General features: G+C 68.9%; 50 protein-coding genes and 1 pseudogene. 17 read left to right on the top strand and 34 right to left on the bottom strand.

Annotated elements, in window-relative coordinates:
- The 4 genes and pseudogenes from Q8Q88_RS23465 to Q8Q88_RS23450 form a co-directional block, all read right to left on the bottom strand.
- Positions 1-312: pseudogene (locus tag Q8Q88_RS23465) on the bottom strand (NAD(P)(+) transhydrogenase (Re/Si-specific) subunit alpha); the annotation flags it as partial.
- Between the two features lie 189 nt (positions 313-501).
- On the bottom strand, positions 502-732 hold the full coding sequence (locus Q8Q88_RS23460) for an aa3-type cytochrome c oxidase subunit IV (RefSeq protein ID WP_305677596.1): 231 nt from the start codon (positions 730-732) through the stop codon (positions 502-504).
- Positions 733-800: 68 nt separating this feature from the next.
- Positions 801-1,865 (bottom strand): alpha/beta fold hydrolase, encoded by a 1,065-nt coding sequence (locus Q8Q88_RS23455; protein ID WP_305677595.1) that lies wholly within the window; start codon positions 1,863-1,865, stop codon positions 801-803.
- Entirely contained in the window at positions 1,866-2,342 is a 477-nt protein-coding gene (locus Q8Q88_RS23450) for a PaaI family thioesterase (protein ID WP_305677594.1), read from the bottom strand.
- A 216-nt stretch (positions 2,343-2,558) separates the two neighbouring features.
- On the opposite strand from Q8Q88_RS23450, the gene Q8Q88_RS23445 reads away from it, so the two are divergent.
- Together Q8Q88_RS23445 and Q8Q88_RS23440 are read left to right on the top strand one after the other, a co-directional pair.
- Entirely contained in the window at positions 2,559-3,992 is a 1,434-nt protein-coding gene (locus Q8Q88_RS23445) for an amidohydrolase (RefSeq protein ID WP_305677593.1), read from the top strand.
- Positions 3,992-5,359 carry an amidohydrolase family protein gene (locus Q8Q88_RS23440; protein ID WP_305677592.1) on the top strand — a complete coding sequence of 456 codons (1,368 nt, stop codon included), beginning with the start codon at positions 3,992-3,994 and terminating at the stop codon, positions 5,357-5,359. Before Q8Q88_RS23445 ends, Q8Q88_RS23440 begins: the two co-directional genes overlap by 1 nt.
- Positions 5,360-5,374: 15 nt before the next feature.
- On the opposite strand, the gene Q8Q88_RS23435 is transcribed toward Q8Q88_RS23440, so the two are convergent.
- Positions 5,375-5,605: a hypothetical protein gene (locus tag Q8Q88_RS23435; RefSeq protein WP_305677591.1), complete on the bottom strand. Its 231-nt coding sequence runs from the start codon at positions 5,603-5,605 to the stop codon at positions 5,375-5,377.
- A 67-nt stretch (positions 5,606-5,672) separates the two neighbouring features.
- The gene (locus Q8Q88_RS23430; RefSeq protein ID WP_305677590.1) at positions 5,673-7,829 is read right to left on the bottom strand and encodes a beta-glucosidase; all 2,157 of its coding nucleotides are present in this window, start codon (positions 7,827-7,829) and stop codon (positions 5,673-5,675) included.
- A gap of 69 nt (positions 7,830-7,898) precedes the next feature.
- On the opposite strand from Q8Q88_RS23430, the gene Q8Q88_RS23425 reads away from it, so the two are divergent.
- Positions 7,899-8,543: a TetR/AcrR family transcriptional regulator gene (locus tag Q8Q88_RS23425; protein WP_305677589.1), complete on the top strand. Its 645-nt coding sequence runs from the start codon at positions 7,899-7,901 to the stop codon at positions 8,541-8,543.
- Positions 8,544-8,664: 121 nt separating this feature from the next.
- Positions 8,665-9,879, top strand: coding sequence for an acyl-CoA dehydrogenase family protein (locus Q8Q88_RS23420; protein ID WP_305677588.1), 1,215 nt, complete (start codon positions 8,665-8,667; stop codon positions 9,877-9,879).
- Here the strand turns inward: Q8Q88_RS23420 and Q8Q88_RS23415 are convergent.
- Positions 9,876-11,333, bottom strand: a complete 1,458-nt coding sequence (locus Q8Q88_RS23415; protein WP_305677587.1) for an amidase — start codon at positions 11,331-11,333, stop codon at positions 9,876-9,878. The two genes, Q8Q88_RS23420 and Q8Q88_RS23415, sit on opposite strands and share 4 nt — an antisense overlap.
- Positions 11,334-11,430: 97 nt before the next feature.
- Here Q8Q88_RS23415 and Q8Q88_RS23410 point away from each other — a divergent pair, with 97 nt between their 5' ends.
- Positions 11,431-12,261, top strand: coding sequence for an AraC family transcriptional regulator (locus Q8Q88_RS23410; protein ID WP_305677586.1), 831 nt, complete (start codon positions 11,431-11,433; stop codon positions 12,259-12,261).
- A 182-nt stretch (positions 12,262-12,443) separates the two neighbouring features.
- Here the strand turns inward: Q8Q88_RS23410 and Q8Q88_RS23405 are convergent, their stop codons facing one another.
- The 5 genes from Q8Q88_RS23405 to Q8Q88_RS23385 form a co-directional block, all read right to left on the bottom strand.
- Positions 12,444-14,237 carry a M3 family oligoendopeptidase gene (locus Q8Q88_RS23405; RefSeq protein WP_305677585.1) on the bottom strand — a complete coding sequence of 598 codons (1,794 nt, stop codon included), beginning with the start codon at positions 14,235-14,237 and terminating at the stop codon, positions 12,444-12,446.
- A gap of 33 nt (positions 14,238-14,270) precedes the next feature.
- Positions 14,271-15,236: an alpha/beta hydrolase gene (locus Q8Q88_RS23400; protein WP_371129902.1), complete on the bottom strand. Its 966-nt coding sequence runs from the start codon at positions 15,234-15,236 to the stop codon at positions 14,271-14,273.
- Positions 15,237-15,480: 244 nt separating this feature from the next.
- Positions 15,481-17,610, bottom strand: coding sequence for a PQQ-dependent dehydrogenase, methanol/ethanol family (locus tag Q8Q88_RS23395; RefSeq protein ID WP_305677583.1), 2,130 nt, complete (start codon positions 17,608-17,610; stop codon positions 15,481-15,483).
- Between the two features lie 86 nt (positions 17,611-17,696).
- The gene (locus tag Q8Q88_RS23390) at positions 17,697-18,341 is read right to left on the bottom strand and encodes a metal-dependent hydrolase (protein ID WP_305677582.1); all 645 of its coding nucleotides are present in this window, start codon (positions 18,339-18,341) and stop codon (positions 17,697-17,699) included.
- A 37-nt stretch (positions 18,342-18,378) separates the two neighbouring features.
- Entirely contained in the window at positions 18,379-20,637 is a 2,259-nt protein-coding gene (locus Q8Q88_RS23385) for a tetratricopeptide repeat protein (RefSeq protein ID WP_305677581.1), read from the bottom strand.
- Positions 20,638-20,840: 203 nt separating this feature from the next.
- On the opposite strand from Q8Q88_RS23385, the gene Q8Q88_RS23380 reads away from it, so the two are divergent.
- Entirely contained in the window at positions 20,841-22,340 is a 1,500-nt protein-coding gene (locus Q8Q88_RS23380; RefSeq protein ID WP_305677580.1) for a sigma-54 dependent transcriptional regulator, read from the top strand.
- 244 nt (positions 22,341-22,584) lie between these two features.
- Here Q8Q88_RS23380 and Q8Q88_RS23375 read toward each other — a convergent pair whose 3' ends face one another.
- Positions 22,585-22,902: a hypothetical protein gene (locus tag Q8Q88_RS23375; RefSeq protein ID WP_305677579.1), complete on the bottom strand. Its 318-nt coding sequence runs from the start codon at positions 22,900-22,902 to the stop codon at positions 22,585-22,587.
- Complete coding sequence (locus Q8Q88_RS23370; RefSeq protein WP_254835671.1) at positions 22,899-23,165, bottom strand: DUF2312 domain-containing protein; 267 nt, start codon at positions 23,163-23,165, stop codon at positions 22,899-22,901. Before Q8Q88_RS23370 ends, Q8Q88_RS23375 begins: the two co-directional genes overlap by 4 nt.
- A gap of 131 nt (positions 23,166-23,296) precedes the next feature.
- Between Q8Q88_RS23370 and folE the strand changes: the two genes are divergently transcribed.
- Complete coding sequence (gene folE / locus Q8Q88_RS23365) at positions 23,297-23,893, top strand: GTP cyclohydrolase I FolE (protein WP_305677578.1); 597 nt, start codon at positions 23,297-23,299, stop codon at positions 23,891-23,893.
- On the opposite strand, the gene Q8Q88_RS23360 is transcribed toward folE, so the two are convergent.
- Together Q8Q88_RS23360 and ykgO are read right to left on the bottom strand one after the other, a co-directional pair.
- Entirely contained in the window at positions 23,890-24,495 is a 606-nt protein-coding gene (locus Q8Q88_RS23360) for an HAD family phosphatase (RefSeq protein ID WP_305677577.1), read from the bottom strand. The two genes, folE and Q8Q88_RS23360, sit on opposite strands and share 4 nt — an antisense overlap.
- Positions 24,496-24,505: 10 nt before the next feature.
- Positions 24,506-24,631: a type B 50S ribosomal protein L36 gene (gene ykgO / locus Q8Q88_RS23355; RefSeq protein ID WP_254835668.1), complete on the bottom strand. Its 126-nt coding sequence runs from the start codon at positions 24,629-24,631 to the stop codon at positions 24,506-24,508.
- Positions 24,632-24,768: 137 nt separating this feature from the next.
- Here ykgO and Q8Q88_RS23350 point away from each other — a divergent pair, with 137 nt between their 5' ends.
- Positions 24,769-26,070, top strand: coding sequence for a lytic murein transglycosylase (locus Q8Q88_RS23350; RefSeq protein ID WP_305677576.1), 1,302 nt, complete (start codon positions 24,769-24,771; stop codon positions 26,068-26,070).
- On the opposite strand, the gene Q8Q88_RS23345 is transcribed toward Q8Q88_RS23350, so the two are convergent.
- Positions 26,067-27,386 (bottom strand): MFS transporter, encoded by a 1,320-nt coding sequence (locus Q8Q88_RS23345; RefSeq protein WP_305677575.1) that lies wholly within the window; start codon positions 27,384-27,386, stop codon positions 26,067-26,069. The two genes, Q8Q88_RS23350 and Q8Q88_RS23345, sit on opposite strands and share 4 nt — an antisense overlap.
- Before the next feature lie 110 nt (positions 27,387-27,496).
- Here Q8Q88_RS23345 and motA point away from each other — a divergent pair, with 110 nt between their 5' ends.
- Positions 27,497-28,366: a flagellar motor stator protein MotA gene (motA, locus tag Q8Q88_RS23340; RefSeq protein ID WP_305677574.1), complete on the top strand. Its 870-nt coding sequence runs from the start codon at positions 27,497-27,499 to the stop codon at positions 28,364-28,366.
- On the opposite strand, the gene Q8Q88_RS23335 is transcribed toward motA, so the two are convergent.
- The gene (locus tag Q8Q88_RS23335; protein WP_305677573.1) at positions 28,363-29,448 is read right to left on the bottom strand and encodes a 5-(carboxyamino)imidazole ribonucleotide synthase; all 1,086 of its coding nucleotides are present in this window, start codon (positions 29,446-29,448) and stop codon (positions 28,363-28,365) included. The two genes, motA and Q8Q88_RS23335, sit on opposite strands and share 4 nt — an antisense overlap.
- Positions 29,449-29,450: 2 nt before the next feature.
- Positions 29,451-29,945: a 5-(carboxyamino)imidazole ribonucleotide mutase gene (gene purE, locus Q8Q88_RS23330; RefSeq protein ID WP_305677572.1), complete on the bottom strand. Its 495-nt coding sequence runs from the start codon at positions 29,943-29,945 to the stop codon at positions 29,451-29,453.
- A 124-nt stretch (positions 29,946-30,069) separates the two neighbouring features.
- Between purE and Q8Q88_RS23325 the strand changes: the two genes are divergently transcribed.
- On the top strand, positions 30,070-30,819 hold the full coding sequence (locus Q8Q88_RS23325; RefSeq protein ID WP_305677571.1) for a GGDEF domain-containing protein: 750 nt from the start codon (positions 30,070-30,072) through the stop codon (positions 30,817-30,819).
- A gap of 62 nt (positions 30,820-30,881) precedes the next feature.
- Positions 30,882-31,247, top strand: coding sequence for a VOC family protein (locus Q8Q88_RS23320; RefSeq protein WP_305677570.1), 366 nt, complete (start codon positions 30,882-30,884; stop codon positions 31,245-31,247).
- 16 nt (positions 31,248-31,263) lie between these two features.
- On the opposite strand, the gene Q8Q88_RS23315 is transcribed toward Q8Q88_RS23320, so the two are convergent.
- From Q8Q88_RS23315 to Q8Q88_RS23305, 3 genes are read right to left on the bottom strand one after another with little or no spacing between them, the layout of a single operon-like run.
- The gene (locus tag Q8Q88_RS23315) at positions 31,264-31,482 is read right to left on the bottom strand and encodes a YdcH family protein (protein ID WP_305677569.1); all 219 of its coding nucleotides are present in this window, start codon (positions 31,480-31,482) and stop codon (positions 31,264-31,266) included.
- Between the two features lie 52 nt (positions 31,483-31,534).
- Positions 31,535-31,981, bottom strand: coding sequence for a TIGR02444 family protein (locus Q8Q88_RS23310; protein ID WP_305677568.1), 447 nt, complete (start codon positions 31,979-31,981; stop codon positions 31,535-31,537).
- Complete coding sequence (locus Q8Q88_RS23305) at positions 31,981-32,574, bottom strand: UbiX family flavin prenyltransferase (RefSeq protein WP_305677567.1); 594 nt, start codon at positions 32,572-32,574, stop codon at positions 31,981-31,983. The genes Q8Q88_RS23310 and Q8Q88_RS23305 overlap by 1 nt, the downstream gene beginning before the upstream one ends.
- 129 nt (positions 32,575-32,703) lie before the next feature.
- Here Q8Q88_RS23305 and Q8Q88_RS23300 point away from each other — a divergent pair, with 129 nt between their 5' ends.
- Complete coding sequence (locus tag Q8Q88_RS23300) at positions 32,704-32,877, top strand: YdcH family protein (RefSeq protein ID WP_254835657.1); 174 nt, start codon at positions 32,704-32,706, stop codon at positions 32,875-32,877.
- A gap of 302 nt (positions 32,878-33,179) precedes the next feature.
- Here the strand turns inward: Q8Q88_RS23300 and Q8Q88_RS23295 are convergent, their stop codons facing one another.
- Both Q8Q88_RS23295 and Q8Q88_RS23290 read right to left on the bottom strand, forming a co-directional pair.
- Positions 33,180-33,851 (bottom strand): DUF1013 domain-containing protein, encoded by a 672-nt coding sequence (locus Q8Q88_RS23295; RefSeq protein ID WP_305677566.1) that lies wholly within the window; start codon positions 33,849-33,851, stop codon positions 33,180-33,182.
- Between the two features lie 320 nt (positions 33,852-34,171).
- Complete coding sequence (locus Q8Q88_RS23290) at positions 34,172-34,807, bottom strand: PEPxxWA-CTERM sorting domain-containing protein (protein ID WP_305677565.1); 636 nt, start codon at positions 34,805-34,807, stop codon at positions 34,172-34,174.
- A gap of 335 nt (positions 34,808-35,142) precedes the next feature.
- Between Q8Q88_RS23290 and Q8Q88_RS23285 the strand changes: the two genes are divergently transcribed.
- Positions 35,143-35,484 (top strand): hypothetical protein, encoded by a 342-nt coding sequence (locus Q8Q88_RS23285; protein WP_305677564.1) that lies wholly within the window; start codon positions 35,143-35,145, stop codon positions 35,482-35,484.
- A 53-nt stretch (positions 35,485-35,537) separates the two neighbouring features.
- Positions 35,538-36,311 carry a TylF/MycF/NovP-related O-methyltransferase gene (locus tag Q8Q88_RS23280; protein ID WP_305677563.1) on the top strand — a complete coding sequence of 258 codons (774 nt, stop codon included), beginning with the start codon at positions 35,538-35,540 and terminating at the stop codon, positions 36,309-36,311.
- Here the strand turns inward: Q8Q88_RS23280 and ribB are convergent.
- From ribB to Q8Q88_RS23260, 4 genes are all read right to left on the bottom strand, one after another.
- Complete coding sequence (gene ribB / locus Q8Q88_RS23275) at positions 36,308-37,459, bottom strand: 3,4-dihydroxy-2-butanone-4-phosphate synthase (RefSeq protein ID WP_305677562.1); 1,152 nt, start codon at positions 37,457-37,459, stop codon at positions 36,308-36,310. The two genes, Q8Q88_RS23280 and ribB, sit on opposite strands and share 4 nt — an antisense overlap.
- Entirely contained in the window at positions 37,456-38,031 is a 576-nt protein-coding gene (locus tag Q8Q88_RS23270; protein ID WP_305677561.1) for an NADPH-dependent FMN reductase, read from the bottom strand. Before Q8Q88_RS23270 ends, ribB begins: the two co-directional genes overlap by 4 nt.
- The gene (locus Q8Q88_RS23265; protein WP_305677560.1) at positions 38,028-39,779 is read right to left on the bottom strand and encodes a class I adenylate-forming enzyme family protein; all 1,752 of its coding nucleotides are present in this window, start codon (positions 39,777-39,779) and stop codon (positions 38,028-38,030) included. Before Q8Q88_RS23265 ends, Q8Q88_RS23270 begins: the two co-directional genes overlap by 4 nt.
- A 104-nt stretch (positions 39,780-39,883) precedes the next feature.
- Positions 39,884-41,212, bottom strand: coding sequence for an acyl-CoA dehydrogenase family protein (locus Q8Q88_RS23260; RefSeq protein WP_305677559.1), 1,329 nt, complete (start codon positions 41,210-41,212; stop codon positions 39,884-39,886).
- Positions 41,213-41,495: 283 nt separating this feature from the next.
- Between Q8Q88_RS23260 and Q8Q88_RS23255 the strand changes: the two genes are divergently transcribed.
- The gene (locus tag Q8Q88_RS23255; protein WP_305677558.1) at positions 41,496-42,716 is read left to right on the top strand and encodes a serine hydrolase; all 1,221 of its coding nucleotides are present in this window, start codon (positions 41,496-41,498) and stop codon (positions 42,714-42,716) included.
- On the opposite strand, the gene Q8Q88_RS23250 is transcribed toward Q8Q88_RS23255, so the two are convergent.
- Positions 42,664-44,226, bottom strand: a complete 1,563-nt coding sequence (locus Q8Q88_RS23250; RefSeq protein WP_305677557.1) for an MATE family efflux transporter — start codon at positions 44,224-44,226, stop codon at positions 42,664-42,666. The genes Q8Q88_RS23255 and Q8Q88_RS23250 overlap by 53 nt on opposite strands.
- 288 nt (positions 44,227-44,514) lie before the next feature.
- Here Q8Q88_RS23250 and rfbD point away from each other — a divergent pair, with 288 nt between their 5' ends.
- A complete protein-coding gene (gene rfbD / locus Q8Q88_RS23245) occupies positions 44,515-45,399 on the top strand; it encodes a dTDP-4-dehydrorhamnose reductase (RefSeq protein WP_305677556.1) in 885 nt (294 codons plus the stop codon).
- Here the strand turns inward: rfbD and Q8Q88_RS23240 are convergent.
- A complete protein-coding gene (locus Q8Q88_RS23240) occupies positions 45,396-46,793 on the bottom strand; it encodes an amino acid permease (RefSeq protein ID WP_305677555.1) in 1,398 nt (465 codons plus the stop codon). The genes rfbD and Q8Q88_RS23240 overlap by 4 nt on opposite strands.
- 176 nt (positions 46,794-46,969) lie before the next feature.
- Here Q8Q88_RS23240 and Q8Q88_RS23235 point away from each other — a divergent pair, with 176 nt between their 5' ends.
- Positions 46,970-48,715: a DUF885 family protein gene (locus Q8Q88_RS23235; RefSeq protein WP_305677554.1), complete on the top strand. Its 1,746-nt coding sequence runs from the start codon at positions 46,970-46,972 to the stop codon at positions 48,713-48,715.
- Between the two features lie 53 nt (positions 48,716-48,768).
- Here Q8Q88_RS23235 and Q8Q88_RS23230 read toward each other — a convergent pair whose 3' ends face one another.
- From Q8Q88_RS23230 to Q8Q88_RS23215, 4 genes are all read right to left on the bottom strand, one after another.
- Complete coding sequence (locus tag Q8Q88_RS23230) at positions 48,769-49,128, bottom strand: YdbL family protein (protein WP_305677553.1); 360 nt, start codon at positions 49,126-49,128, stop codon at positions 48,769-48,771.
- Positions 49,129-49,137: 9 nt separating this feature from the next.
- Complete coding sequence (locus Q8Q88_RS23225; protein ID WP_305677552.1) at positions 49,138-49,317, bottom strand: YnbE family lipoprotein; 180 nt, start codon at positions 49,315-49,317, stop codon at positions 49,138-49,140.
- Between the two features lie 35 nt (positions 49,318-49,352).
- The gene (locus Q8Q88_RS23220) at positions 49,353-52,436 is read right to left on the bottom strand and encodes a YdbH domain-containing protein (RefSeq protein WP_305677551.1); all 3,084 of its coding nucleotides are present in this window, start codon (positions 52,434-52,436) and stop codon (positions 49,353-49,355) included.
- Between the two features lie 62 nt (positions 52,437-52,498).
- The gene (locus Q8Q88_RS23215) at positions 52,499-53,275 is read right to left on the bottom strand and encodes an SDR family oxidoreductase (protein ID WP_305677550.1); all 777 of its coding nucleotides are present in this window, start codon (positions 53,273-53,275) and stop codon (positions 52,499-52,501) included.
- Positions 53,276-53,326 lie beyond the last annotated feature (51 nt).

The raw sequence follows: 53,326 nt of genomic DNA, 5'->3' as shown, positions 1-53,326 counted from the left end.
CGCATCCTTGTCCTGGTGCGGATTAAGCGTGGCCACCACCAGGGCGCCGGACTTCAGCGCCGCGATCTCCTCGTCGGCCGGGGCGCGGACCTTGAACAGGATGTCGGCCTTGCCGATCGCCTCCTTGGCGGTCTTGGCCAGGGTCGCACCGGCCGCCGCATAGTCGGCGTCCTGATAGGAGGCGGCCGTCCCCGCGCCGGCCTCGACCACCACCGAAAACCCGCTGGCGATCAGCTTCTTCACCGTCTCTGGAGTCGCAGCCACGCGAGTCTCCGCCGCGCGGCGTTCCTTGGTGACGGCGATGACGGCCATGCGCTTACGGTCCCCCTGAAATCCGACGAAAGCTGGGGGACCATAAGGGCGGCCGTCACGGCTTGTCCAGGGACCTAGCGGTGACGTTCGAACAGTTGTTTGAGGCGCAATGTTAGATTTTCTGGACGCTCCGGCGGGGGTCGGAGCGTTGGCCTGGAGCGGATGCGATGTGGGTCCCGCCGGCCGGACCTAGTGCTCGGGCGTCTCGTGCTCGCGCATCACCAGGAAGCCGCCGCCGCTGACCACCAGGCCGGTGATGAAGCTGCCGATGAAGCCGGTGTCGGTGCAGAACCAGAGCGTGATGAAGATCAGCAGGGCGGCGAGCGCCAGGGAGCCCCACTTCGCCATCATCACGAACAGGTGGTAGGTCGAGGTCTGCTCGTGGACGTCCATGTCGCCGCGGTGATAGTCGGATGCCATGGCGGGGCGGTCTCTCTTCTCGAAATAAAACCAGTTGGGGCCGGAACTACACGAACCGGGCGTCAGGCTCAAGCCGGCCAGACCGCCAGCATGGCGCGCAGGGCGGCCACCAGGGCCAGCGGCTGGTCGACCATGATGTGGTGAGCCGAATCGGGGATGGCGATCTCGACGATGTCGTCCGGCAGCGGGCTCGGCTGGGCCTCCGCGCGTCGGCTCATCACCACCGAGCGTTCGCCGTAGATGTGGGCCATGGGCACCGCGACCTTGGGCTTGCCCTGCGAGGTCATGCCCATCATCCCGCTGCGGTCCAGCTTGTTCCACATGTTGGGATCGAACCGCCAGGTCCAGCCCTCGCCCGAACCGTCCTCCAGCGGCGCGCGCTTCAGGGAGCGGCGGGCGATGAAGTCGGCCACGAACAGGTTGCCGGCCACCTGGGGCGGCATGAAGCGGAAGCGGGCGAGCGCGGCCTCGATGGTCGGATAGACCCGACTGGCGCGGTCGGCGGTGGGGATGTTGCGGATCTGCTGTTGGCGCTGGGCCTCCAGCATGCGCTTGCCTTCCGGCGAGTCCGGCGGCGGACCGCCGAAGCCGACGTCGACCAGGATCGCCGCGTGCATCCGCTCGGGATGCTTGACCGCGGCGAAGAACACCTGCGAGCCGCCGAAGGAGTGGCCGACATAGACCGGCTTGCGGTCGCCCTCATAGAGGCCCGCGGCCCGGGCGCAGGCCTCGGCGTCCTCGGCGAAGTCGTCGAAGGCGTAACTATCGCGCCAGTCCGAGGCGCCCATCCCGGCAAGGGACATCGAGGCCACGCGGAAGTCGGTGGCCAGCAGCGGGGCGATGAAGCTCCACCACTCGGCATGGGCGGAGTTACCGTGCGCCAACAAGAGGCCGGGCTTGCCGACCTCGCCCCAGGTCAGGAGTTCGAGCTTGGTGCCCAGGGACTCGACAAAGGTCCGCTCCGGCTCCTGGGCGATGGCGTCCTGGAACCACTGGGGCGCGTCAGGCTCCTGTCCGCGGAACGGCGCCAGCGGCGCCTGGACCTCGGGCGGCAGGGCGCCGGGCTCGGAGTGGATCGGCCGGTCGTCATAGCCGACGGGCGCGCCTTCCTTGATCGCCGGATCCAAAGCCATCTACGCCACCCCTCGAACTTCCCGCTCGCCCGGCTTGCGCACGATGGAGCGGATCCCCTTGTAGACGCCGGCGCCGGTGATCAGGGTGCGCTCGCCGCACCAAATCCGGCCGCGGACGGTGAAGACATCGTCCTGCTCGGTGATGATCTCGCTAGTCCCCTCCACCCAGTCGCCCATGTGGGCGCCGGAGAGGAAGTCGGTGGTCAGGCGCACGGTCACCCAGCCGATCTCCCGCTGGTTGGAGATCACCCGGCCCCAGGCCATGTCGGCGAAGCTCATCAGCACGCCACCGTGGCAGTTGTTCATGCCGTTGGCGTGATGCTCCTCGACCCGGAAGGCCATGACCTCCGCGTTCGCCGCCTCGTCGCGCTTCGAATAGAACGGACCGACCGTGCGGCCGAAACCGCGCTGCCAGAGATTGATGACATAACCGTCTGGAACGACGGCGGCCTGCTCTTCGGTCAGATCGTCGGACATGGCGCAAGGTGACTAACGTCCGTTTGAAAAATGGCAAGCGGCGAAAGGGCGCGTGCCAGGAGGGCGCCGCGGACCATGCTGACCCCTACGGCGCCGCTGGTGCGCGGCCGTGCCTCGGTAGCTCTAGAATTGCGCAAAATATTCCTCCGGATCGGCTTGTTTCCGGCAAGCTCCATGGTGTCTTATCGCCGGTAATAGACTGTGGGGATATCCGGGATGAGACGAATTTGGACGGCGGTCGCGCTGATCGCGGCCACGGCCCTGGGCGGTTGCGCCACGGGCGCGGCGCCCACCAAGAAGCCCGCCGGGGAGAGCGCCAAGGCGCGGCCCCTGGCCAAGGGCCTGGACGCCGCCAACAACGGCGCCCCCTACGCCTCCACCTACCGTCCCCTGCCCTCGCGCCCGACCGCCCTGGTCGGCGCCAGCGTCTTCACCGGGACCGGCGGCCTGATCGAGAACGGCACGGTGCTGATCCGCGACGGCAAGGTCGAGGCGGTGGGCGCGGGCCTGGCCGCTCCCGCCGGCTATGAGCTGGTCGACGCGCGCGGCAAGTATGTGACCCCGGGGCTCATCGACACTCACTCTCACCTGGGCGTCTATCCTTCGCCCTCCGTGCCGGCCCATTCCGACGGCAACGAGCTGACCGATCCCAACACCGCCCAGGTCTGGGCGGAACACTCGGTCTGGCCGCAGGATCCGGGCTTCAACCTCGCCCGCGCCGGGGGCGTAACCACGATCATGGTCCTGCCTGGGTCCGGCAACCTGATCGGCGGTCGCTCCGTCACCCTGCGCAACGTACCAGCCCGCACCACCCAGGACATGAAATATCCCGGCGCGCCCTATGGCCTGAAGATGGCCTGCGGCGAGAACCCCAAGCGGGTTTACGGTGGTCGCACCCGCGCGCCCTCGACCCGCATGGGCAATGTGGCCGGCTACCGGACCGCCTGGATCAACGCCGCCGACTACGCCCGCAAGTGGGAGGACTACCGCGCCAAGGCCGATCGCGGCGAGAAGGCCGATCCCCCCAAGCGCGACCTGCAGCTCGAGACCCTGGTGGGCGTGCTGAAGGGCGAGATCCTGGTGGAGAACCACTGCTACCGGGCCGACGAGATGGTCCAGATGATCGGGATCGCCCAGGAGTTCGGCTACAAGATCACCGCATTCCACCACGCCTCGGAGGCATACAAGATCGCCGACATCCTGGCGAAGAACGACATCTGCACGGCCACCTGGGCCAACTGGTGGGGGGCGAAGCTGGAGGCCTGGGACGGCATCGAGGCCAATGCGGCCCTGGTCCACGCCGCCGGCGGCTGCGCGATCATCAAGTCCGACGACCCCGACGTCATCCAGCGCCTGAACCAGGAAGCCGCCGAGGCGCTCGCCGCCGGCCGCGCCGGAGGCCTGCAGATCAGCGAGGCCGAGGCGATGAGATGGATCACCGCCAATCCAGCCAAGGCGCTGGGCCTCAGCGACACCGGCGCCCTGGAGCCCGGCAAGCGGGCCGACGTGGTGCTTTGGGACAAGAACCCCTTCTCGATCTACGCCCGCGCCGAGCGGGTCTATCTGGACGGGGCGATCGCCTACGACCGCAAGGACCCGCGCTACCAGCCCAAGTCTGACTTCGAACTCGGCCAGGGGGCCAACCGCTGATGCGTACCCTATCCGTCAGCCTCGCGGCGCTGACCCTCGCCGCCCTGGCCACGCCGGGCCAGGCCCAGAACCTGGCGATAACCAATGCGCGGATCCTCACCGCCGGTGCGGCGGGCGAGATCGCCAACGGGACCATCCTGGTCGTGAACGGCAAGATCACCGCCGTGGCCGGCGCCGACAAGGCGCTATCCATCGCCTCGGGCGTCACGATCATCGACGCCAAGGGCGCGACGGTGACGCCCGGCCTGGTGGCGACCAACGCCCTGCTGGGGGCCGTGGAGGTCCGCTCGCTGGGCGACGACCTCACCGTCGACAACCCAGACATCGGCGCGTCCTTCGACGTGCAGTACGCGCTCAATCCCGACTCGACCCTGATCCCGGTGGCGCGGCTGGCGGGCATCACCCGGGCCATCGTCACGCCCATCCCGGCGCGCGGCGGCGGGGGCGGCGAGCACGCCGACGACGGCGGCGAGGCCGAGCAGTACACAGCCGGCGGCGGCGGGGACTCCAAGTCCCACGCCCTGTTCGCCGGCCAGGCCGCGGTGATCCACCTGGCCGAGGGCCCCGACATCCTGGTCAAGCCGAAGGTCGGCATGGTGGTCCCCTTCGGCGACGGCGGGGCCAATGTGGCCGGCGGCGCCCGCGGCGCCGAGATCGTGGCGCTGAAGGCCGCCTTCCGCGACGTGCGCGACTACATGCGCGACAAGGCCGCCTATGACCGAGCCGGCGTGCGCGACCTGGCTCTGTCCAAGGCCGATCTCGAGGCCCTGATCCCGGTGATCCAGGGCCGGATGCCGATCATCGCCTCGGTGCACAGGGTCTCCGACATCCGCGCCGTCCTGAAGTTCGCCCGCGAGGAGGGGGTCAAGCTGATCCTCAGCGGGGCGGAAGAAGGCTGGATGGCCGCGCGCGAGATCGCCGCGGCCGGGGTCCCGGTGCTGACCGATCCCCTGAGCGACCGACCGGAGAGCTTCGAGCTGCTGGCCTCCACGCTGGAGAACGCCGCGCGCCTGCAGGCCGCCGGCGTGACGGTGGCCATCGAGGGATCGGGCGGCGGCCACCGCGTGCGGGAGATGCGCTACAACGCCGGCAACGCGGTGGCCTACGGCATGCCCTATTCGGCGGCCCTGGCGGCCGTGACGATCAACCCGGCCAAGATCTTCGGCGTGGCCGACAGCATCGGCTCCATCGAGGCCGGCAAGGACGCCGACCTGGTGATCTGGACCGGCGATCCCCTCGAGCCGCTCTCCCAGGCCACCGCGGTGTTCATCAAGGGCGTGAGCCAGCCGATGACCTCCCGCCAGACCGAGCTGCGCGACCGCTACAAGACGCTCAACGGGCCGTATCCGGTGGCCTATCCGAAGTAGACCCGGGCGCGGGGGTCATTCGCCGCCGTCGCCGCCATCTCCGTCGCCATGGAGGCTCCACCAACCGCCGCCGCTGACGCTATCGTCCTGACGCTGGTGACCACGCGCGTTCACCCGAATCAGCATCGCCTCGACCTCCTCGCGGGTCTCCGCATCGAGCGCGGCGACACGCCGTCGTGCTCGCCAGGTCAGCAACCCGCCGACGAGCAGCGGCGCGGCGACGAGCAGGATCAGGACGAGAGTCATCAGGCCAATCTCCCGGGCGCAGGCTCCGGATGATCCTCCAGTGGCCTCAATGGCGGGTTACCGATTGCTACGGTGCGAGCGTCCGCGCCATCAGCGTCGCCTCGCCGCGCAGGGTCATCGTCTCCACCGATGTCCCGACGACCACTTCGACCTTGCCCGCGGCGATGCGCCAGCCGGGCAGGCTGACGTCGTAGCTCGCCAGCAAGCGGGGATCGGCGACCACCGTCACCCGGCGGGTCTCGCCCGGCGCCAGGGCCTCGCGGGACCAGCCGATCAGGCGCGGGCCGCCGGCCACCGTCGCATAGACCTGCGGCGTGTCGATCCCGGCGCGATCGCCGGTATTGGTGACGTCGAAACTCACGGTCAGGGTCTCGCCACCGCCGACCGATAGGCCGGAGTAACTGAACCGCGAATAGGAGAGGCCGAAGCCGAAGGGGAACTGGGTCGGCTTCGCGGCCCGGGCGAACCAGCGATAGCCGACGTCGGCGCCCTCCGGGTGCTCGACCGAGAACCGGCCCTTGTGCTGCTGCACGCCCGGGAAGGAGGTGGGGATGGTCTTCCCCTCCACCGGCGGGCCGAAGATCATGCCGGGGATCTGCGGGCGGACCAGATCCTCGGTGGAACGGGGGAAGCTGATCGGCAGGCGGCCCGAGGGGTTCACCTCGCCGGTCAGGACGCGGGCGATGGCCTCTCCGCCGCGCACGCCAGGATACCAGGCCTGCAGCAGGGCGGCGACGTCATCCAGCCATGGCGTCAGGACCGGGGTCCCGGTTTCGAGCACCACCACCGTCTTCGGATTGGCCTTGGCCACGGCGGCGATCAGGGCGTCCTGGTCGCCCGGCAGGCTGAGCGTCGGCAGGTCCTCGGCCTCGGTGCACCACTGGTCGGCGAAGACGATGGCCACGTCGGCGTCACGCGCGGCCTGCGCGGCGGTCACGGGATCGGTCCCGGCGTCATAGGTCACCGCCACGTTGCCCAGCAGGCCCCGCAGGGCGGTCAGCGGCGCGGAGGGATGGTAGGTGATCCGCGAGAAGGCCGAGGACGGCCCCATGGTCACCGGGATCTCCAGCCCCTGTTCGCCCGGCGCGAGCACCTGGGACGAGCCGCCGCCGGAGAGCACGCCCACATCGGCGTGGGCCCCGATCAACGCCACCCTTCGCACGCCCGCGAGCGGCAGGACGCCATCGTTCTTCAGCAGCACGATGCCGGCCTCGGCGGCGGCTTGGGCGACCTGGGCGTTGGCCTGGTAGTCGGTCTCGCGCCGCTCGGCGGGGCGGTCGAAGACGCCATGGGCGATCAGGCTGCGCAGGATTCGATGGACCATGTTCGAGAGCCGCTCGAACGGGACCTCGCCCTGTTGCACCGCCTCCTTCAGCAGCTCGCCGAAATAGACCTGCTTGTCGAGCTGCTCGCCGCTCTCCTGGTCGAGGCCGGCCAGGGCCGCCTTGGCGGTGGTGTGGACCGCGCCCCAGTCGCTCATGACCCAGCCGGCGTAGCCCCAATCACGCTTGAGCACCTGGTTCAGCAGGAAGTCGTTCTCGCCGGCCCACTCGCCGTTGACCCGGTTGTAGGCGCACATGACCGAGCCGGGATCGCCACGCTCGATGGCGATCTGGAAGGCCAGCAGGTCGCTCTCGCGCAGGGCGCCCTCGTCGATGCGGGCGTCGACCACGTGGCGGCAGGTCTCCTGGTCGTTGAGCGCGAAGTGCTTCAGCGTGCAGACGATGTCGTTGGACTGGGCCCCGCGGATCGCTTCGCCCGCCAGCACCCCGGCCAGCAGCGGGTCTTCGCCCAGATATTCGAAGTTGCGCCCGCAGCGCGGCTCCCTGGTCAGGTTCGCCCCGCCGCCCAGCAGGACGTTGAAGCCCTTATCGCGGGCCTCGGAGCCGACCATGGCGCCGGCGGCATAGGCCAACTCCGGGTCCCAGGTCGAGGCCAGAGCCAGGCCCGACGGCAGGCCGGTGGCGCCGTCGCCCGGACGGACCTTGCGCGGATTGGCGATGCCCAGGCTGGCGTCGGTCTCGTTGAGCGGCGGAATGCCCAGCCGCGCCACGCCGGGGATGTAGCCCGCCCCCATGGCCGCATCGGCCGGCGGGGGGGAGACCAGGGCCGGCATGGGGCCGTGGACGAGGGAGATCATCTCGTCGAGGGTCAGTTCGGCGATCAGCAGCTCGGCCCGAGCGTCGGGCGACAGGCTGGTGTCCATCCAAGGCTGGGTCGGCATTTGGGAGCTTTCTCGACTGGTTCTCGGGTCACGCTAGCTATTTTAGCCCATTTGGGCAATAATAGAGTCATGGTCGAGACGGCGACGAGACAGCGGGGCCGGCCGGCGCGGGACGCGCGTCCGGTGGAGGAGACGAGACGCCTCATCCAGCAGGCCGCGCTGACCCTGTTCTCCGAGCGGGGGTTCGAGGGTGTCGCCCTGCGCGACATCGCCACCAAGGCCGGCGTCGAGCACAGCCTGGTGCGCTACCACTTCACGGACAAGGCCACGCTCTGGCGCTCTGCTCTGGGCCAGCTGATCGATCGGATGAACGCCGACCGCGCGGTGAGCTGGCGTTCGACCCGTGGCCAGCCGCTGGTGGAACGCTTCAAGCAGTACCTGCGCGACTATGTTCGCTACTGCGCCAAGCATCCCGAGCACGCGCGGATCATGGTCCACGAGACCGTCGGGGATTCTGATCGCACCGCCTGGATCGCCGAGCAGATCGTGGGGCCGCAGCACCGCGCGGCGCACAGGACCCTGACGGCCCTCATGGATGAAGGCCGCCTGCCGCGGATGGAGCCGCGGCGCCTGATCTACATGATGTCGGCCGCGGCCCAGGCCCCATTCACCCTGGCCGGCGAGGTGCGCCACGCCTATGGCGTCGACACCGCCACCGAGGCCGAGATCGAGGCCCATGCCGAGGCCCTGATCGCGCTGCTGATCCGGGACTAGTGTGCTGGATCTGACGTTCGTCGGAGCTTGCCACAAGCGCACGCGAACTTCGGAATCGGGACACTAGCCTGCCCTGCCGTCACCTGCTCAAACTCCCCCGAAAGATCGAAGGGAGCGTTCGATGCATGTCGCCTGGAGCCCGGAAGACCTCGCCTTCCGCGACGAGGTCCGCGCCTTCCTCGATGCGGAGCTGACCCCGGCCATGCGGCGTGAGACGCGGCTGATGACCAGCGTCTACGCGCCGCACGAACTCTCCGTGGCCTGGCAGGCGATCCTGCACGCCCGCGGCTGGGCGGCGCCGGCCTGGCCCGTGGAATATGGCGGCTGCGGCTGGAGCGCGGCCCAGCGCTACATCTTCGCACAGGAACTGGCTGCCGCCGGCGCCCCGCCCCTGTCGCCCATGGGGATCGGCATGTGCGGCCCGGTGCTGATCGGTCACGGCTCGCCCGAGCAGAAAGCCCACTACCTGCCGCGCATGCTGACCGGCGAGCACCAATGGTGCCAGGGCTATTCAGAGCCGGCCTCGGGGTCGGACCTCGCCTCCCTGCAGATGGCCGCGGTGGACGATGGCGACCATTTCGTCTGTACGGGCCACAAGCTGTGGACCACCCACGCCAATGTCGCCAACTGGATCTTCTGCCTGGTGCGCACCTCCCAGGAGCGCATCCCCCAGCAGGGGATCACCTTCCTGCTGATCGACATGACGACGCCGGGAATCGAGGTGCGCCCGATCCTGATGCTGTCGGGCGAGCACTTCCAGAACGACGTCTTCTTCACCGACGTGCGCGTGCCCAAGGCCAATGTGGTGGGCAAGGTCGGCGAGGGCTGGACGGTCGCCAAGTACCTGATGGAGTTCGAGCGCGGCGGCGGGGTCTCGACGCCGGGCCTCAAGGCGCGGCTCGACCGCATCCGGGAGATGGCCGCCAAGGAAGCCGTGCTGACCGATCCCGGCTTCGGTTCGCGCCTCGCCCAGCTCGCCATCGAGATCGACGCCTTGGCGGCGGTGGAGCTGCAGATCCTGTCGAACCTCAGCCAGGGGGACGCGCCGGGCGCCAAGTCCTCGATGATGAAGACGGTGGGCACCGAGCTCAGCCAGCGGCTGACCGAACTGGCCCTGGAGGCCGCCGGCGACTACGCCGCCGCCTACCAGCCCCACGCCACCCGGCCCGGCGGCCCGACGCCCAACTACCGGCCGCCCGCCGACCAGGGCTATGTGGGCCCCGACCACAGCCTGACGGTGGCCGCCAAGTACCTGAACGACCGGGCCGCCTCGATCTATGCCGGCACCAACGAGATCCAGCGCAACATCATGGCCAAGGCGGTGCTGGGCCTCTAGCCGCGCCAGGGCGTCGGCGGCGGGGTGAAACCGCCGAACTCCCGGGCCATCAGGCCTGCGAAGGCGATCGTCGTGCGGTCTTCGAGGAAGGACCCGACCGCCTGGGCGCCGATCGGCAGGCCCTGACCGTCCAGGCCGATGGGGAAAGCCGTCGCCGGGTTGCCGGTCAGGGTCGCGAGCGTCCCCCAGAGCGGCTGTGCTTCGTACTGTACGGCTGCGCCGTCGATCTGGATCATGGCCGGCCCACCGGAGCCGTTGAGCGGCAAGGCCGCCGTTGGCATGGCCGGACATAGCACCACGTCCCAGTCGCGGAACAGCTCGCGCCACTGGTGGGCGAAGGCCATGCGCAGACGGTCGGCGATGATCCAGTCGCGGTGGCTGAGCGCGCCGCCGCGCACGGCGGCCGAGGTCATGGGATCGACGCCCACCGGCAGGCCCTCGGCGGCCATGCGGGCCTGGGCGAAGGCCGAGTCCGGGGAGTCGGCGCTCATCTGGGCCATTAGAAGTTCGATGAAGGTCGCCGCCGCCTGCGCCAGATCCGGCAGGTGCGGGCTCTCCCGCCCGACCCGACAGCCCAGGGCCTCCAGCCGCGCGGCGCGTTCGGCCAGGGCCGCCCGGATGCTGTCGGCGTTGGGCAGCAGGGGATGCTGGTCGAGCACCAGGACCCGGTGGTCCTTCAGCGCATCGTGGCGCGGTGGCGGCAGCTGGAGACGGTAGCCGACCGCTTCATGGGCGTCGGGACCGGCGGTGACCTCCAGCGCCAGGGCGAGGTCGTCGGCGCAGCGGGCCATCGGACCCACCACGGCGAGATCGATCGCCGGGGCCGGGCAGGTCGCCGGTACGCCGGGCGGGACGAAGCCGCGGGACGGGATCAGGCCGTGGGACGGCTTGTGCGCGTAGACTCCGCAGAAGTGGGCCGGCGCCCGCAGCGACGAGGCCAGGTCCGAGCCGAACTCCAGCGACACGAAGCCGGCGGCCAGGGCCGCGGCCCCGCCGCCAGACGATCCGCCCGGGGTGCGCGAGAGGTCCCAGGGATTGCGGGTGACGCCATGGACCGGGTTGGCGCTCTGCCAGTCGGCCAGCATGGTCGGGACATTGGTCTTGCCGATGACGATCGCGCCGGCCGCCTTCAGGCGCGCGACGACCACGGCGTCCTCGAGGACCGGGATATCCCGCGCGCCCGGCAGGCCCCAGGTGGTGGGCAGGCCCGCCACGTTGAAAGCCTCCTTCACCGTCATCGGCAGACCCAGCAGCGGCCGCGTGTCGCCGGCGGCCAGGGCCATGTCGGCCTTGCGAGCCTCGGACCGGGCGCGGTCGAAGTCGCGGACCACGACGGCGTTGATCGCCCCATCCAGAGCCTCGATGCGGCCGACGGCGTGGTCGAGCAGCTCCGTGGCCGACACCCGGCGCGAGCGCAGGTCGGCGACGAGACGGGTCGCGGTTTGATACTCCATGACGCAAAATCCCCTGGCGGCTGTTGGTCGACGACTGCCTAGCCGGACCGGGCGGCGCGGGCTTGATCGGGATTGCGGGTCGCGGAAGGGTGGGCCCATGTCGCTGACCAACCGGGCGCTCTGGACCATCGACCGCAACCTGGGCCGCGAGCTGACCCTGGCCGGGATCGCGGAAGCCTGCGGCGTCTCGCGCCATCATCTGGCCCACACGTTTCGCGAGGTCGCGGGCCGGCCGGTGATGGACTATGTGCGCGGTCGCCGGCTCAGCGACGCGGCGGCCGCCCTGGCCGGGGGCGCCGGCGACATCCTGGGTCTGGCCCTGGAGAGCGGCTACGCCTCGCACGAGGCCTTCTCGCGGGCCTTCCGGGCCCAGTTCGGCGCGACTCCCGAGGCGATCCGCCGTCGCGGCTCGACCGAGGGCCTGGTCCTCGCCGAACCCATGATCGCCCCCAGCCGGACGGCTCCGGCCTTGCCGCCCCCGCGGCTCGAGGCGGCGGGCGAAATCCTGGCGGCCGGGCTCTCCCAGCGCTGCGCCTTCGAAGACTGGCCGACGATCACCGGCCTCTGGCGGCGGTTCGGACCGCGCTTCGGCGAGATCGAGAACCGGGTCCAGCCGATCCCCATCGGGGTGGTGGCCGATCCGGACGACGAGGGCCGGTTCGTGTACCTAGCCGCCGCCGAAGTGCGGGACTTCTTCGGGGTCCCGAACGACCTCTCCCGCCTGCGCATCCCGCCGCGGGACTATGCGGTGTTCGCGCACGACGACCACGTTTCGACCATCCGCCAGACCTATGGCGTGATCTGGAACGACTGGCTGCCGGACAACGGCAAGACCCTGGCCGAGGCGCCCAGCATCGAGCGCCACCGGCCCACCTTCGACATCCTGACCGGAATGGGCGGCCTCGAGATCTGGATTCCGCTGGGCTAGCAGGGCGATTCAGACCCCGACCCGAACATGAGTCAAAGTCCCCCTCAGTCAGCTTCGCTGACAGCTCCCCCAGAAGGGGAGCATCTGGGCGCTCTTAGATCCTCCCCCGGCGCGTGGCGCGGTTTGGGGGAGGTGGCGCGTCGCCTCTTTCGGCGACGGGACGGTGGGGGTTTGAAGCGCCCCTACCCCACCAGCTCGTCGAACTCGTCGACCAGGCGTTCGAGCTGCTTCACGCCGGCCGCCCAGAAGGCCTTTTCGCGAGGGTTGAGGCCGAAGGGCTTCAGGGCCTCCACATAGGTGCGGGTGCCGCCGGCGGCGAGCAGATCCTCGTAGAGCGGCGCGAAGGCCTTGGGATCCTCGCGGCGCTTCTCCATCAGGCCGCGCACCAGCAGGTCGCCGAAGGCGTAGGCGTAGACATAGAAGGGCGCGTGCACGAAGTGGCTGACATAGGCCCAGTAGTGCTCGTAGCCGGCGTTGAGCTTCACGGCCGGACCGAGGCTCTCGGACATAACGTCCAGCCACAGGCCGCTGATGTGGTCGGGCGACAGTTCGCCCTCCAGCCGCGCGGCGTGGAAGCGGGTCTCGAACCGGTGGAACGCGATCTGGCGGACGACGGTGTTGAGGCCGTCCTCGATCTTGCCGGCCAGCAGGCCCATCCGCTCGGCCTTGGAGGCGCCGGCCAGCAGTCGTTCGAACACCAGGCCCTCGCCGAAGATCGAGGCGGTCTCGGCGAGCGTCAGCGGCGTGTCGGCCAGCAGGGTGCCCAGCGGGCTGCACAGGGTCTGGTGGACCGCGTGGCCCAGCTCGTGGGCCAGGGTCAGGACATCGCGCCGCTCGCCCATATAGTTCATGAACACATAGGGATGGCGGTTGGCGGTCACCGGGTGGGAGTAGGCGCCCGACTGCTTGCCGGCCCGGGGCCGGGCGTCGATCCAGGGCTGGGCGAAGAAGGTCTGGGCGGTGTCGGCGAACTTGGGCGCCAGGTCGGAGAAGCTCTCCAGCACCATGCCCTTGGCCTCGTCCCAGCCGTAGGTGCGCGGCTGGGCGGTGTCGAGCGGCGCGTTGCGGTCCCAGTAGTCGAGGGTCTTGCGGCCCATGACCTTGGCCTTCAGCGCATAGTAGCGGTGGCTGATCGAGGGATAGCCCTCAACAACCGCGGCCTCCAGGGCCTCGACGGCGTCGGCGTCCACCTCGTTGGCGATGTGGCGCGAGGCGGCGGGGTCGGGATATTTCCGCCAGCGATCCTCGACCTGCTTCTCGAAGGCCAGGGTGTTCATGGCGAGCGCCAGGTTGGGGGTGCGTTCCTCCAGGGCCTTGGCCAAGCCGTGGGCGGCCTGCTTGCGGCGGGCGGCGTCGGGGTCCGACAGGCGGTTCAGCGCCTCGGGCAGGGTAAGCTTCTCGCCACCAACCTTGGCGACCAGCCGGGCCAGGGTCTCGTCAAAGAGGCGGGTCCAGTTGGCCACGGCCGGGCCGCGGTCGATCAGGATGCGCTCCAGGTCGGGCGACAGCTCGTGCGGCCGCGACAGCCGCACCCGGCGCATCCAGGGCCGCCAGCGGGCGGCGGGGGGATGGGCCTTGAAGGCCATCTCGATTTCGTTGTCCTCGAGTTGGTTGAGCTCGAGGGTGAAGAACAGGCTTTCGGCGGCGATCTGCGAGGAGCGGGTCCGCAGGTCGCCCTCGAACTTGGCCCAGGCCGCGTCGTCGCGGGCGACGGAAGCGGCGAGGGAGGCGTAGGCGCCGACGCCCCACAGGCCGTTGGTGGCGGTCTCGTAGAGCGTGACGCCGTGGTCCAGCAGTTCGCCCAGGCGCAGCGGTTCGCCGCGCATGGCCACGAAGCGGCCCTTCAGCTTGATCAGCTCATCATTGGCGGCCTTGGCGGCGGCCAGATCGGTCTCGATGCGGGGATCCTCGCGGCCCACATAGAGGTCGTCGAGCCGCCATTGCGGCAGGGTGTCCAGTTTCACGGGAGCGTTCATGGGCGGACAGATAGCCTCTCCCCGGCGCGGCTCCTAGCGGGCAGCCCCCATAAACCGCTTCCGTTCCATCCACTTCAGCGTGATCTCCGGCCAGGCCGCCACCGGCTTGCCGACCGCGAAGCGCAGGCCGAATCCGTGGCCGCCCTCCTCGAAGACGTGCAGTTCGGCCGGAATCTTCTTGGCGCGCAGGGCGTCGAACAGGGCGAGCGCGTTCTCCACCGGCACGCTGAAGTCGTCGGCGGCATGGATGAGCAGGACGGGCGGGGCGTCCGAGCGGGCCTGGGCCTCCAGGGAATAGGCGGCCTCCTGGGCCGGGGTCGGCGTCTCGCCCAGCAGGTTGCGGCGCGAGCCGGCATGGGCGAAGGGCGGCTTCATGGTCGCCACCGGGTACATCAGCACCGAGAAGTCCGGCCGCGCCGACAGGGCGTCGGCGGCATCCACCGGGGCGTAGACCGGCTTGTCCCAGGCCAGGGTGAGTTCGCCCGCCACGTGGCCACCGGCCGAGAAGCCCATGACGCCGATGCGTTTCGGGTCGACGCCGAATTCGGCGGCGCGGCTCCGGATCAGCCGCAGGGCTCGCTGGCTGTCCTGCAGGGCCACGTCGGGACCCGCCGCCCAGCCCTCATGGGGCAGGCGGTAGGACATGACGAAGACGGTGACGCCGCGGGCCGCGAACAGCTCGGCGGCCTCGTAGCCCTCCTTGTCCATCACCACCCAGGCATAGCCGCCGCCCGGCGCCATGAGGATCGCCGCGCCATTGGGGCGGTCGGGGCGGAAGACCACCAGGGTGGGGGTGACGACACCGCGGACGATGCGGTCCCTGAGGGCGTCGGGAGACTTGCGCCGCTCGATGACCTCTTCCCTGGCGGTCGCGCGTTCGCCGCCGGGCGCCGCGCCGGGCCAGATCGGGAACTGCCGCGTGTGCGGTCCGGCGGGACTGGCCGCGCCGAGGGTGAGCACGGCCAAGGCCGCGAGGAGGAACTTGGACACCGGTGTCATTTCTTGACGCTAGCGCCTCTGGGATTTCGCGCAAGCCCCTCAACTTCGTCATCCTCAAGCAGGCGAAAGCGCTCTTCCTCTCCCCGCTCGAGGGTAGAGGGTAGGGTGAGGGGATGCGGCGCGAAGCGGCGCAATCCGGTCTAGCAGTCTGCTCAGTGCAGCGGAGACACCCCCCTCACCCTACCCTCTCCCCCCGAAAGACGGGTGGAGAGGAAGAGGAGTCCGCACATGGCCGGCGGCTGGGTCAGGTCTTGGGCGGAGGTCCGCCCTTGACCGGAGGGACGGCGGGCGCCGCGGCGCCCTTGGCCTCGGTGAGAACATAGGCCCGCAGGTCCTCGGCGCCCTGGGCGTCGAAGAAGCGGCTGAAGCTGGCCATGCCGCGTGTGGCCAGGGCCCCGTCGATCACCACCGACTTCCAGCTCTCGGCTGACAGCAGCATCTGCGAGCGCTTCAGGTCGGGCAGGAAGGTCCCGGTGGCGTTGGGTCCGTGGCAGACTTGGCAGTTCTGGTGGAATAGGGCGAAGCCGCGCTTGGCGTCGCCGGTCGAGGTCACGCCGGTGAGGTCGAGGGTCGCCACCTCCGGCCGCACATAGGCCGGTGCGACCGCCTTGCCGCCCAGCTTGAAGACCATCAGCCGGCCGGGCAGCCGCGGACGGTCGGGCAGAAGGAAGGGCGCAGACAGGGCGCCGGCTCCACCATAGCCGACCATCAGGGCTACATACTGCTCGCCATCGATCTCGTAGGTGGAGGGTGGGGCGATGACCCCGTTGTCGGTCTTGTAGGCCCACAACTTCTTGCCGTCGCCGGCGCCGTAGGCCGCGAACTCGCCCTGGGCCGCGCCCTGGAAGATCAGGCCGCCGGCGGTCGACAGCACGCCGGCGTTCCAGAAGTGCGGATGCTCGATGGTGAAGCGGGCCTTCTGGGCCACGGGATCCCAGGCGATCAGCTGGCCCTTGACCATGGCCTTGACCGCCGCGACCTGGGCCTTGTCGCTGGGTAGCGCATTGGCCAGGAAGTCGGTGCCGACGTTCCAGCCCCCGGCGCGATAGGTGTAGCCGGCGTCCGGCGTGTAGGCGAACGGGACCACCTGAGCCGGGATATAGACCAACCCTTCCTTCGGGTTGAAGGCCATGGGGTGCCAGTTGTGGGCGCCGAAGGGGGCGGGGATCTGCAGCGACGCCGCCTTCTCGTAGCGCACGCCGGGGTTCTCGATCGGCCGCCCGGTCTTCATGTCGACACCGGAGGACCAGGTGATCGGCACGAAGGGCTTGGCGGAGATCAGCGCGCCGGTGGCGCGGTCCAGCACGTAGAAGAAGCCGTTCTTGGGCGCCTGCATCAGCACCTTGCGCGGCGCGCCGTCGACGGTCAGGTCGGCCAGCATGATGTGCTGGGTGGCGGTGTAGTCCCAGCTTTCGCCCGGGGTGGTCTGGTAGTGCCAGACATATTCGCCGGTGTCGGGCTTCAGCGCCAGGATCGAGGAGAGGAACAGGTTGTCGCCCTTGCCGTCCGAGCGCTTCACATGGTTCCAGGGCGAACCGTTGCCGACCCCGGCATAGAGGAGGTCGAGCTCGGGGTCGTAGGCCATGGCGTCCCAGACCGTGCCGCCGCCGCCGGTGACCTTCCAGCCCTCGCCGAACCAGGTGGCCGCGCCCTTCTCCTTCATGACCTTGTCGGAGGCGGCGTTGTCGGGCGCCCCGGTGGGATTGGGCGTGGTGTAGAACCGCCAGACCAGCTTGCCGCTGGCCGCGTCATAGGCCGAGAGGTAGCCGCGGACGCCGTATTCCCCGCCGCCGTTGCCGATCAGCACCTTGTCCTTGATGACCCGCGGCGCGCCGGTGATCGTGTAGGGTTTGGCCGTGTCGGTGGTCTGGACGGACCAGGCCTCGGTTCCCGTGGCGGCGTCGAGCGCGATCAGCCGGCCGTCGAGCGTGCCGACATAGACCTTGCCCTTCCAGACGGCGACACCACGGTTGACCACGTCGCAGCAGGCGTCGAAGGCCTTCTCGCCCTTGATCTTGGGGTCGTAGGACCACTTGAGCTCGCCGGTCTTGGCGTCGAAGGCGTAGACCTTGGACCAGGCGGAGGTGGTGTAGAGCACCCCATCGACCATGATCGGCGTCGCCTCCTGGCCGCGATCGGTGTCGAACTCGTGCATCCAGGCCAGGCCGAGCCCGGCGACGTTGGAGGCGTTGATCTTGTCGAGCGGGCTGTAGCGCTGCTCGTCATAGGTCCGGCCATAGGAGAGCCATTCGCCGTTTCCGACGGCTGCGGCGATTCGAGCCCCGTCGACATTCCCGGCCTTGGTCCCGCCCTGGCCACAGGCTGCGAGCAGGGCGGTGGCGGCGAGCGCCGCCGCCAGTTTCAGCGTGTTCATGCTAGCGCCTCCCAATGGGCCGTTCAGTCGCGGCCTTTGGGAGGAACTATGCGCGGAACTTCGCCGTGGGCAAGCATGCCGCCGGGTCACGCAGCCTTGCGGCGGTCGGCAGCCCAGGCGGCGAGGCCGACAACGAGGTAGACCGCGATCGCCGAACCGCCCATGGAGACCGGGTCTCCGCCCAGCGGCGGCAGCATGGCGGCGATCTGGACCGCCACCAGCAGGGCGAGGAAGGCCAGCACCGGCCACAGCGACTGGCCCGCGCGTCCGCGCAGCCAGGCCCAGGCCGCGGCGCCGAGCGCCAACAGGCCGATCTCCACGGCCTGTTCCGGGACCGGATAGTTCCAGAGGCCGAAGCCAACCTTGCCGTCGCCGAACCAGAGTTCCAGGTCCGGGCGGTGGACCAGGAGGTCGAGGATCCAGTGGGAGAAGACCGCCAGGCCGACGAACACCGCCGCCCGCACCGGCAGGCGCAGGACGAACCGGACCGCCAAGGCGCCGGCCAGCGACCAGAGCACCACCGCCGGCAGGCTGTGGGTATAGGGCATGTGATAGAGGTCGAGGCTCGATCCGGGCAGGGTCGGATCGATGCGCACCTTCTCAACGCCGGCCATGATCAGGCCGCCCCAGCCGATGTCGATGAGCTGGGCCCCGATGACATAGGTCCAGAGCGGAGCGCGGGGCTCGATCGCCTTGGCGGCGAGGGAGGCGGCGTAGTGGCCGACGAACATGGCGGGTCCTTCCCGTGATCAGGCGGTCAAGGTCAAGCTAGCCGGGGGAATAGGCAATCGACGGTTTCCAAACCCCGGCCATGCGCGAATGCAGGGGCGCCCGCGAGGCGACCGCCGGGGTCCTGGCGAGAATGGCTCGGCGCATGGTGTCGTTGGACGCCTCGACCTCGCGGATCATGGCCCTGAAGCGCGGCTCGCCGCGCAGGGACTGGGTCGTCGGGTCGAGGTCGAGCCGGGTGAAGGCGTCGATGTCGTAGAGGACCCGGTAGCCCGCATCGATGGCGGCGCGGAGTTCCGCCAGGGCGCGGTCCTTGTCGCCCAGCATGGCGTAGGCTTTGACCCGGGCGATGCGTCGGGCGTTCATCTGGCGCAGGCCGGGCTTCGGCTCCGTGGCGGCGAGCACCGCCTGGAGGACCCTGCGGGCCTGGCCCTGGTCGCCCGTCTGCTGGATGACATAGGCCGCGCCAACCGCATCGCTGGCGAGCCGGGGCGAGACCTTGGGCGTCGGCTCGAACAACTCCGGCGAGGTCACCAGCAGCTGCTCTCGGGCGAGATCGAACTGGCCCAGATGCGCCCCGGCCAGGACGACGCCGCTGCGCCAGACGGGATCGGGCTCTGGCTGGGCCAGCCCGGCCTGTGCGAGCCGCATCAGGCCCTGGTGGTCGCCGGCCACCAGGAACTTGATGGCCTCGATGATCGGCCCGATGACCGGCTTTTCCCGCCAGTCGTCCAGGGCGGCGACCGCTTCGCGGGGCATGCCGAGATTGTAGTAGTAGTTGGCCAACTGGATCGACGCGGCCGGATCGGTCTTGGGCGCCGCCGCCATCCGGTACCAGACCACCGCCTGGTCCAGCCTGCCCTGCTCGGCCAGCACGTCCCCGAGTTGCTCCTTGGAGTCGACGTATTCCGGGAACAGCTCGACATTCATCCGGTAGCGCAGCTCGGCCTCCTGTAACTTGTCGGTGGCGAAGAGCGAACCGGCCAGGGCGTTGTTGGCGACGCGGTCGAGCGGATCGATCTCCAGCGCTCGGCGCAGATAGGTCACGGCCTCCTGCGGCCGGCTCCCGGCGATGAAATCGCCGTAGAGGCTGAGCGCCTCGGAATCGCGCGGCGCGAGCTCCACGGCGCGCTTGAAGGCGGCCTCAGCCTGCCCCTCGGCGCTCTGCTGGCCTTCCCGGATGAACCGGATGGCGCTGAGCATGCCCTTGGCGACATAGGCCGAGGAGGACTTGGGATCCAGCGCCAGGGCCTTGGCGATCTGCCTCTCGGCGTCGCGCACGGCGGGCAGGAAATCGCCCTCCAGGTGGTTCTGGGCGAGATAGGCCGTGGCGTAGGCGTAGTCGGCCCGCACCTCGGCGTTGTCGGGCTCCATCTCGATCAGCTTGCGGTAGATGGCTTGGGCGGACTGCAGCTGCGCCTTGCCCTTCTGGCGTACCTGGCCCTTGGCGACCACCTCCAGGCGATAGGCCTCAGGATCGCGCGGGACCGGGCGCGCGGGCCGCCCGCCCGCCCCCAGCTCCGCCTTCAGGGCCTCGGCCACACCGTCGGCGATCTCGGTCTGGATAGCGAAGGCGTCGTCCATGGTGCGGTCGTAGGTCTCCGACCACAGGTGGAAGCCGTTCTTGACGCTGACCAGCTGGCAGGTGACGCGCAGCCGGTCGCCCGAGCGGCGCACGCTGCCTTCCACCACATGGGCGACGTTCAGCTTGCGGCCGATCTCGCGGACATCCTCGTTCTTGCCCTTGAAATAGAAGGCCGAGGTGCGGCCGGCGACCTTCAGGTCCGGCACCTGGGCCAGGCTGTTGGTCACCTCCTCGGTCAGGCCGTCGGCGAAATACTCGGCGTCGGCCGCCTTGCTGAAATTGGCGAAGGGCAGGACCGCCACCGACCTGCTGGGCGGCGCGCCCATTCGCAGTCCCGCCCCGCCGTCCCGGCCCAGGGATCCGGCCAGGCCGAAGGCCGTCGCCGCGAACACGACCACCACCGTGGCGATCGCCGCCAGGGCGCCCCAGTCCATCCAGTTCAGCCGACGGTTCGGCTCCTCGGCGGCGGCCTTGCTGGCCCGCCGGATCGACCCGTCGGGACCCAGCTCGAAGGCCCAGGAGACCAGGACCGCGATCGGCAACCCCAGGGCCAGCAACAGCAGGGTGAGCGCAGACGCCCCCTTCGGAAGGTCGAGGGTTTCGAAAATGGTCTTGGCGACCTGGAAGACGCCCCAGGCTGTGACCGTGTAGACGCCGGCCACGCGCACCACGTTGCGTTTCTTCAATTCGCTGAGGAAGTGCCGGAAATCCAAGGCCGCCCCCACGGATAACCTCGGCACTATGCTCGAAAGCGAGACTATGCTGAAGGCCCCATCGCGATGTCCATGGCGGGCGGCCGTTAACCCCCGACTCAGGACTCCGAAACCCCGCCTTTACCCCGACCCTGTATCAATCCGGGTCAACGAGCCTCGTCCACGCAGACGAGCGTCCGGTTTCACGTGTGGGTGTTTTTCCAATGACCAAGACGGTCCTCGTCGTCGATGACGATCCAACGCAACGCCGGCTGATCCAGTCGGTCCTGGAGCGTGACGGCTTCGCCGTCGCCCACGCCGAGAGCGGCGAGGCGGCGATCGCGCGCCTGCAATCGGGGGCCGCGGCCGACATCGTCCTGCTGGACCTGGTCATGTCCGGCATGAGCGGCCAGGACACCCTGAAGGAGATGCGCGCGCGCAGTTTCACCACCCCGGTCATCGTGGTCACCGCCACCGGCGGCATCGACACTGTGGTCCAGGCCATGCAGGCCGGCGCCTGCGATTTCTTCATCAAGCCGGCCAGTCCAGAGCGCATCATCGTCTCGATCCGCAACGCGCTCTCGATGGGCGCGCTGAAAGGCGAGGTCGACCGCCTCAAGAAGCATTCCTCCGGCCGCATGACCTTCGCCGACATGGTCGGCGACAGCCCGGCCATGACCATGATCAAGCGCATGGGCGAGCGGGCGGCCAAGTCCTCGATCCCCATCCTGATCACCGGCGAGAGCGGGGTCGGCAAGGAAGTGATCGCGCGCGCCGTGCACGGCTCATCCGAGCGCGCCGGCAAGCCCTTCGTGGCGGTGAACTGCGGCGCCATCCCCGAGAACCTGGTCGAAAGCATCCTGTTCGGCCACGAGAAGGGCAGCTTCACCGGCGCCACCGACAAGCATGTGGGCAAGTTCCAGGAGGCCAACGGCGGCACCCTGTTCCTCGACGAGGTCGGCGAGCTGCCCCTGGACACCCAGGTCAAGCTGCTGCGCGCCCTGCAGGAGAGCGAGATCGACCCGGTGGGCTCCAAGCGCTCCATCAAGGTCGATGTCCGCATCGTCTCGGCCACCAATCGCGATCCCGCCCAGGCGGTGAAGGACGGACTTTTCAGGGAAGATTTGTTCTACCGCCTGAACGTCTTCCCGATGGAGGCCCCGGCCCTGCGCGACCGGCGTGAAGACATCCCGGCCCTGCTGGACCACTTCGTGCGCCGCTTCAATGTCGAGGAGGGCAAGACCGTGGTCGGCGCCTCGGCCGAGACCCTGGCCTTCCTGACGGCCTACGACTGGCCGGGCAATGTCCGCCAGCTGGAGAACGCGGTCTATCGCGCCATCGTGCTCGCCGACGCCCCCTATCTGCAACCCTACGACTTCCCCGCCATCTCCGGGGTGGCGGCCCCGCCGCCCGAGGCGGTGGCGTCGGCTTCCAGCCGGATGCCGGCCCAACTGCCGACAGCCGAACAACTGGTGGCCGAGATGTCGGCCGACGCCCCGGTGCGCATTCTCGACAACCGCGGCCACCTGCGGACCCTGGAGGAGATCGAACGCGACCTCATCCAGCTCGCCATCGAAATCTATGCCGGCCACATGAGCGAGGTCGCCAGACGCCTCGGCATCGGTCGGTCCACCCTCTATCGAAAGGTCCGCGAACAGGGCCTCGACGACGTCCTGAAGGGATCCGATGATGAAGCCGACGGTTCTGAGACCGCAGCTGCGTGACGACCGCTTGCGCGCGCTGATCCGCCAGGGTCGGCTCGCGGCCCTGCGCGCCGAGACGGCGCGCGCGGCGCGGGCGCTTTAAGGCTCACCGCATCCCAAAACCTTCCCACTCGATCGTCATGGCCGGCCTTTGTGCCGGCCACCCATAGACACCGAGGTCGGAGACTTGCTTGAGCGCGTCGTGCTCATGGATCCCCGGGACAAGCCCGGCGATGACGAACTTGGATGGGTTGGCCTCTAGGGCCTAATCCTCCGAGTAAGGCTTCGCCCGCCGCTTGAACGGCTTGCGGGTCATGTCCTTTTTCTCGCCCTTGGCCTTGGCGGCGATCTCCTTGAGCTTCACCGATTGCAGGACGGAAAAGGCCGCGCCCGGGCCGCCCTTTTCGGGGTCGGCGAAGGCGCGGCCATAGGTCTTCACGCGCTCTTCCACCGAACCCAGGAACTCGCCCTCCCAGTCGGAGAGCTTGACCTCGGCGCGGTCCGCCTTGCGACGGACGCGTTTCAAGGCGTTCAGCGCGGCCCGCTTGGCCTGCGCCTTCCGGTCTGGCGGGGTTCGCTTCAAATCTCTCCCATGGCCGCGAGATAGAGGTCGAGGATGGCCTCTTCCTCCAGGCGCTTGGCCCGGTCCTGCTTGCGGATGCGCACCACCTTGCGGAGGATCTTGACGTCGAAGCCGTTGCCCTTGGCCTCGGCGAAGACCTCCTTGATCTGTTCGGAGATCTCGGACTTCTCCTGCTCCAGGCGCTCGATGCGCTCGATGATGCTCTTCAGCTGGCCCTGGGCGGCCTGGTTCAGGATGTCGCCGTGGGCGTTGTCGTCGGACATGGGCAAAGCGTCTCACAAGTCGGGGAGGTCGGAAAGCGCGGGACCCTAGCGGCGCGGCCCGCGCCTGTCATCCGCCCGCTGAACCTTCGCCGCGGCGAAGCCGTTCATGACGCACCCAGGCGGAGTTTCCCATGTCCGAATTCCATGACGCGCCCAGGCGCCGGCCCACCCAGTCGGAGGCCGAGGCGGCCGTCCGCACCTTGATCGAATGGGCCGGCGACGACCCCGACCGCGAAGGCCTGCTGGAGACCCCGGCGCGGGTGGCGCAGTCCTACAAGGAGCTGTTCTCCGGCTATGAGACAGACCCCACCGACTACCTGGCCCGGACCTTCGAGGAGGTCGGGGGCTATGACGAGTTGGTGGTGCTGAAGGACATCCGGGTGGTCAGTTTCTGCGAGCACCACATGCTGCCGTTCCTGGGCAAGGCCCATGTGGGCTACCTGCCCCGCGACCGGGTGGTGGGGATCTCCAAACTGGCCCGGGTGGTGCACGGCTTCGCCCGGCGTCTGCAGATCCAGGAGAAGCTGACCGCCGACATCGCCGGCGCGATCGACAGCGTCCTCAAGCCCAAGGGCGTCGGCGTGGTGATCGTCTCCGAGCACAGCTGCATGACCATGCGCGGGGTGAACACGCCGGGCTCGCGCCTGACCACCAGCCACCTGACCGGCGAGGTGCGCGACGATGCGCGCACCCGGCAGGAGTTCTTCGAGCTGGTGCGGAACGGCTAGAGCAGGCCGCGTGCTTCCAGCGCCGGACGCAGGGCCGCCGGATCGGTGAAATGGTGGGCGTCGAAGCCCAGGGCGCGCGCGCCGTCGATATTGCGCGCGCTGTCGTCGACGAAGAGGAAGTCGCGTGGCGCGAAGCCGAACCGCTCACAGGCCAAGGCGTAGATCGACGGATCGGGCTTCATCGTGGCGATCTCGGCCGAGATGACGTAGCCGCCGAGGCGCTCGAAGGCCGGGCTCATGGCGGTGATGCCGTCGAAGACCTCATGCGACATGTTGGAGAGCGCGAATTGCGGCACGCCGGCCGCGTGCAGGGCCTCGATGGCCGCCTCGGTCTCGGCGATCGGCCCGGAGAACATGTCCCACCATCGGGTCTCCCAGGCGTGGATGGCGTCGGCGTAGTCGGGAAAGCGCTCAAGCAGCGGCGCGCGGTTGTCCGCGAAGGTCACGCCCAGGTCGTGGGCCACGTGCCATTCCACGGTGCAGACATGCGAAAGGAACCGGTCGCATTGCGCCGGTTCCTTGAAAAACTTGGCGTAGAGCGTGCGCGGGTCCCAGCGCACGATGACATTGCCGATGTCCCAGAGGACGGCTGACACAGCCATCCGGGGAGCCTCAGCCCTGCTTCGCCTTGAAGCGCGGGTTCGTCTTGTTGATGACGAAAATCACGCCCTTGCGACGCACCAGCTTGCAATCGCGGTGGCGAGTCTTGAGCGTCTTGAGCGAGCTTCTGACCTTCATGGACCTATCTCGGGCGCCGGCTTGGAAAGCACCGGGGTTATCTACAGAGCGGGCGCGTATACGGGCGGACGGCTTTTGAGTCAACGGCTGACGGCCTTGTGATTGGGGAAGAGCGCGGGCGCCGCTAGGCTTGGCCCATGGACCGCCGCCTCTTCCTACTCCTGCTCGTGGCCGGTTGCGCCGACACCTCCACCGAATTCAAGCCGATGACCGGCTCACCCTTCCCGACTCCGCAACCGCCCCCGCCGCGACCGGATATCCCCTCCGCGCCGCCCGGTCCCGCATCCTCGGGCGACGCCAGTTTCGATGAGTGGCGCGGCCAGTTCCGCAACCGCGCCCTGGCCGCGGGCCTTGCGCCCGCCCTGTTGGACCGCGAACTGGCCGGCCTGACGCCCAATCCCCGGGTGATCAGCCTCGACTCCGCCCAGCCGGAATTCTCCAAGCCGGTGGGCGACTACATCAAGGGCACGGTCAGCGACGACCGCATCGCGCGCGGCCAGCGCTACCGCGCCAACCTGCCCTTCTGGGGCGGGGTCGAACAGCGCTTCGGCGTGCCGCGCGACATCCTGATCGCCGTCTGGGCCATGGAGAGCGGCTTCGGGGCCATCCAGGGCGACTTCGACGTGATCCGCTGCATGGCGAGCCTGGCTTTCCACGGTCGCCGCCGGGCCTTCGCAGAGGGCGAGCTGATCGCGGCGCTGAAGATCATCGAGTCCGGCGAGGCCGACCGCGGCCGGCTGAAGGGCTCCTGGGCCGGGGCCATGGGCCAGACCCAGTTCCTGCCCTCCAACTACCTGGCCACCGCCGTGGACGGCGACGGCGACGGGCGGCGCGACATCTGGGGCTCCAGCAACGACGCGCTCGCCTCGGCGGCCAACCTGCTGGCCAAGGGCGGCTGGACGCGCGGCGAGGGCTGGGCCCGCGAAGTCATCGCCCCGCCCGGCTTCGACTACAGCCTGACCGAGGGCCCGCGCGAGACGCCGGACTGGTGGGCGGGCCAGGGCCTGAAGCCCGCCGACGGCCGGGGATGGTCGGGCGCCGACGCGGCGGCCAAGGCCATGCTGGCGGCTCCGGCCGGGGCGGACGGACCAATCTTCCTACTGCTCCCCAACCACTTCGCGATCCGCAAGTACAACAACTCGACGGCCTACGCCCTGGGGATCGGGCTGCTGGCCGACCGGTTCGCCGGCGGCGGCCCGCTGGCGCGAGCCTGGCCCCTGGAGATCCCGCTCGGCATCGGCGACCGCATCGCCGCCCAGACGGCGCTGGCGCGGCTGGGCTTCGATCCGGGCGCGCCGGACGGGGTGGTGGGCGTCAATACCCGCACGGCCCTGCGCGCCTGGCAAAAGGCCCGCGGGATCACCGCCGACGGCTATCTGTCGATGGACATGGTGCGGCGACTGAACGTCGAGGTCGCCGCCCTGCCCCCCGCGGGCTAGCCGCCGCCTTCGTCGCCCTTTTCCAGGGTGGCCTTGGCCGCGTCGGCGCGGGTGGTGGGCGAGGGGGCGGCGTTTTTCAGCTGCTGGTTCTGGAAGGCGTAGATCAGCATGGCCACCATCAGGACCGCGCACAGGATGAAGGGCGCGGGCGCGACGGCCTGGTAGAGCCAGACGAAGGCCGGGGCGAGCACCACATTGACCCCGTTGACCGCGGCGATGGCCCCGGCCACCCGGGCTTGTTCGTGCATGTCCACCGCCAGGGAGGAGCCCGCCGTGAAGCCCGGCCGCGCCAGGCCAAAGCCCAGGCTGGAGATGGCGTAGCCCGCCACCACCGCGGCATAGGTGGGCTGGAAAGCGACGATGACATTGCCGACGGCCGCCACGCCCACGCCCCAGCGCAGGAGCTGGCGCGGGGTCATCTCGAACATGCGGATGATGCCCCATTGGGCGAGCAGGCCGGCCACGGCGCCGAACATCATGGCGATGGCGATGAAGCCCTGAGCCTTCATCGGCGACAGGTCGAGCTGGTCGATGATCAGGAAGCCCAGGGTCTGGCCCTGGGCGGTCTGGCAGACCGCGACGATGAAGCCGTAGATCAGGAAGGGCGTGACGCGCGGATCGCGCCACATGGGCTTCTCCTTCACCACCGCCGCGCCCTTGACCGGCGCGGCCTTCACCGGCGCCACGGGCATGTTCTGGCTCTCGGGCAGCCTCTTCCAGACGATGAACAGCATGATCCCGGCGATGACCGCGAAACCGAACAGCGGGCCCGCCAGGCCGCCCTTGAACGGCAGCACGAACAGCGGTGCGATGAATGGCCCAATGACCGTGCCCAGGCCGAAGGCGCCGGCCAGGCTGGACATGGCCTGGGTGCGATTTTCCGGCGCCGTATGCTCGGCCAGATAGGCCTGGGTCGCGGGGTTCGAGGCCGCGCCGAACAGGCCAAACAGGGCCCTGGCGAACAGGAAGAAGACGAAGATCACCATGGGCGTCGTCAGGTGATAGAGGCCCGCGGCGACCACCAGGCCGCAGGCGATCATCGACATCATGAAGCCCGTCAGGCCGATCAGCATCAGCGGCTTGCGGCCATGCTTGTCCGAGGCCCTGGCCCACCACGGTGAGGAAAACGCCCACAACAGCGCCGAGAGCGAGAAGATCGCCGCCACCATCGGGTCGGGTATGCCGATCGAGCGGCCGATGGCCGGCAGGACCGAGATCATCCCGGTATTGCCCATGGCGGTGACCAGCGAAACGCCGAAGATGATCGCGAACGACCCCTTGGGCAGACCGTCCATGGCGGAAGCTGGCTTGGGCATGGTGCGCTGTTAAGGCGCTCCGATCCCTTGCGCAAACCCCGAAATGCTCACGCGACATTAAGCATTAATGGCGATGCTGCCGGCCGACACCCTGGGGACCGACCACCACCATGTTTCAGATTATCGGCATCGTGTTGCTGTTTGGCCTGGTGTTCGGCAGCTACATCATCTCAGGCGGCAATCTGGGCGTCATCCTGCACGCCCTGCCCCACGAGATGATGGCGATCGGCGGCGCGGGTCTCGCGGCCTTCCTGATCTCCAACTCCATGCCGGTCATCAAGGGCACGCTTTCGGGCTTCGGCAAGGTGTTCGCCGGGCCGAAGTGGAAGGCCAGCGACTACCGCGACCTGTTGTCCCTGCTGTTCCTGCTGACCAAGACCATGAAGTCCAAGGGCGTCATCGCCCTGGAAAGCCACATCGAGAACCCGAAGGACTCTTCGATCTTCTCGCGCTTCCCGCGGGTGATGAAGGACCACTTCGCCGTCGACTTCATCTGCGACACCCTGCGCATGATGACCATGAACCTCGAGGACCCGCATCAGGTCGAGGACGCCATGGAGAAGCAGCTCGAGAAGCATCACCACGAGGCGCTCGGCCCGGCCGGCGCCCTGACCAACCTGGCCGACGCCCTGCCCGCCCTGGGCATCGTCGCCGCCGTGCTCGGCGTCATCAAGACCATGGGCGCGATCACCGAGCCGCCGGAAGTCCTGGGCGAGATGATCGGCTCGGCCCTGGTCGGCACCTTCCTCGGCGTGTTCCTGGCCTACGGCCTGGTCGGCCCCATGGCGGTGCGCCTGAAGGAGGTCATCGAGGAAGAGGGCTCCTTCTACAAGATCATCCAGTCGGTGCTGGTGGCCCACCTGCACGGCAACGCCGCCCAGATCTCCGTCGAGATCGGCCGCGGCAGCGTCCCCTCGGGCGCCCAACCCAGCTTCCTGGAGCTGGAAGAGGCCCTGTCGGCCATCCCCAACGAAGCCTAGATCGGCCCGCGCAGCCGGTTCACGTGGCCCATCTTGCGACCGGGCTTGGCTTCGCGCTTGCCGTAGAGGTGCACGCGGGTTTCGGGTTCGGCGGCGTACTTCGCCCAGCCGTCCACCTCGTCGCCCAGCAGGTTCAGCATCTCTACCTGGGCGCGGGCCGCCGTGGGGCCCAGCGGCCAGCCGGCCACGGCGCGGATGTGCTGCTCGAACTGGTCCACTTCGCAGCCGTCCTGGGTCCAATGGCCGGTGTTGTGAACCCGGGGCGCGATCTCGTTGACCAGCAGCGACCCGTCCTTCAGTTCGAACAGCTCGATGCCGATCACGCCGACATAGGCCAGGCCCGTCAGGATCTTGGCGGCGATCCGCTCGGCCTGGGCGATGGTGGCGGCGCTGGTCCGGGCCGGGGCGACGCTGCGGCGCAGGACGCCCTTCTCGTGATGGTTCTCGGCCAGGGGATAGACCGCGATGGCGCCATCGCGGGCGCGGGCGGCGATGATCGACAGTTCGCGGACGAAGTCGGCGGGGGCCTCCAGGATCACCGGCCGGCCGCCCAGGGCCTCGAACGCCCGCGCCGCGCCGGCGGCGTGCTCGACCCAGACCTGGCCCTTGCCGTCATAGCCCTCGCGGCGGGTCTTCATCAGGCAGGGGGCCCCGATCCGCCCGGCGGCCTCGACGCAGCTCTCGGCGCTGTCGGCGGCGGCGAAGGCGACGGTGGCCACGCCGTTGGCGTTGAGGAAGCTCTTCTCGTCCACCCGGTCCTGGGCGACGGCCAGGGCCTGAGGACCCGGCGCCACCTCGACGCCGAGCGCCATCAGGGCCTCGACCGAAGCAGCCGGCACGTTCTCGAACTCAAAGGTGATGATGTCGGCCAGGTCGGCCAGGGCCTTCAGGGCGGCAGGGTCGTCATAGGCGCCGACGATGGCGTGGGCGGCGACGCGGCCGGCCGGGGCGTCGGTCTCGCGCTCCAGGATCGCCACGTCGAAGCCCAGCCGCGCAGCGGCCTGGGCCAGCATCCGGCCGAGCTGTCCCCCACCCAGTATGCCGAGCGTCGATCCCGGCGGCAGCGGCAGGGGGGCGGCCATGCTCAGACGTCCTCGACGGTTTCGGCGACGCTGGCGGTGTGCTGGGCGCGATAGGCGACTAGCCGCTCGGCCAGGGCCGGGTCGGACAGGGCCAGGATCTGGGCGGCCAGCAGGCCGGCGTTGCGGGCTCCCGCCTCGCCGATCGCCAGGGTCGCCACCGCGATCCCAGCAGGCATCTGGACGATGGAGAGCAGGCTGTCCATGCCCTTCAGCGCCTTGGACTCCACCGGCACGCCCAGCACCGGCAGTTCGGTCATGGAGGCGGTCATGCCCGGCAGATGGGCCGCGCCCCCCGCCCCGGCGATGATCACCTTGAAGCCCGCGGCCTTGGCGCCCTTGGCGAAGTCGTACATCCGCTGGGGCGTGCGGTGGGCGGAGACCACCTTGGCCTCATAGGCCACGCCCAGGGCGTCGAGGCTCTCGGCGGCGCCCTTCATGGTGGGCCAGTCGGACCGGCTGCCCATGATGATGGCGACCGGCGCGGTCGTTGCGCTCATGACGTTAGATGCCCCTGCGGCGGAAAGGCGCGGAGTATAGGCGCCGGTCTTGCGCCCGCAACCAAGGACGTTCAGGATTCTCAACTCGCTAGGACTTCAGCGATTCTCGTTCGATGAAAGCCCCATGAAGATCACCGGCGCCCGCTCCGAATCCTTCTCGGCCATCCGCAAGAGCGCACTGGTGCGCGCCGGCGCACAGGCGACCGCGACGGCCACCGGACCAACCGACAAGACCGCCTTCCTGGGCCTGGCCGAGGGCGACCTGACACCCGCCGTCCAGGGGGCGGTGAAGACCCTGCTGACCGAAATCGACGAGCTGCGCGGCGAGGTCACGCGCCTGAAGGCCAAGCTGGCCGAGGTCGAGGATCTGGCCGACCGCGACGCGCTCACCCCCCTGCTCAACCGCCGGGCTTTCGTGCGCGAGCTGTCGCGCATCCGCACCTTCTCTCAGCGCTACGGCTCGCCGGCCAGTGTGGTCTATTTCGACCTGGACGGCTTCAAGCACGTCAACGACCGCTTCGGCCACGCGGCCGGCGACGCGGCCCTTCGCGCCGTGGCCGAGCGGCTGCTGGCCCATGTGCGTGAGAGCGATATCGTGGGCCGCATGGGCGGCGACGAGTTCGCGGTGATCCTGGTCCAGGCCGACAAGCCCACCGCCGAGGCCAAGGCGGAGGCCCTGGCCGACGCCATCGAGGGCTCGCCCATTCAGTTTGGCGACTGGTCGGCGCCGCTGCACATCTCCTACGGCGTGCGCGAAATCTCCTCGGAGATCGATCCCGAGGAACTGGTGGCCGAGGCCGATGCGGCCATGTTCATCCGCAAGCGCGAACGGCGCGGGATCATCGAACCGCGCCAGGCGCCGCGCATCGGCTAGAAACCGCTTCCCTGACGTTCGCGTCACGCGGCTAAGGTCCTTCCCGTAAAGGGAGAACGACCATGATCGGCTACACTACAATCGGCAGCAACGACCTGGAGAAGGCTAAGACCTTCTACGACGCCGTCCTGGCGCCGATGGGCGTTCGGCGCGGCTATGACGGGGGCCGCATCATGTTCTACGGGAAGTTCGGCGCCGGCGGTTTGGCCTTGTGCGAGCCCTATGACAAGCAGCCCGCCAAGCCCGGCAACGGCACGATGGTGGCGCTCGCGGCGGAATCTCGGGAGATGGTCGACGCCGTCCACGCCGCGGCCCTGGCCCAGGGCGCAACCTGCGACGGCCCGCCCGGCTTGCGGGGCGACACCTTCTACGGCGCTTATTTCCGGGACCTCGACGGCAACAAGGTCTGCGCCTTCAAGATGGGCTAGCTGACGGTCGTCACGCTCAGGCGATGATGTCGGGGGTGAGCTGGTTGCGCAGGCGGGAGATCTCGTCCTTCAAGGCCAGCTTCTTCCGCTTCAGCCGCGCGATGACCATCATGTCCGGAACCGGCTGGCGGGAGAGCGCCTCGACCGCCGCGTCCAGGTCCGCATGCTCCTGGATCACCGAGCCCAGGTGAGCGCGGAACCTCGCCTCCGCATCGTCGATATCGTCGTCGTTCATACGCTACGCCTCGCCGCCCGACTCAGATGATGCGCACCCTGGCTGCCCTCGTCTAGACGAGGGCGCGCGCCAGGCGAGCCAGGGCCTCGTCCGGCGCCGGGCTCCCCCAGGCCGCTGAGGCCGCGCGCAGGCTCTCCAGGGCCGGATGTCCGCCGCTTGAGGCCGGCGCCAGGGTCTCCAGGGTTTCCATCAGCACCCGCTCGGCGCGCAGTTCGGCGGCCTTGACCTCCTCACGCAGGGCCTCGCGCGCGCCGTCATCCACCGGCGGGAAGGCCGCCTTGAGCGTGCGGCGCACCTCGCGGATAGGCTTCAGCACCGTCGCGTCCCAGGCCTTGGCCGCCGCCGCGCCGCCTGCGAGCGCCTCGGCCGACGGTCCCTCGGCCCAGATGGCCCACAGCAGGAACGAGGTGTTCTGGCCATGCCGGTCCTGCAGGTCCAGCGTCGCCTCCGGCACGCCCGGAAGGCAATAGACCTCCAGCGTCCAGTCCCAGAGCGACATCAGCCCTCCCCCTGCAGCGGACCAACGTCCTGGCCCCAGCGCTTGACCGGCTTCCAGGACAGACCGAAGAGATCCAACGCCCGGCCGACGGACTGGTCGACCATCTCCTCGAGGCTGGTGGGCTTGGCGTAGAAGGCCGGCATGGGCGGGGCGATGATCGCCCCCATCTCCGCCAGCCGAACCATCGTGCGCAGATGGCCCAGGTGCAGGGGCGTCTCGCGGACCATCAGCACCAGGGGCCGGCGCTCCTTCAGTGTCACGTCGGCGGCGCGGGTCAGCAGGGACGAGGTCACCCCGGTGGCGACCTCGCTCATGGTGCGCACCGAGCAGGGCGCGATGATCATGCCCAGCGTCGGGAAGGAGCCGGAGGCCACCGAGGCGCCCACATCCCCGACCTTGTGGACCACGTCGGCGCGGGCCTGGACGTCCGCGACGGTCAGGGTGGTCTCCTGGGCCAGGGTGAGGGCTGCGGCGCGGGAGAAGATCAGGTGGCTTTCGACCGCGAGTTCGCGGCAGGCGTCGAGCACCCGCAAGCCGTAGGCCACGCCGCTGGCGCCCGAGACGCCGACAACCAGGCGTGTGCTGCTGCTCATGGGTTAGGTCTCCACGCCCGATTTCCAAGCGTCGCCGGTGAATGTCGGATCGCAAACATATGTGATCTGACAGAGCAGGCCAGCGGGTGTTCACTCACGCGCCTAGGTTCATGCAGGAGACGACACGACATGGCCGTTGAAGCCCGCATCCGCGAACTCGGATCCCGTCATCAAAATCTTGAGAGGGCGATCCAAGACGAGATGAACAGGCCCGCCGCCGACGCCGTGAAACTACAGGAACTCAAGCGACAGAAGCTTAAGCTGAAGGAAGAGATCCAAGCCCTGGGCGCTCGCGCCCACTGACGCTTTGCGGTCGCGACCCGCGAGGGACGCGGCTCGCCCCATCTCTTCCTCGTCCGAGGGGGGCCGGACGCCAGGCGACCCTGGTCGACCGCCCCCTGAAGGTCCCCGGAGGCGGTCGACAGGGTTGTCTGAGCCCATCGCCGGACGAACTTGATATCCATGCTCGTCATCCCCGGGCTTGTCCCGGGGACCCATGAACACGAGTCGCCCAGGCAAACCTCTGACCGCGGAGTCTATGGGTGGCCGGCACAGAGGCCGGCCAGGACGAACCTAATGGGTGGCGTTTCCTGGTTCGCCGGCCCCTAGTCCTCGTCGGCGTCTTCGTCTTCGAAGTGGGGTTGCTCGGCGACGTGATGATCGTCGTCTTCCACCAGCACGCCAGTCTCCGAGGCCGGAGCCAGGGTCGCGCCCTCGGGCTCGACGATGCCGCGCTTGGCGTCGTCCTTGGCCTTCTTGTCGGCCGCCTTGCGGACCACCGCATCCAGTTCCATCTGGGTCGAGAGGCCGAGCGTCACCGGATCGACCGGCTTGATATTGGCGGCGTTCCAGTGCTGGCGATTGCGCACCTGGTCGATGGTGGCCTTGGTCGTGCCCAGCAGGCGCGCGATCTGGCTGTCGGCCACTTCCGGGTGGTTGCGGATGAACCAGGCGATGGCGTCCGGACGGTCCTGGCGGCGCGACACCGGAGTGTAGCGCGGCGCCTTCTTCACCGGCTTCAGCAGTTCGGCGTGTCGGCTCTTCTGGGCCTTCATGCGGTACTTGTCGCTCTTCTGGGCGGCGTCCAGTTCTTCACGGTTGAGCTGGCCGTTGGCGATCGGGTCGGCGCCGCGGATGTCGCGCGCCACCTCGCCGTCGGCGATGCCTTTGACTTCCAGCGGGTGCAGGCCGCAGAAGTCGGCGATCTGCTCGAAGGTCAGCGAAGTGTTGTCCACCAGCCAGACAGCGGTCGCCTTCGGCATCAGGATGTCGGTCATGACAGTATTCCTAAAATGACGGCGCCCGGCCTTTCGGCCGGGCGGTGCATAAAGCAGCACCTCCTATAGGCGCGTTCGAAGTCCAAGAAAACGACAATCAACGAAGTCGTTCGCGACTCCGCGCCGCGCAGGCCCGCGGGACGGAACCGCCCCGCCGCGACGCCGTCCAATCACCGACAACCGGGAAGGACACGCCGATGCGCAGGGACATCTGGGGCCGCGCGCGTGAGGATATTCGTCGCCGTCAGGACATGGGACCTGCCCGCGACCGCTAGGCGCGCCGCGCGACGACCTTCTGTCGTCAGCGCAGCGCTGAAGTCCTAGGCGAAGGCGGCGGAGTGCGCGCGCCGGCGGCGGGCCGCGCCACCCAGCAGGCCGAAGCCGGCGATCATCATGGCCCAGGTGGCCGGCTCGGGGACGATCGAGGCGACCGCGATATTGTCCAGTTCAAACGAATTGCCGCTGGAGGAGAAGATGACCTGGGTGATCCGGTCCGACCCGAAATTGTAGGTCATCCGCCGGCCGATCGTCTGATTGCCGCCGAACGAGCCATCGGCCAGGGCCGCGCCGGTAAGGGTCTCGTCATAGCCGTTCAGGCCGATGAACCGGATGCTGTTGTAGGAGTCCGGCGAGCCGATATAGACGCTGAGCGCGCTGATCAGCGGCGTGTTCAAGGTCGCCGAGCCGCCCGTCTGGATGGCCAGATAGTCGGTGGTCGTGCCAGGCGGCGGCGCCGCGACTCCGGGGACGAGACCCAACGAGCCGTCGAAGACCCCGGCCAGACCGCTCAGGATGAGCGAGAAGCCCGGCGCCACATAGCCATCGAAATCATAGACCACGGACTGGCCGACCGGCGGCGGCGTGTCGATCGGCGAGGAGATGACCGTCAGGGCGTTCGCGGAAGTTGCAATCGATAGACCTGCAGCCACGGCCAACAAGCTTAACTTCATCGTCATGGTGTATCCCACTCCAGGCTTGACAGTTGAATCGCCACCCCTCGGCACGCCACAAGAAGTCGCCTCAATCAGGCCGTGTCAACCAAGTTTCTCGGTTACAATATGCAATATACTTCACTGTATAAAAAACGACCTCACTAACCATGTTGCGGCGTGAACGGCCCAAAACGCAGGACATTGAGGTTGGTTCCTCGGATTTTTGTTAACCACATTCAAAATTTTTATGACTGAGCTGTACGGTAATGTCGGAAGTCCTCGTGGGCGTGGCGGCGCTTGAGGCTCGCCCCAAGACGGGGCAAGCTCCTCCCAACGAAGACCCTTCAGGGAGGGCTGAAATGCGGGGGGCGATCCTGTCCACAGCCGTGGCGCTGCTGGTCTGCGCCTGCGCGTCGGCGCCGCCGCCGCCGATCATCTCCGCGACGGCCGCCGTCCCCGACTATCGCCGCCTGACCTGCGGCCAACTCGCCCTCGAGGTGGCCCGCACCCAGCGAGCCTACGCGGCGGCCCAACGCCAGATGCGCGGCGGCGAGGCGGTGGCGAGCTACTACACGCCGATCTCGCTGAATCGCGCGCCTACCGCCCAGGCCACCCGGCTTTCCAAGCGGCTGGAGGACCTGCAGCGGGCCTCGCGGGCGAAACGCTGCACCAGCATCACCCTGCGCAGCGCCACCGCCTGAGGCTCCCATCGGGGGGGGGTGCGCCGGGCGGCGACGGCCCATAGCAAGGCGAGATGGGCCTCATTCCGCTACCTGAGATCGGCACGCCGGCGACCCTCAAGGGCGGGCGCAGCGCGCGCGACGGCTACCAGCGCGGCTGGGGCCTGATGCATGCGGGGGTGGCCGACCTGGTCGCGCACCATCCGCTTTACCAGGCGGGCCTGGAGGCCGCCGACGGCTGGTCGGTGATGCTCGACGCCAAGCGGATGAACCTGTTCCTCATCCTGACCTCGTTCTTCGAGGGCCTCGCAGGCAAAGACGTCATCGAATTCGGCTCGTACCGCGGGGGCAATGCGCTGTTCATGGCCCGGGTGCTCAACGACGTGGCGCCGGGGGCCAAGGTCTATGCGCTGGACACCTATGAGGGCATGCCGGCGACCGACGCCGCCCGCGACCTGCACGGCGAGGGCGACTTCGGCGACAACTCCCACGAGGCCCTGGTCGCGCGGCGCGACGCGCTCGGCCTCACCAACCTTGTGGTGGTCAAGGGCCTGTTCCAGGACACCTTCCCGGGCATCGCCAAGACCAGGCCGAGCTTCGGCCTGGCCCACATCGACTGCGATATCTGTTCCGGCGTGAAATACGCCCAGGACGCGGTCTGGCCGTTCATGACGCCCGGTGGCTACGTCGCCTATGACGACGCCGACACACCTTCGTGCAGCGGGGCCACGGAGGCGGTCGAAGAGCTGGTCATGGCGCGGCGCCTGCATTCCGAGCAGGTCTGGCCGCACTGGGTATTTCGCGCCGGCGCCAGGCCCGCGCCCCGCAAGCGGGGATGGTTCCGCTAAAGCGGCCGGCGCCCGACAATCTTGAGGCCGTAGCCGCCGGAGCCCGGCAGGACCGTGGCCGAGTTGGACAGCAGCTCCATGTCGCGCACGCCGAGGTCTAGCAGGATCTGGGCGCCCACGCCGTAGTCGCGCAGCACATTGGCCCCGTGGTCGGCGCCAGGTTCGGCCCCGTAGCGTTCGGACAGCCAGGAGGGATTCGAGTCGCGGATGAACACCGCCACCCCGGCCCCGTCATAGTCGGCGATCGCCTTGAGGGCGCGCGGGACATAGTCGCGGCGCTGTTCCTTGTGGCCCAGCATGTCGGCGGCGAAGTCGACGCGGTGCATGCGCACCAGGGTTGGCTTGTCGGGATCGATCTTGCCCTTGGTCAGGACCACGTGCTCGGTCTTGTCGATGATGTTGCGGTAGATGACCATCCGGAAGCGACCGCCGAAGGTCGAGTCGAACGGCGTCTCCAGCACCCGCTCCACCTGGCGCTCTGTGCGGCGGCGATAGGCGATCAGGTCGGCGATGGTGCCGATCTTCAGGCCGTGGAGCTGGGCGAAGCCGATCAGGTCGGGCAGGCGGGCCATGGACCCGTCGTCCTTCATGATCTCGCAGATCACCCCGGCCGGGTTGAGGCCGGCCATGCGGCTGATGTCGACCGCGGCTTCGGTGTGGCCGGCGCGGACCAGGACGCCGCCGTCCTTGGCCACCAGGGGGAAGACGTGGCCGGGGGAGACAATGTCGTCGGCGCCCTTGGTCGGGTCGACCGCCACGGCGATGGTGTGGGCCCGGTCGTGGGCCGAGATGCCGGTGGTCACCCCCTCGCGCGCCTCCACCGAGACGGTGAAGGCCGTGCCGTGGCCCGACTGGTTGTCCATGGCCATGGGCGGCAGGCGCAGAGCGCGCGCGCGCTCGGCGGTGATCGACAGACAGATCAGGCCGCGGGCGTGCTTGGCCATGAAGTTGATCTGGTCGGGAGTGGCGAACTGGGCCGGGATGATGACGTCGCCTTCGTTCTCCCGGTCCTCGGCGTCGACCAGGATGTAGGGGCGGCCGTTACGGGCGTCCTCGATGATGTCCTCGATCGGCGAGATCGCGGATTCGTGCGCCGCCTCGCCGGAGCCGGAACCATTGGCGGGTGTCACCAGGCGGGGACCTGTCATTTGCCGACCTTCATCTGGGCGAAGTCGAAGACCTGTTCGCCGACGGTGCTGAGTTGCCAGGCGTCCTTCGCCTCGAGGCAGGCCCCCTCGGCGTCGAACAGGTTCGACGTCGCGTTCAGGGCCGCGCCGAACGGCGTCGGCCAGCCCCTGAGCGCATGTATGATCGATCGCAGCGTGGTCAAAGTGGTGCCCGCCGCCTGCCAGCCGTCGGCGGTGATAATCGCCCCCACGGCCCGGTCGGTGAAATAGGGCCGCGGGTCGTCACGCAGCACCTCGAGGCTGTCCAGGGCGTTCTTGATCACCCCGGAGATCGACCCGTGATAGCCCGGGCTGGCGACGATCACCCCGTCGGCGGCGCGCACGGCGTCGGCGAGGACCTGCTGCTCGGCGGTGGGCTCGAGGATCGCGGGATTGAAGATCGGCAGCTTGGCCAGGAACTCCCCGCCCAGCAGGCGGGTCTCCCCGCCCCGGGCTTCGACGGCGCGTAGCGCGCACTGCAGGGCCCGCTCCGTGGAGGAGCCCGACCGGATGGTGCCGCCGATGCCCAGGATCAAGGGTTTGCGACCGCTCATACGGCGGTCTCGAAGATCTTCTTCAGTTCGGTCTTCACGATCTTCCCATTGGCGTTGCGCGGCAGGGTCTCGGGCCAGAACACCACCTTCACCGGCACCTTGAAGCCCGCCAGGCGCTCGCGCACGAAGGCCCGCAGCTCCGCTTCATCCGCCGTTCCGCCCGGCTTCAGGTGCACCACGGCCGCAGGCTCCTCTCCCAACGTCTTGTGGGGGATGCCGACCAGGGCGGCGTCCATCACGTCCGGGTGGTCGTACAGCACATTCTCCACCTCGACGCAGTAGATGTTTTCGCCGCCGCGGATCAGCATGTCCTTGGCCCGGTCGATGATGAACAGGAAGCCTTCTTCGTCGATCCGCGCCAGGTCGCCGGTGCGCAGCCAGCCGTCCTGGAAGGTCTCGGCGGTGGCCTCGGGCTTGTTCCAGTAGCCTTTCACCACCTGCGGGCCCTTGCACCAGAGCTCGCCGACCGAGCCCTCCGGCAGGATGGTGACTCCGTCGGCCGGGTCGCGGACGTGCATCTCGCCCACCGGGGCGGCGGGGCCGGCGCTGTCGGGGCGGTTCTCGTAGTCCTTGCCCAGGTGGCTGGTGAAGGTGGCCGTGGTCTCGGTCATGCCCCAGCCGTTGCCGGGTTGGGAGGCCGGGAAGACCTCGACGATCTTGCGCACCAGCTCCGGGGCGGAGGGCGCGCCGCCATAGGACACCGACTGCAGGGATGAGAGGTCGTATTTCGACCGCGCCGGATGCTCGATGAGCTGCCAGGCGATGGTCGGCACCCCGCCGGTGGCGTTGACCTTCTCGCGCTCAATGAGCTGCATGGCCAGCTCGGGCTCCCAGCGGCGCATCAGCACGATCTTGCCGCCGGCGTTCAGGCTCGGCGACAGGTTGGCCGACAGGCCGGTGGCGTGGAACAGCGGCACCACCAGCAGCGAACAGCGCTGCGGCAGCTTGTGCGGATCGGACTCCGGCAAGGGCTGGCCGGCGCGCAGGAAATTCCGCGCCGCCGAGATGCCGCCGGCCATGATGTTCGACGTCATGTTGCGGTGCGTGCCCAGCGCGCCCTTGGGCTTTCCGGTCGTGCCAGAGGTGTAGAGGATGGTGGCGTCGTCCTCCGGTTCCAGGGCCACGTCGGGCAGACGCAGGTCGGGCAGCGCGCCCCAGGAATTGACCGCCCCGATCACCTCCTCAAGGCGAACGACCATGGGATCCGTCGGGCCGTCCGCCAGCCGCGGGACGTAAATCTTCTCGAGGGCCGGCAGGTTCGGCAGCGACTCCTGGATGCGCGCCAGGCGCTCGTCATCGACGATGGCGACCTTGGTCCCGGAATCGGCCAGGCCGTATTCCAGCTCCGGCCCCGTCCACCAGGCGTTCAGCGGCGTGACGATGGCGCCGACCAGGATCCCGGCCCAGAAGGCCACCGGCCATTCCGGCAGGTTGCGCATGATGACGGCGACCCGGTCGCCCTTCTTCACCCCGTCGGCCGCCAGGCGGTGGGCCAGGGTCACGGTCGCGCGGGCGAAGGCCTCGAAGGTCGCGCGGTCGTTCTCGTAGACCAGGAACTCGCGGTCCTTGAACGCGCGGCCGTTGACGAACACGTCGCGCAGGGTGGGCGGGGCGTTCTTCCAGGTCCGCGTCACCACCCCGCGGATCACCTTCTCCTCGATCTCGAAGCGGGCGCCGGGGGCGGTCAGGGCGGCGTGGGCCTGGGCGATGGACATCACGGGCCAGGCGGGAACGGGAATATCGGACATGCGGTCTCTGGAATCTGAAAATCAAATAGGAAGGGCGGCCCCGAAAACCCAGGGCCGCCCTACACTAGGGCCAAGGCGCGCCTTGCGGAAAGCAAGGCGCAAATCTAGGCCGGAGCCGCCTCGCGGCGCAGCTTGGCGTAGCCTTCCTTGATCTCGGCCAGCTCGGCCCCGTACTTCTCCTCGGCCGCCTCGCGAAGGCGGGGGATGTGGTACTTGGGGAAGAGGTCGTTGTCGGGCCGATAGTCCTTCAGCACCTGCTTGGCGAGGGTCACCTTGTGGACCTCGGTGGGGCCGTCGGCGATGCCCATGACCAGCGAGCTGGTGACCATGTGCATGAACGGCATCTCGTTGGAGACCCCCAGCGCCCCGTGCAGGTGGGCGGCCTTCGTGGCGATGTCGTTATAGACCTTGGGCATCATCACCTTGATGGCGGCGATGTCCTTGCGCACCAGGTTGTAGTCCTTGTGCTTGTCGATCAGCCAGGCGGTGCGCAGCACCAGCAGGCGGAAGCTCTCCAGGGCGATCCAAGAATCCGCGATGTCGGCCTGGACCATCTGCAGGTCGGCGAGCTTGCCGTCGCGGGTGTTGCGCGACACCGCCCGCTGGCACATCAGGTCCAGGGCGTGCTTGCAGGCGCCTACCGTGCGCATGGCGTGGTGGACTCGCCCGCCGCCCAGACGGACCTGGGCGATGACGAAGGCCGCGCCGCGATCGCCAAGCAGTGCGTCATAGGGCAGACGCACATCGTTGTAGCGGACATAGCCTTCCGACCCGCCGCCGATCTCGCCGCCGCCGCCCACGCCCACATTGCGGATGATTTCCACGCCCGGGGTGTCGGTCGGGACCAGGAAGATCGAGGTCCGGCGATAGGGGTCCTTGGCGTCGGGGTCGGTGACCGCATAGAGCACCAGCACCTTTGACCAGCGGGCGTTGGTGGAGAACCATTTCTCGCCGTTGATCACCCACTCATCGCCGTCCAGCACGGCGCGGGTCTTGAAGGTCAGGGGATCGGAGCCGCCGGTGGGCTCGGACATGGAGAAGGCCGAGCGGATCTCGCCGTTCAGCAGCGGCCAGAGGTACTGCTCCTTCTGCTTGTCGGTGCCGTAGTGGGCGATGATCTCGGCGTTGCCGGTGTCGGGCGCCTGGCAGCCGAACACGGTGGGGGCCATGCCGTTGCGGCCCAGCTTCTCATTCATCAGGCCCAGCTTGAGCTGGCCATAGCCCTGGCCGCCCAGTTCGGGGCCCAGGTGGCAGGCCCACAGGCCCTGGTCCTTCACCTTCTGCTGCAGCGGCTTGATGAACTTCTCGCGGCCCAGCGGGCCGTGGGCGGCCATGCCCAGGTGGCTGAGGGGTTCGACTTCCTCGCGCATGAAGTCCTCGATCCAGTCGAGCTTCTTCTGGAATTCGGGGTCGGTTTCAAAATCCCAAGCCATCTAGGGCCTCCCATATACCCGCCTCGCGCGGGTGTTTTTCAAAAAGTCGGTATGGCCACAGTCGCCGCCATCCGGAAATATCGCGCCGAGACAGCCTCTTAGGTCGTCGCGCCTGGGGACAGTATCAAACGCCTGTTTGCCTGACGCAACGTCCGCTTCATAAGCGGAGACGATTTTTCTAGGACGCGCCCTGCCCTCCTAGGGGCTCGCCGCGAACTTGCTGTTGAAACAAGGGCCTCCGACCCGGCACGGTGGAGGTGAGACATTCACGGAGAGAAACCGCATGACACGGCCCGAGAAGCTCGGCTTTTCCAACGAACGCCTGGCGAAGCTCGATCGCTTCCTGCAGACCCGCTACATCGACTCCGGCCGTCTTCCCGGCGCCCAGGTGCAGATTTCCCGGCGCGGGGAGCTGGTCCATGAGGGCCTGATGGGCCTGGCCGATCGCGAGCGCGGCAAGCCGATCGCCACCGACACCCTCTTCCGCATCTATTCGATGACCAAGCCGATCACGAGCATCGCCTTCATGATGCTGGTCGAGGAAGGCCTGGTCGCCCTGGACGATCCGGTGGCGAAGTTCATCCCGGAGTGGAAGAACCTGGGCGTCTTCGCCGCCGGGGTGACGCCGCAGTTCATGACCACGCCGCCGACGCGGCCCATGCAGATGGTCGACCTGCTGCGCCACACCTCGGGCCTGACCTACGGCTTCCAGAACCGCACCAATGTCGACGCCGCCTATCGCAAGCTGAAGATCGGCGGGACCACCGGCGACGGCGACATGGACGCGTTCGTCAACCACCTGGCCAAGCTCCCGCTGGAGTTCTCGCCGGGCGAGGCCTGGAACTATTCCGTTTCCACCGACGTGCTGGGCGTGCTGATCGAGCGGATCTCCGGCCAACCGTTCCAGGCCTTCCTGCAGCAGCGGATCTTCGATCCCCTGGGCATGACCGACACGGGATTCCATGTCCGCGAGGACCAGCGGTCGCGGTTCGCGGCCTGCTACAACGCCACCCCCGCCGGTGGCCTGGACCTGCAGGACGATCCGGAGACCAGCCCCTATCTCAAGGCGTCCGACTTCCATTCCGGAGGCGGCGGCCTGGTCTCGACGGCGAAAGACTACATGGCCTTCTGCAGGATGTTGGGGGCGGGCGGCGCCCTGGACGGCCAGCGGCTGATCGCGCCCAGGACGCTGAAGCTGATGGCTTCGAACCACCTGCCCGGCGGCCAGGACCTGACCAAGCTCTCGCGCTCCCTGTTCTCGGAGGCGACCAACGCCGGGGTCGGGTTCGGGCTCGGCTTCGCGGTGACTTTCGACCCGGTCGCGGCGATGCTGACCTCGAGCCCCGGCGAATACTACTGGGGCGGGGCCGCCTCGACGGCGTTCTGGATCGACCCGGTGGAGGACATCCAGGTCGTGTTCATGACCCAGGTCCTGCCGTCCAGCACCTATCCTATACGGCGGGAGCTTCGGACCTTGGTCTATTCGGCGCTGACGGAGCCCTAGGCTCGTCCTGCCACTGGCTGGCGGCCTCGACCGCCTCGCTCTCCTCGGCCAGGGACGGGGGGCCGAGGCCGGTGTCAGGCGCCGCGCCGCGCGGAATACCGCCCATCAGCCTGGCCTTGCGCCAGCCGCCGAAACGGTAGTAGCCCGCCGCCAGGACCAGGGAGGTCATCGAGCCCAGCGGGAAGCTCCACCAGATGGCGTCCGCGCCCAGAACGGGTTCCAGGATCTGGGCGAAGGGGATGCGCACCACCCACATGGAGATCAGCAGGCCCAGCAGCGGCGGCCAGACCGAGCCGGTGGCGCGGATGACGCCGTTCAGGACGAAGGCCATGCCGAAGGGAATGAAGCCCCACAGCACGTAGGCGTTGATGTGCATGGCGATCGGCAGGGACGGGCTGGTCGCCGGCAGGAACAGCCGCAGCACATAGGGCTCGACCAGATAGATCAGCAGCACGGGGGCGCCTGTCATGACCGCGGCGATCAGTACGCCGCGGCCCGCCACCAGGTTCACCCGATCCATGCGGCCCGCGCCGACGTTCTGGGCGGCCATGGAGGAGACCGCCGCGCCGAGCGCCATGGCCGGCATCTGGATATAGGTCCAGAGCTGGATCGCCGCGCCGTAGCCGGCCGCCGTCCGCGAACCATAGGCGTTGACGAAGGAGATCATCACCACCGCCGCGCCCGAGATGACCAGCATCTGCAGGGCCATGGGGAAGCCCTTCACCACCAGGGTCTTGATGATCTCGAACTGCGGCTTCAGCAGGGTCCATTCGCCGGGGCGCAGGATCAGCACCGACTTGGTGCGGTAGAGATAGACGATCATCGCGATGAGCGTGAGCGTCTGGCTGATCAGGGTGGCGGTGGCGGAGCCCGCGATCCCCATGCGCGGCAGGGGGCCGACGCCGATCATCAGCAGGGGGTTCAGGACCACATCCAGGCCGACCGCCACCAGCGAGAAATAGAACGGCGTGCGCGAGTCGCCCGCGCCGCGCTGGGCCATCATCACGAACGAGAAGAAGTACATGAACGGCATGGCCAGGAAGATCACCCGCAGATAGGTGATCGCGTCCCGGGTGGCGTCCGGCGGGGTCTGCATGATCCGCAGGACCGCCGGCGTCAGCATGTAGCCAGCGACGCCCACGGCCAGGGACAGCACCAGGAAGAAGCTGATGGACGAGCCCACCACCCGCTTCACCATGGGGAGGTCCTTGGCCCCCACCGACTGCGAGATCAGCAGGTTGGCGGCCATGGAGATGCCGAACACGGCGCCCAGCATCAGGAAGAAGATATTGTTGGCGTTCACCGTGGCCGTCAGCGCCGCCTCACCCAGGATATGGCTCACCCAGATGGCGTTGGCCGTGCCGTTCAACGACTGCAGGATGTTGGAGCCCAGCACCGGCAGGGCGAACAGGATCAGGGTCTTGCCGATCGGACCGGTGGTCAGGTCCTGCATGCCCCGGTTGGGACCGCCCGGACTCGCGGGCGCAGTGTCTTTCGTCGTCGAACCCACGGCGCTCCCCAGGGCGCGGAAGAATACGCGCCGCCCACGACCCCGCCTGCGCCTTGAAATGCGGCGTCGGCTTTCCTTGGCATGATCACCTGGGGAGCAGGCGCGGCGACTTTAGGCGGCGAGGAGGTTGGCAGGCCAGAACAAAAGCGTCGTACGCCCACCCCGCCGCGGCGCGCCGGCGGGTTTGGGGATGGCAAGTCGCGCCGCATCGCTTAGGAAAAGGCCCATGAAAATCCTCATAACCGGCGGGGCCGGCGGATCGGCGATCGTGCGCCGCGCGGTCGCTCCATGACCCGCATCCTTCAGTTCGGAGCAAGCGGCCAGTTGGCGCGTGAGATGCTGGACCGCCAGGAGGGCCCTATCGAAGTGGTCGCCCTGTCGCGGGCCCAGGTCGACCTGACCGATGCGGCCGCCGTGACGCGCGCGATCGAGACCGCCGGAGCGATCGACCTAGTGCTGAACGCCGCGGCCTATACCGCCGTGGACAAGGCCGAGAGCGAGCCGGACCTGGCCTATGCGGTCAACGCCCGGGCGCCGGAGGCCATGGCCAGGGCCTGCCAGGCGCGCGGCCTGCCGCTGATCCAGATCTCCACCGACATGGTGTTCGACGGCGAAAAGGCCGGCGCCTATCTGGAGGGCGACGCGATCAATCCCCTGCACGTCTATGGCGCGTCGAAGCTGGCGGGCGAGCAGGCGGTGCTTGGGGGCTGCGACCGGGCCCTGGTGGCGCGGGTGTCCTGGCTGTTCTCGGCCTATGGCCAGAATTTCCTGCAGTGGTTCCTGAAGGCCTCCCAGGCCGGAACCCCGATGCGTCTGGTGGACGACCAGAAGGCCCGGCCGACCGCCAGCGGCGACCTGGCGGCCTTCATCCTCTCCCAGGCCGACCGCCTGGCCCGCGCCCCGGCCGGCGCCCCGGAATGGGGCCTGCTGCACGTGGTCAATGCCGGCGTGGCCAGCCGCTACGACATGGGCAGGACCATCTTCGCCACGGCCTTCCCCGGCCGCGAACCGCCGCCAATCGAGCCGGTCCCCACCAGCGCCTTCCCGACCCCGGCCAAGCGCGCGCTCAACTGCGTGCTGGACTCGACCCGGCTGCAGCGGGTGTTCGGCGTCCAGCTCAGACCCTGGGAAGAGGCGATGGAGGACACCCTGGAGCAGTTGGCCAAGGCTTAGGCCAGCCGGCTCCTGGCCCGTCCGTAGAGCAGGTAGACCGCCACGCCGACGGCGTTCCAGATGAAGAAGAAGGTGATCGTCTTCGCCGTCAAGCTGGAGAACAGGTAGACGCAGCCGACCAGGCCCAGCGGGCCCAAGATCCAGATCGCCGGGGTCTTGAAGAGCCGCTCTAGGGTGGGCGCGCGGCGGCGCAGCACCATGACCGCCAGGATGGTGGCGATGAAGGCCGCCAGGGTTCCGGCGTTGGCCAGGGCCGCAATCTGCGACAGCGGCAGGGCGCCGGCGATGAGGGCGGCGATGACCCCGGTCAGGATGGTGACCGCCGAGGGGACGCCGCGGGCGTTCACCTTGGACAGGCCGCGCGGCAGCAGGCCGTCGCGGGCCATGGCGAAGAACACCCGGCTCTGGCCGAACATGAACACCATGATCACGGTGGGCATGGCGATCACCGCGGCGCCGGCGATCAGCGAGGCGGCCAGAGGCCGGTTCAGCTCGCGCAGGATGAAGGCCAACGGCTCCTCACTCTTGGAGAAGACGTCGTAGGGCGAGGCGCCGAGGGCGACGGCGGCGACGATCATGTAGATCAGGGTGCAGGCCACCATCGAGCCGACGATGCCGATGGTGAGGTCGCGCTTGGGGTTCTTGGCCTCCTCAGCGGCGGTGGAGATGGCGTCGAAGCCGTAGAAGGCGAAGAAGATGATCGCCGCGGCGCCCATCACCCCGAACTTGGTCCCGTCCACGTCCTGAGCGCCGAAGCCGAACGGCGCGAAGGGCGTGAAGTGGCTGGCGTCGAAGCTGGGCAGGGTGATGGCCACGAAGGCCGCCAGGGCCACCAGCTTCACGCAGACCAGGACGAAGTTGACCGTGGCGCTCTCGCGGGTGCCCACCAGCAGCAGGCTGGTGACCAGCAGGGCGATGAACACCGCCGGCAGGTTGACCAGGCCTCCGGCCTCCGGTCCGGCCAGCAGATAGGCCGGCACGGGCCAGCCCGCCTGCTGGATCAGGCCCGAGGCGTAGCCCGCCCAGCCCACCGCCACGGCGCTGCAGACCAGGGTGTATTCGAGGATCAGGCTCCAGCCGATCACCCAGGCGGCCATCTCGCCCAGGGTGACGTAGGAATAGGTGTATGCGCTGCCGGCCTGGGGCATGAGGGTGGCCATCTCGGCGTAGCAGAGCGCGGCGCAGGCGCAGACCGCGCCGGCCACCGCGAAGGACAGGATCACCGCTGGGCCCGCCAGGCCCGCCGCCACGCCGGTCAGGGTGTAGATGCCGGTGCCGATGATCGCGCCGATGCCGAGCGCCATCAGGTGGGGCCAACCCAGCGCGGCCTTCAGCTTGTGGCCGCCTTCGTGCTGCGGGGCCTCCATGGCTCTGCGGCGTGTGACGAAACTCATGACGGGACCCCCGGGGTTTGGCGCGGCGAGCATGGCCTTAATCGCGAAGGACATGAAGTGGGGTGATTCTTCGCTCGTGGGCGAATGGCGTTAGCCGAAAATGCCCTTGGCGCCGGCCGCCGCCTGCTCCAGCTTGGCGCCGCTCCAACCTTGCCAGAACCCTTGAAGGTGACCTCATGCGCCGCGCGCTCGCCGTCCTCGCCCTGACCCTCGCCGCGAGCCCGGCCCTGGCCGACGATACGGCCCTCAACAAGGTCGTCGCCGACTACGAGGCCTTCCGCCTGACCGACGATCCCATCGAGGCCGCCAACCAGGGCGACCGCGCGGCCCTCTCCCGCCTGCCCGACGACAGCCCCAAGGCCGACGCGGCGCGCAAGGCGACGCTGTCGGGCTTCAAGACCCGGCTGGCGGCCATCGATCCGGGCGAGCTGTCGGGGGAGGCCAGGATCAACCGCGAATTCCTCACCTGGGCGGTCGAGCGCCGGTTGGCGAGCCTCGGCTTCGACGAGGCGCGGATGCCGTTCAATTCCGATGGTGGCTTCCACTGGACCATGGGCTATCTCGCCGCCTCGACGCCGATGCGCAGCCTGGCCGACGGCAAGGCCTGGATCGACCGGCTGAACGCCGCGCCGGCCTATTACGCCATCGAGATCGACAATGCCCGGCGCGGCGCCAAGAGCGGCTTCACCCAGCCCGTCTCCACCACCGAGAAGGTGCTGGCCTTCGCCCGCGAACAGGCGGTCGCGCCGCTCGACACGGACCCGATGCTTGCGCCGCTGAAGGCCCTGCCCGCCTCCATCCCGCAGGCGCAGCGCGACGCCTTGCTGGCCGAGGCCGCCGCCATCGTCCGCGACAAGGTCCGACCCGCCCAGGCCAGCTTCGTCGTGTTCCTGGAGAAGGAATATCTGCCCCGGAGCCGCAAGGCGCTGGGGGCCCGCGCCTTGCCGGATGGCGAGCGCTACTACGCCTGGCTGGTGCAGGACCACACCACCACCAAGCTCACTCCCGACCAGATCCACCAGAACGGCCTGAACGAGGTGGCCCGCATCCGCAAGGAGATGGACGGGGTCATCGCGGAGACCGGCTTCAAGGGCAGCTTCCCGGAGTTCCAGGCCTTCCTGCGCAAGGACCCGCGATTCTACGCGACCTCACGCCAGGACCTGCTGGAAAAGGCCTCGGAGATCGCCAAGCGGATCGACGACAAGCTGCCGGCCTGGTTCGCCACCCTGCCCCGCCTGACCTACGGCGTGCGGCCGGTGCCCGCCGACATCGAGGCCAACTACACCACCGGGCGCTATTTCCAGGGCAATCCGAAGCTGGGGATCGCCGGGGGCTACATGGTCAACACCTCGAGCCTGGATCAGCGCGGGCTCTATGAGCTGCCGGCCCTGACCCTGCATGAGGCGGTTCCCGGCCATCACCTGCAGATCGCGCTGGGCCAGGAGGCCCAGGACATTCCGACCTTCCGCCGCGAGGCGGGCGTCACCGCCTTCACCGAGGGCTGGGGCCTCTATTCCGAAAAGCTGGGCGGAGAGATGGGCATCTATCGAGACGCCTATGAGCGGTTCGGGCGGCTCAGCTACGAGATGTGGCGCGCCTGCCGGCTGGTGGCCGACACCGGCATCCATTGGAAGGGCTGGACCCTGGACGAGGCCCGCAAGTGCTTCGCCGAGAACTCCGCCCTGTCGCCGCTCAATATCGAGGTGGAGCTGGCCCGCTACGTCTCCTGGCCGGCCCAGGCGCTCGCCTACAAGACCGGCGAGATGAAGATCGTATCCCTGCGCGAAAAGGCGAAGGCCGAGCTGGGCGAAAAGTTCGACATCCGCCGCTTCCACGACGCGGTGCTGCTGGCCGGGCCCCTGCCGCTGGACATGCTGGAGCGCCGGATCGACGCCTGGGTCGCGGCGGAGAAGGCGCGATAGGAAGGAGCAGCGCCCAGCATTCCTTCTCCCGCAAGGGGAGAAGGGGCGCAGCCCTACTTCCGCACCCAGGCGCCCGAGGCGTCCTGGTAGGACTCGCCGGGCTTCAGGCGTTCCTGCACCACGGTCTTGAAAGCCGAGGCTCCGGCGGCTTCGATGGTGACGCCGTTCTTGGCGGCGGCCTGGGCGTAGACCTGGCGGCGGCCGGCGTTGATCTCGGCCACGGCGGCCTTGGTCGCCGCGTCGCCGGGCTTCACGAAGCCGAGGTAGCCGTCATTCTGCTCGCCCACGATCCCGGCGGCCTTGGCGGCGTCCACGACGGCCTTGGAGGCGGCGACATCGGCATAGGCGCCGCCCGCGCAGGTGATGCTTCCGACCGCCACGGCGACCGGCGCCAGCCATTGATTGAAGGTCATGGTCATTTCCTAGAACAGGTTCGGGTTCTGCTTGATCAGCGCCTTGACGTCGTCGTCGAGGCGCAGCCGGACGTCGGCGTCCAGCTTGGCGTAGATGGTGATGGGCGCCACCTCCACCCTGACGGTGGCGCAGGCCCCCAGGAGGAAGACGCCGATCAGGGCGGCCGCGGCGGCTGGGGCTCTTATCATTCCATCGTCTCCAATTTCACGGCGAAGGTGGCGCTTCACGGCTGAACGGCTTGTGAACCGCGCAACGACTGATAGTCGGCGAAGTCCTTCAAGAGCTGATCCAGGTTCAAGGACGTGTCCAGCGTCAAGTCCACCTTCGTGCCCGAGGGCAAGGGCAGGGCCTTATCGAGGAACCGCCGGGTGATCAGGTCGATGATCGACAGCCGGATCACCTGCCTCTTCGGCGGGGCGTGCTCGCCCTTCACATGCAGCAGGACGCCCAGGCGACCGTTGGGCAGGCTGTTCACCTCGGCGTCCAGCGAGTCGAAGGCCAGGTGCTCCATGGCCTGGTAGGCGAATTCGCTGAAGGCGTTGACCTGGCCCGGCGCGGTCGCGGCGTTGAGCGCGTCGGCCATCCCCTCGGCCGCGCCGGGGGGCGCGCCGGGCGCCTCGATCGTGGCGGCGCCGCCCTCTTGCGCGACCGGGATCAGGGCCTCGCGCCGGATGGACACGCGGCCGGGCTGGACCGCCGCCAGCTTGCCGTTCGAGACCCGCACCCCCTCCGGCGTCACCTCGAAGGGCACGCGACCACTCAGCCGGGCGTCGAGTTCGACGCGGTCGCCGAAGGGCGAGGCCTCGATCAGCTCGGACACCTGCACGCTCTCGAAATTGACCACCCCCGTCCAGCTCGCGCCCGGCTTGAACGGCAGGTTGAAGGGCTCGAAGACCAGGGTCCCGCCGCCGACCACCAGCTTCGCGCCCTCGACGGTCAAGGCTTCGCCCTGCAGCCCGAACCGCGCCTCCACGTCAGTCAGCGGGACCAGGGTCGCGACACTTTCCGCCTTGAGGCTCTGGCCCGGCGCGGCGGTCAGCGGGATCAGGCTGTTGAACGCCACCTGCCCGGTGAGGCCGGTCAAGGTGCCGAGTGGGCTCGCGAAATCCAGGCGCTCGACGCTCAGGGTCCCGTGGCTCGTCGAGGTCTCCGGCGTCCAGGCGATCTGGCCCTGGAATCGCGCGCGTCCGGTGGCGGGCGAAGCGACCACGGCGGCCATGGGCGACAGGCTGGCCGGCTGTAGCCCGCCCTCTTCAAAGGCCAGCATGCCGGTGTCGAAGTCGAGGCCGCCGTGGCCGTTCGCGGCGTGGCGAAGTTGCGCCTGACCGAGCCGGCGATCGGCGAGATCGGTGACGACGAACGCGCCGGTCCAGCCGCCGTCGGCCGCCGAGGCCCCGCCCGTGGCGCGCACGGGCTGGAACCTTGTCTCCGCCGCCGTGTCGTCGACGCGTGCGGCGGTGATCACAGCGCGGCCCGTCAGGGTCTCGCCCGCGCCGCGGAAGTCGAGGTCGCCCGCCGCCTCGGAGATCCTGGCCTCCAGGAACGGCGCCCGGGCGCTCATGGCCTGGGCCCGGCCCCGCAGCCGCCAGCCGCCCTGCGCCACGGTGAGCATCGGCGCGCTTGTCGGACAGACCTTGGCGTCGATGGCCTCGATATCGTTCTCGCCGAGCTCGAGCCGCTGCGCGGTGACCGCCGCGCAGCGGCTGGCGAAGAAGCTGGTCGAGCCCCCCGCCACGCGCAGCTCGCCGGCGGTGTCGAGGCTCCCGGCCTCGACCGGCCCGAACCCGCCGCTGGCCTTGAGGGCGGTGGTCGCCACCAGGCCATTCGAGGTCAGGCGGTAGCGCGGCACGAGGAGTTCGGCCTTGGGCAGGCCGCCGCCTTCGACGTTCAGCCGGAACGCCCCCTGGCCGGCGGCGTAGAGCGGCCCGCCATGCGCGGCCAGGATCGCCGTGCCGCCGGTGTCGGTGGTCATGGTCGCCGGCGCGCCGAGGGCGACCACCACCTCCTGGCCCTTGATCCGCAGGGAGACCTGACCGGCCTGCAGCTGGAAGCCGGCAAGCGCCTTCTTGAGGGCCGCCGTCTGGGCCGGATCGTCGGCGCGGGGCGCGCCGAGGCCGTTCCAGGCGCCGTCGGTCGTCAGTCCGCCCTCAAGTTCCGCCTGGATGACGCCGGCGACGAAACGCCCCGGACCCTGGAACTTGGCCACGGCCTGGGAGAGCCGTGTCTCGCCGGAATCGATGGCCGCCGCCCCGGCCTCGGCGAACAGGTTGGCGGACACCGTCTCGCCGCCGGACCGGGTCCATTTGATCTCGTGGGCGTGCAGGTTGAGGTCGATGTCACGCGCCTTGGCGCCGGGAACCCGCACCGCCTTGGCCATCAATCGAGTTTCCGCGTCGCCGCGCAGGATCAGGGCTTGCAGTGCGCCGCTGAGGCGACCGCCGAACACCACCTCGAGACGGGGAGTTTGCAGCTCCGTCCCGCCGGAGACGATCCGCCGTCCCGTCAGGTCGATACGGGCGCTCACCTCGCCGTCTGCGCGCCGGCGATCGAGATCGGGATAGGGCGCGCGGAGCGAGACCGCGAGCTCGGCGTCGCTGGCCGACAGGCCCTGAGCCTCGGCGCGCCGTATCAGCAGATTCAGCGCCGCATCGACCCGGCCGCGGGTGGTGACCAGCTTCACCTCGCCCGGACCGCTCAGCAGGGACATGTCCTTGCCGCGCAGGGCGGTCGCCCCGACCTTCGCATCCAGGGACATTAGCCGGCCGTCGGTGAGCTGGGCGTTGAGGCGGGCCTGGACGGGGCCGTAGTCGGTGGCCAGCCGCAGGACGCCCTCGCGCACCCGGATCTCGGGCTGGCGGGCGTCGGGCGGCGGCGGACGCCGGGCGAGTTCCTCGATGACGGGATCGAGAGAGCCCAGGCTGAGCTTGCCCCCCTTGAGGCCGGCCTTGATCACCGGCCGGTGCAGGACCACCGAGGTGATCCGCACGCCGAACGGTTCGCCCGACCAGAAGCCGGTGAAGCCGTAGCGGACCTCGGCCAGCTCAGCCGTGACGTCGGCGTCGCGCTCGGGGCCCAGCCGCAGGCGGGCGGCGAAGGCCCCGAGCTCGAAGTCGCGGAACTCCACCGAGGCCGGCACGCCGCGGGCCTCCAGCCAGCCGACCAGGGCCTCGCGGGCCAGGGCCCGGCGCGCGGCATAGGCGGCCGCCAGGGCCACCAGGGCCGCCACGACCAGGACCGCGACCGCCCATCGGGCATAGGCCCGCGGCGGGGATTTCCTGGCGGCAGGTGGTGGGGCGGCTTCGGTCAATCGGGACGACGCTCAAAAGGGGCTCGTCAGGTCATAACGCAAAACCGCCCAAAGCGTGGCCGTCAGAGGCCGCCGGTCGTGGCGAGCGCCACCCCGCCGTCCACCGCGATGGTCTCTCCGACCACGTAATCGCCGGCCCGGCTGGCCAGGTAGATGGCCGCCGCGGCCATGTCGTCGTCGCGGCCGATGCGGCGCGATGGGATGCGCTTGGCGATCTCCTCGCCCTGGTCGCGGGCCACCCGGTTCATCTCCGAGGCGAAGGCGCCGGGCGCGATGCCGGTGACGTTGATGGAGTCCTTGACCAGCTCGGCGGCCATACGTCGGGTCAGGTAGATCAGGCCCGATTTCGAGGCGTGGTAGGAATAGGTCTCCTGCGGATTGAGGCGGATGCCGTCGATCGAGCAGATGTTGATCACCTTGGCCGGCTGGTCATGGCTGGCCGCGGCCTTCAGCGCCTTGTGCAGGGCCTGGGTCAGGAAGAAGGGCGACTTGAGGTTCAGGTCCATCACCTTGTCCCAGCCGCTCTCCGGGAACTCGTCGAAGGGCGCGCCCCAGGCGGCGCCGGCGTTGTTGACCAGGATGTCGAGCTTGGGCTCCAGGTCGGTGAATCGCTTGGCCAGGGCCTGGCAACCCTCCACCGTCGAGACGTCCTGCGGCAATGAGATGCAGTGTTCGCCGAGCTCGGCCGCCGTCTCGTCGCAGGCGCCGGGCTTGCGCGAGGAGATGTAGACCTTGGCGCCCTGGTCGATGAAGCCCTTGGCGATCATCTTGCCGATGCCGCGCGAACCGCCGGTGACGAGGGCGACCCGGCCCTCCAGCGAAAACAGTCCCTGAGCCATGTGGCGCCTTTCCCTAGGGTGATCGTTATCACCGCTCATAGACCCGAGTTC

Origin of the sequence: Phenylobacterium sp., from assembly GCF_030697925.1 — a bacterium.
Lineage (GTDB): Bacteria > Pseudomonadota > Alphaproteobacteria > Caulobacterales > Caulobacteraceae > Phenylobacterium.
The sequence above is the reverse complement of the archived record's forward strand: the minus strand, read 5'-3'. Positions and strand labels throughout refer to the sequence as shown.

Excerpts from the sequence above, each read along its gene's own strand:
- Q8Q88_RS23280 (WP_305677563.1), top strand. The coding sequence starts at position 35,538 with ATGGGCCTCATTCCGCTACCTGAGATCGGCACGCCGGCGACCCTCAAG.
- Q8Q88_RS23370 (WP_254835671.1), bottom strand. The coding sequence starts at position 23,165 with ATGTCCGACGACAACGCCCACGGCGACATCCTGAACCAGGCCGCCCAG.
- Q8Q88_RS23310 (WP_305677568.1), bottom strand. The coding sequence starts at position 31,981 with ATGTCGCTCTGGGACTGGACGCTGGAGGTCTATTGCCTTCCGGGCGTG.
- Q8Q88_RS23445 (WP_305677593.1), top strand. The coding sequence starts at position 2,559 with ATGAGACGAATTTGGACGGCGGTCGCGCTGATCGCGGCCACGGCCCTG.
- Q8Q88_RS23290 (WP_305677565.1), bottom strand. The coding sequence starts at position 34,807 with ATGACGATGAAGTTAAGCTTGTTGGCCGTGGCTGCAGGTCTATCGATT.
- Q8Q88_RS23260 (WP_305677559.1), bottom strand. The coding sequence starts at position 41,212 with ATGGCTTGGGATTTTGAAACCGACCCCGAATTCCAGAAGAAGCTCGAC.
- Q8Q88_RS23400 (WP_371129902.1), bottom strand. The coding sequence starts at position 15,236 with ATGACACCGGTGTCCAAGTTCCTCCTCGCGGCCTTGGCCGTGCTCACC.
- Q8Q88_RS23460 (WP_305677596.1), bottom strand. The coding sequence starts at position 732 with ATGGCATCCGACTATCACCGCGGCGACATGGACGTCCACGAGCAGACC.
- Q8Q88_RS23405 (WP_305677585.1), bottom strand. The coding sequence starts at position 14,237 with ATGAACGCTCCCGTGAAACTGGACACCCTGCCGCAATGGCGGCTCGAC.
- Q8Q88_RS23265 (WP_305677560.1), bottom strand. The coding sequence starts at position 39,779 with ATGTCCGATATTCCCGTTCCCGCCTGGCCCGTGATGTCCATCGCCCAG.
- Q8Q88_RS23295 (WP_305677566.1), bottom strand. The coding sequence starts at position 33,851 with ATGACCGACATCCTGATGCCGAAGGCGACCGCTGTCTGGCTGGTGGAC.
- ribB (WP_305677562.1), bottom strand. The coding sequence starts at position 37,459 with ATGACAGGTCCCCGCCTGGTGACACCCGCCAATGGTTCCGGCTCCGGC.
- Q8Q88_RS23225 (WP_305677552.1), bottom strand. The coding sequence starts at position 49,317 with ATGATAAGAGCCCCAGCCGCCGCGGCCGCCCTGATCGGCGTCTTCCTC.
- Q8Q88_RS23410 (WP_305677586.1), top strand. The coding sequence starts at position 11,431 with ATGTCGCTGACCAACCGGGCGCTCTGGACCATCGACCGCAACCTGGGC.
- Q8Q88_RS23420 (WP_305677588.1), top strand. The coding sequence starts at position 8,665 with ATGCATGTCGCCTGGAGCCCGGAAGACCTCGCCTTCCGCGACGAGGTC.
- Q8Q88_RS23425 (WP_305677589.1), top strand. The coding sequence starts at position 7,899 with ATGGTCGAGACGGCGACGAGACAGCGGGGCCGGCCGGCGCGGGACGCG.
- folE (WP_305677578.1), top strand. The coding sequence starts at position 23,297 with ATGTCCGAATTCCATGACGCGCCCAGGCGCCGGCCCACCCAGTCGGAG.
- Q8Q88_RS23315 (WP_305677569.1), bottom strand. The coding sequence starts at position 31,482 with ATGAACGACGACGATATCGACGATGCGGAGGCGAGGTTCCGCGCTCAC.
- Q8Q88_RS23415 (WP_305677587.1), bottom strand. The coding sequence starts at position 11,333 with ATGGAGTATCAAACCGCGACCCGTCTCGTCGCCGACCTGCGCTCGCGC.
- Q8Q88_RS23435 (WP_305677591.1), bottom strand. The coding sequence starts at position 5,605 with ATGACTCTCGTCCTGATCCTGCTCGTCGCCGCGCCGCTGCTCGTCGGC.
- Q8Q88_RS23380 (WP_305677580.1), top strand. The coding sequence starts at position 20,841 with ATGACCAAGACGGTCCTCGTCGTCGATGACGATCCAACGCAACGCCGG.
- Q8Q88_RS23235 (WP_305677554.1), top strand. The coding sequence starts at position 46,970 with ATGCGCCGCGCGCTCGCCGTCCTCGCCCTGACCCTCGCCGCGAGCCCG.
- rfbD (WP_305677556.1), top strand. The coding sequence starts at position 44,515 with ATGACCCGCATCCTTCAGTTCGGAGCAAGCGGCCAGTTGGCGCGTGAG.
- purE (WP_305677572.1), bottom strand. The coding sequence starts at position 29,945 with ATGAGCGCAACGACCGCGCCGGTCGCCATCATCATGGGCAGCCGGTCC.
- Q8Q88_RS23360 (WP_305677577.1), bottom strand. The coding sequence starts at position 24,495 with ATGGCTGTGTCAGCCGTCCTCTGGGACATCGGCAATGTCATCGTGCGC.
- Q8Q88_RS23390 (WP_305677582.1), bottom strand. The coding sequence starts at position 18,341 with ATGTTCGTCGGCCACTACGCCGCCTCCCTCGCCGCCAAGGCGATCGAG.
- Q8Q88_RS23230 (WP_305677553.1), bottom strand. The coding sequence starts at position 49,128 with ATGACCTTCAATCAATGGCTGGCGCCGGTCGCCGTGGCGGTCGGAAGC.
- Q8Q88_RS23345 (WP_305677575.1), bottom strand. The coding sequence starts at position 27,386 with ATGCCCAAGCCAGCTTCCGCCATGGACGGTCTGCCCAAGGGGTCGTTC.
- Q8Q88_RS23350 (WP_305677576.1), top strand. The coding sequence starts at position 24,769 with ATGGACCGCCGCCTCTTCCTACTCCTGCTCGTGGCCGGTTGCGCCGAC.
- Q8Q88_RS23430 (WP_305677590.1), bottom strand. The coding sequence starts at position 7,829 with ATGCCGACCCAGCCTTGGATGGACACCAGCCTGTCGCCCGACGCTCGG.
- Q8Q88_RS23455 (WP_305677595.1), bottom strand. The coding sequence starts at position 1,865 with ATGGCTTTGGATCCGGCGATCAAGGAAGGCGCGCCCGTCGGCTATGAC.
- Q8Q88_RS23395 (WP_305677583.1), bottom strand. The coding sequence starts at position 17,610 with ATGAACACGCTGAAACTGGCGGCGGCGCTCGCCGCCACCGCCCTGCTC.
- Q8Q88_RS23305 (WP_305677567.1), bottom strand. The coding sequence starts at position 32,574 with ATGAGCAGCAGCACACGCCTGGTTGTCGGCGTCTCGGGCGCCAGCGGC.
- Q8Q88_RS23240 (WP_305677555.1), bottom strand. The coding sequence starts at position 46,793 with ATGAGTTTCGTCACACGCCGCAGAGCCATGGAGGCCCCGCAGCACGAA.
- Q8Q88_RS23320 (WP_305677570.1), top strand. The coding sequence starts at position 30,882 with ATGATCGGCTACACTACAATCGGCAGCAACGACCTGGAGAAGGCTAAG.
- Q8Q88_RS23215 (WP_305677550.1), bottom strand. The coding sequence starts at position 53,275 with ATGGCTCAGGGACTGTTTTCGCTGGAGGGCCGGGTCGCCCTCGTCACC.
- motA (WP_305677574.1), top strand. The coding sequence starts at position 27,497 with ATGTTTCAGATTATCGGCATCGTGTTGCTGTTTGGCCTGGTGTTCGGC.
- Q8Q88_RS23450 (WP_305677594.1), bottom strand. The coding sequence starts at position 2,342 with ATGTCCGACGATCTGACCGAAGAGCAGGCCGCCGTCGTTCCAGACGGT.
- Q8Q88_RS23335 (WP_305677573.1), bottom strand. The coding sequence starts at position 29,448 with ATGGCCGCCCCCCTGCCGCTGCCGCCGGGATCGACGCTCGGCATACTG.
- Q8Q88_RS23325 (WP_305677571.1), top strand. The coding sequence starts at position 30,070 with ATGAAGATCACCGGCGCCCGCTCCGAATCCTTCTCGGCCATCCGCAAG.
- Q8Q88_RS23270 (WP_305677561.1), bottom strand. The coding sequence starts at position 38,031 with ATGAGCGGTCGCAAACCCTTGATCCTGGGCATCGGCGGCACCATCCGG.
- Q8Q88_RS23440 (WP_305677592.1), top strand. The coding sequence starts at position 3,992 with ATGCGTACCCTATCCGTCAGCCTCGCGGCGCTGACCCTCGCCGCCCTG.
- Q8Q88_RS23255 (WP_305677558.1), top strand. The coding sequence starts at position 41,496 with ATGACACGGCCCGAGAAGCTCGGCTTTTCCAACGAACGCCTGGCGAAG.
- Q8Q88_RS23285 (WP_305677564.1), top strand. The coding sequence starts at position 35,143 with ATGCGGGGGGCGATCCTGTCCACAGCCGTGGCGCTGCTGGTCTGCGCC.
- ykgO (WP_254835668.1), bottom strand. The coding sequence starts at position 24,631 with ATGAAGGTCAGAAGCTCGCTCAAGACGCTCAAGACTCGCCACCGCGAT.
- Q8Q88_RS23300 (WP_254835657.1), top strand. The coding sequence starts at position 32,704 with ATGGCCGTTGAAGCCCGCATCCGCGAACTCGGATCCCGTCATCAAAAT.